Here is a 40,667-nt window from a genome sequence, read left to right as displayed (position 1 = left end):
GGACGGGGTCGGTGGGGCGTTGCTGGCCCTGGCGCTCGCTCTCCTGGTCGTCGGCCTCTACAACCCCGACCCGGCCACGGCGGTGCTCCCTCCGTGGGGCGTGCCGGTGATCGCAGCCGGCATCGTGGCGGCCGCGATCTTCGTCTGGTGGGAGATCCGCTCCCCCGTACGCCTCCTCGACCTGTCCGGCACCCCCAAGGGCCCGCTGCTCGCCACGCTGGCCGTGAGCTTCCTGGCCGGGGCGGCGCTCCTGGTGACGATGGTGTTCGTCCAGTTCACCGCCCAGACCCTGCTCGGCGAGGACGCGCTCGGCGCGTCGCTGGTGCTGGCCAGGTTCCTCGCCGCGCTGACCGTCGGCGCCCTGCTCGGCGGCCTGCTCGCGCGCAGGCTCGGCGACCGCGTCGTGGCGGTGGCGGGCATGGTGCTGGCGGCGGCCGGATACTGGCTGATGAGCCGGTGGCCGCTCGACCTGGCCGGCGCCGGGCTCGTGGTGGACCTCGACCTGGTCGTCGCCGGGCTGGGCCTGGGCCTGGTCATCGCCCCCGTCTCGGCGGCGGTGCTGCGGGTGAGCACGGCGGCGCAGCACGGCGTGGCGTCGGCGGCGGTCGTGGTCGCCAGGATGATGGGCATGCTGATCGGCATCGCGGCCGTGTCGGCGTGGGGCTTCTACCGGTTCCAGTCGCTGACCGCCCATCTGGACACGCCGCTGCCGTTCGGCGTGGACCCGGAGCTCTACCAGCGGCGGCTGGCCGAGTACACCACGAAGGTGCAGGCGGCGCTGCACACCGAGTACACCGAGATGTTCCTGGTCACGGCGTTCATCTGCCTGCTGGGCGGCGCCGTCGCGCTGCTCATGCCGCGCGCCGCGGCGGAAAAGCGTACGCCCTGAGGGCGTGCGGCTCCGGAGGGGGCCGCACGCCCTCGGGCGTCACGGGGACAGCCGGTGCAGGTCGCGCGGGAACGCGGTGGTCTGCCGGATGTTGGCGGCGCCGGTCAGCCGCGCCGTCCACCGCTCCAGCCCCAGCGCGAACCCGCCGTGCGGCGGCATCCCGTACCGGAACGCCTGCAGATATCCCTCGTACGCCCGCACGCCCTCGCCCCGGGCGGCCAGCGCCTCCAGGTAGTCCTCGTACCTGTGCAGCCGCTGCCCGCCCGTCACCAGTTCCAGGCCACGGAACAGCAGGTCGAACCCGTTGGAGTAGCCGGGCCGCGCGGGGTCGGGATGGGTGTAGAAGGGGCGTTTGGACATCGGATAGCCGGTGACGAAGAGGAACTCCGAGCCGCGCTCCCGCAGCGCCCACTCCGACAGCCACCGCTCCTGCGCGGGCGACAGGTCCGGCTCGTCCTCGCCGGTCAGCCGCTGGGCCTCGGTGAAGTGGACGGCCGGGATCTCGGCGGGCACCTCGGGCAGCGCGGCCCCGAGCAGCTCGACGGCGTGGGCGGCACGACGGCGTACGGACTCCAGCATGCCCGCCACCGCCTCCCGCAGCACCGCCATCACGTCCCGGTGGTCGCGGATGAAGCCCAGCTCGGCGTCGAGGCTGGTGTACTGGGCCAGATGGCGCACGGTGTCGTGCGGCTCGGCGCGGAAGACCGGCCCGACCTCGTAGACCCGCTCGAACACCCCGGCCATCGCCTGCTTGTAGAACTGCGGCGACTGCGCCAGGTACGCGGGCCGGCCGAAGTAGTCGATGCCGAAGACGTTCGCGCCCGACTCGGTGGCCGAGGCGACGATCTTCGGGGTGTGCACCTCGGTGAACCCGAGCCGGTCCAGCGCCTGCCTGAATCCGGCCACGCTCGCGGCCGAGATCTCCAGCGGCGCTCTGAGCAGCGGGTGCCGCAGGGCGGCGGGCGCGTGGTCGAGGATCGTCGGCAGCGTCGCGGTCACCACCGGCCGGTACAGGTCGAACGGCGGCGGCGCGCTCGGCTCCGACAGCACCTCGATCTCCGGCGAGACCAGCTCGAAGCCCCCTGGGGCCTGCGCGCTGGCCGTCACCGTGCCGGTGACCTCGACGACGCTCTCCTCAGGGGGCAGGCCGGCTCCGGTCACCGCCTGGGCGAGCCCGGTTCGGTCCCTGACGACGAGGAAGGACAGGGATTTCAGTTGCCGCCGGCGATGGACCCAACCGGCGATCGTCACTCGTTGGCCGGCGTGCTCAGCGAGCTCCGCCGACATGACACGAGAGATCATCACAGCTCCTCGGAAAGGAAATGCATGACCCCTTGGGAGTGCGGGGGAGAAGGGAGCTCCCGGTGCCACCGCACTTTCGCCGCCTCGCGGGGAGGCGGCCTGGGCGACCCGATGACGGGGGTCAGGCCGGCGGGGCATTTCCTCCCCGCACTCGGGAGTGTCTTCGCCAGTGGGGCACAGGACCGCCTTCGCAGCTTCCGGCGGCTCTCTGGACCCGTGCGGGACCGCTGGCTACTCGTCTCCGTCTACGCGTTGCCCGGCATCATACGGGGGCGCCGGAGGGGCGGCAAAATGATTTGCCGCCCCTCCGGCCACGATCACTTGTCCTTCTTGGAGCGCTTCTCCCGGATCTTCATCGTGACGTCGATCGGCGACCCGGCGAAGCCGAACTCCTCGCGGATGCGCCGCTCGATGAAGCGCCGGTAGGTGTCCTCCAGCCAGCCGGAGGTGAACAGCACGAACTTGGGCGGCTCCACCGACGCCTGCGTGGCGAAGAGGATCTTCGGCTGCTTGCCGCCGCGCACCGGCGGCGGCGTCTGGTGCACCAGCTCGGTCAGGAACGCGTTGAGCCTTGCCGTCGGCACCCGCGTGGACCAGGAGTCGAGCGCCTTCTCCAGCGCGGGGACCAGCCGCTCGACGTGCCGCCCGGTCTTGGCGGAGATGTTGACGCGCAGCGCCCACGGCGTGCGGACGAGCTGCCTGTCGATCTCCTTCTCCAGGTAGTAGCGGCGGTCCTCGTCGACCAGGTCCCACTTGTTGAAGGCGACCACCATCGCCCGCCCCGACTCGATGACCAGGCCGATGATGCGCAGGTCCTGCTCGGTGAGCGGCTCGCTGGCGTCGATGAGCACGATCGCCACCTCGGTGCGCTCCAGCGCCGCCCGCGTGCGCATGGCGGCGTAGAAGTCGGCGCCCTGCAGCTCGCGGTCGCGCCGCCGGATGCCGGCCGTGTCGACGAAGCGCCAGGTGCGCCCGCCCAGCTCGACCAGCTCGTCGACCGGGTCGCGGGTGGTGCCGGCCATCGGGTCGACCAGCACCCGCTCCTCGCCCGCCAGCTTGTTGAGCAGCGAGGACTTGCCGACGTTGGGCTTGCCGAGCAGCGCGACGCGGGAGGGCCCGCGCTCGCCGTCGAAGGTGACCTGCGGCGTCTCGGGCAGCGCGTCGAGAATGACGTCGAGCAGGTCGCCGCTGGAGCGCCCGTGCAGGGCGGAGACGGGGAACGGCTCGCCGAGCCCGAGCGACCACAGCGCGGCGGCCTCCAGCTCCAACTGCTGGTTGTCCACCTTGTTGGCGGTCAGGATGACCGGCTTGCCGGACTGCCGCAGCACCGAGCCCACGACCTCGTCGGCGTCGGTGGCGCCCACGGTGGCGTCCACGACGAACACGATCACGTCGGCCAGCTCGACGGCGACCTGGGCCTGCTCGGCGATGCGCAGGTTCATTCCCGTGGCTTCGGGGTCCCAGCCGCCGGTGTCGACGACGGTGAAGCGGCGGCCGCGCCAGTTGGCGTCGTAGGTGACGCGGTCGCGGGTGACGCCCGGCACGTCTTCCACGACGGCCTCGCGGCGGCCGATGATGCGGTTGACCAGCGTGGACTTGCCGACGTTCGGCCGCCCCACGATGGCGACGACCGGCAGCGGCGTGGTGTCGCCGTGCTCGGTGATCTCAAGATCGTCGAGGTCAGCCTCGACCCAATCCCCCGTTGACACGATTTTTCATCCTTTGAGTGAGTCCCGCACCCGTTGCTCAGGTGCGCTCGTGAATGCGATCGCGGCCGCCCGGGGACTCGTGCTCTCCTTCCGGGCTGCGCCGCTCCGCGACCAGCCTCAACACCTCGGCGATGACCTCTTCGAGGCCGAGCGCCGTGGTGTCGAGCTCGACGGCGCCATCCGCCATCGAGAGTGGGTCTGTCTTACGTGTTGAGTCCAGGGTGTCACGCTTGGCCATGGCGGCCTGCTGCGCCTCCACCGTCGAGCCCGCGACCTCCGCGCTGCGCCGCCGGGCGCGGGCCTCCGCGCTCGCCGTCAGGTAGACCTTGACGGCGGCCTCCGGGCAGACGACCGTGCCGATGTCGCGGCCCTCGATGACGATGTCGCCGGCGCCGGCGATCTCCCGCTGGAGCGCCACCAGCCGCACCCGGACCTCGGGGACGGCGGCGACGACCGAGACCGCGCCGGTGACGTCGCTCTGCCTGATCGGCCCCGCCACGTCAACGCCGTCGACGTGGATCGCGGGGGCGTCGGGATCGGTGCCGGAGACGATCTGCGGCTCGCCCGCGCGGGCCGCGATCGCGGCCGGATCGGCCAGATCGACGCCCTGCTCGAGCATCCACCAGGTCATCGCGCGGTACATCGCCCCGGTGTCGAGGTAACGCAGGCCCAGCGCGCGGGCGACCCCGCGCGACACGCTCGACTTACCCGACCCCGAAGGGCCGTCCATGGCGACGACCAGACCGGTCACGGCCTCTCCCTCTTCACGTGTGCGTCCCAACCTGAAGAGGCTACCGCCTCCAGCTCAGTCGGCGATCCAGCTTCCGTGGAAGCCCAGCGGCACCCTGGCGGGCAGGTGCACGGTGGCGACCGGCTCGCCGGTGAAGTCCTGGGCGGACAGGATGACCAGATCGGCCGCGCCCCTGGCCGGGTTGTTGACGTAGGCGAGCACGTAGCCGTCGTCCTCGGCTTCCCCCGAGCCGACGAACACCGGCTCGCCCACGTACGCCTCCCGCCCGAGGCTGCGCGACTCCTGCGTGCCGCTCACCAGGTCGTGCTTGATGAGCGTGTTGTCGAACGCCTCGTCGGGCAGGTCCTCCAGCTCGGTGTCCGCTGGATGGATCGCCTCGTAGAGGTCCAGGGTGGAGGAGGTGTAGCCGTAGCGGTACGGCCTGCCGGTGAGCCGCTCGTCCATGCGCGGGAACTCCTGCGCCCGGTCGTCCAGCCGGGTCTGCGTGACCTTGCCCGACGTCAGGCCGATGCGCCAGCGGTCGAGGGTGGGCGTGCCGCCCACGTCGAGCCGCGCGTCCACGAACCGCTTCGGGTAGCGGACCACGTCCACCACCACCTCGTCGCCGTCGTCGTAGGCGTTGAGCGTGTGGAACACCCAGCAGGGGTCCACCTCGAACCAGCGCACCTCGCCGCTCGCCCTGGACATGAGCCCGATCCTGGACGGGTGGTCCTCGTTCCACGCGTACGGCAGGACGTGGCCCCGCTCGGCGTGCGCCATGCTGAACGTGACCGGCAGGTCGTAGATCACGACATAACGCTCGGTGAGCGCGAAGTCGTGCAGCATGGGGGCGTCGGCGATGGGGATGTCCCTGACCTGCGTCACCGCGCCCTTGGGGTCGATGACGATGTGCTGGTGGTGGTCCCAGCCGAAGAAATAGGCCAGCGCGTGCAGCTCGCCGCTGGCCGGGTCGAGGTGGGTGTGCGCGGCGTACCCGCCGGGCAGGCCGCCGTCGAAGTCGCACGGGCCGATGGTGTCGAGCTCGTAGCCCAGCTCGTACGGCCGCGCCCCCGCCTCGACGGTCGCGAACGTGCGCCCGGCCACCCCGATGACGTGGGTGTTGGCCGCGAAGTCCATGTCCGCGTGGACGGGCCCCGGCCTGGGCCGCTCCCCGAGCCGCTCGGCGAGCCGGGCACTGCGCACCCAGCGGTTGCGGTACCACTCCGCGCGGCCTTCGCGCAGCCGGACACCGTGCACCATGCCCTCGCCCAGGAACAGGTGCCCGGCGCTGGGGTCGTCGAGACTGAGCGGATTGGGGCCGTTACGCAGGTAGCGGCCGTTGAGCTCGGCCGGGATGCGGCCCGTGACCTCGAGGTCGAAGGCGGTGATCTCATCGGTCACCGGGGCGAATCCGCCGCTGAAGGGAGTGGTCTTCATGACACGTGCCTTTCGTCAGGAGCGAGGAACGGTGTGAGCACCGAGGAGCAGAGCAGTCCGTAGCGCTGCTCCGCTTCGGCCTGATCGAAATGTCCTGAAATTTCGAGACTTACGGCGCCGTGCATGGCCATCCACAGCACGTCGGCGATCTCCCCGGCATCTGCCCCGCGCAGCACGCCCGACTCCAGGCACCTGGCCACGCAGCGGATCAGCAGGTCGAAGGTCCTTTTCGCCGCCCGCACCGCCTCCGGCCCCGGCCTGAAGCCCGGCACGGCCCCCTCGAACATGACCCGGTAGTAGTCGCGCTCGGCCAGCGCGTACGCCCGGTAGGCCGCGATCCCGGCGTGCAGCTGCGCGAGCGGATCGTCCTCGATGGGCACCTCCAGCAGCCACCGCTCGAACCTGGCGAACCCCTCCAGCCAGAGCGCCTCGCTGAGCCCGTCCTTGCCGCCGAAGAGCGTGTAGATCACCTTCGTGGAGCAGCCGACCTCGCCGGAGATCCGGCGCACGGTCAGCGCCGCCGGACCTTCGGTGATGAGCAGGCGTTTGGCCGCGTCGAGAACGGCCGCCCTGACGACGTCCTGCCCCTCCCGCTGCGCCTGCCGGTATGCACTGACGGTCATCGTGGTAACGCCGTTTCTTATGGGTAACACTGTTACCTCTCTTTGTACGCCTCCGCCGGCCGCCCGTCAACGTGCCGGGGAGTGCCCGGGGAAGGAACCCGGGGAAGGACTAAGTACGGCGGTCGCGGTAAGTGGCCAGGTGTGACGCCAAGGGACGGAGCGCGGGTCACCGTGGTGGTGGCCGGCCGGGACCGGCTGCGGGCGCTGGCCCGTACGCTGCCCCTGCACCCGCGCCCGGTGATCCTGGTCGACGACGGCTCGGCCGACGGGACCGCCGGATTCGTGCGACGGCACTTCACCGACGTGCACCTGATCGAGACGGGCACGAGCCTGGGGGCGCCCGCGCGCAACCTCGGCGTCCAGGCGGCCGAGACCCCCTACGTGGCCTTCGCCGACGACGACTCCTGGTGGGCGCCCGGCGCGCTGGAGCGGGCCGCCGACCTGCTGGACGCCCATCCGAGGCTGGCGGTGCTGGGCGCGCGCGTGCTGGTGGGGCCGGAGGAGCGGCTGGACGCGGCGTCGGCGGAGATGCGGGACTTTCCTCTCGGCGCCGAGTCCGATCTGCCGGGGCCGAGCGTGCTGGGGTTCCTGACGTGCGGGGCCGTGGTGCGCAGGGACGCGTTCCTGGAGGCGGGCGGGTTCGACGACGTGGTGTCCTGCTTCGGCGAGGACGAGCGGCTGGCCGTCGACCTGGCCGGTCAGGGCTGGGGGCTGGCCTACGTGGACGACGTCGTGGCCCATCACCATCCGTCGCCGTCCGCCGGGCGGCACGACCGCCGGGCGCTGGCGACCCGCAACGGCCTGCTGACCGCCGTGCTGCGCCGCCCCTGGCAGGTGGTGGCGCGGCGGGCGTTCGCGGCCCTGCGGAGCGGTCCTGAGGGCTGGAGAGGGCTGGGTGCGGCGGTGCGGAGGCTGCCGAGGGCGCTGGCCGAGCGCCGGCCGGTGCCGCCGCAGGTCGAGGAGCGGCTGTCCGGCCTGGAGTCCCGCCGCTCCCGGGGCCGCCCCGAGGACCGCCGCTACACGCCGTGAACGTGCGCCGGGCGCGGGTGGGGATGCGCCCGGCCCTGGTAGAACGGCCCCGCCGGGCGGCAAACCCCGTGCCCGCGCGCCGGGCGCTCGGTGATCACGTGAGCCCGGCGGTCAGCGCGAACATCCACACGGGCACCAGGCCCCGCTTGAGCAGCTTGAACGTCGTCATCGGGCTGCTGCTCACCGTCTCCTTGTAGACGATGGCCGCCCGCCCCTTCAGGAACCACCTGCGCGGGCTGTCGTCCGGCCGGGTGAACTGGATGACCGCGTCCGCCCGCCCCAGGCTGACGGGCTGGTGGAAGTATCCGAACCGGAACGGCCTGGCCGCCTTCCCGCGCAGCGTGGCGGCCAGCGAGTCGGCCGCGTGCAGCCCGGTCGGGATGCCGCCCTGGCAGGTGCCGTGCAGCACGCCGTAGGGCTGGCTGACCGCGGCGGCGTCGCCGACGGCGTACACGTCGGGGTGGGACACCGAGCGCAGCGCCGAGTCCACCACGATCCTGCCGCGCTCGTCGACGCTCAGCCCGGACTCGGCGGCCAGGGGCAGGCCCCTGGTGCCGGTCGTCCAGAGCGTCGCGTCGGAGTGGACGAGCCCGCCGCCGTCCAGCTCGACGCCGTCCGGCAGGACCTTGGTGATGTCCGCCCCGGCGCGCACCGCGACGCCCAGCCGCTCCAGCGCCCCGTCCAGGTGGGCGCGGGCCGCGGCGCTCATCATGGAGCCGGGCCGCCCTCTGGTCAGCAGGACGACGTGCAGGTGCGGATAAGCCTCGGCCAGCTCGGTGGCCGACTCGACGCCGGTCAGACCGCCGCCGGCCACGACCACGGTGCCCCGGGTCAGCGCGCCGAGGCGCTCGGAGAGCCGTACGGCGCCCGCGTGGTCGTCGTAGGTGCAGGCGTGGTCGGCGACGCCGGGCACCGAGGTGTCGGTGACGGTGCCGAGCGCGTAGATCAGCTTGTCGTAGCCGAGCACGCGCCCGCCCTCAAGACTCACCTGGTGGTGGTCCAGGTCGATCCCGGCCACCCGGCCCACCACGAGATCGATGCCGGTGCCGGCCACCACCTCGTCCAGGGCGAAGTCGGACAGCCGCTCCCCCGCGGCCGTCTGATGCAGCCTGAGCCGCTCGGTGAACCTCGGCGAGGCGTTCACCAGGGTGACCTTGCCGCCCGTGCGCCGGGTCCTGACGGCGGCCCTGATGGCCGCGGCCGTGCCGGTGTAGCCCGCACCCAGTACCAGAATGTCGGTCATCTTTCTTACCTCCTCGATTCGCCTTGAAGACGTATCGAGGAGGCCGGGGCGTGACATCGGCCCCTAAGGAACCTGCCAGCCGCGCTCGCGCAGGGCCTCGGTGAGCCCGGCTGCCGCGTCGGGCTGCACCGACAGCTCGGCGATGCCCAGGGGCAGCCCCGGGGCGTGCTCGAGGCGTACGTCCTCGACGTTGACGCCGACCTCGTCGCACACCTGGAAGAGCCGGGCGAGCTGGCCGGGGCGGTCACCGATGACGACCTGGACGACGACGTAGGAGGAGGCGGGTCCGCCGTGCTTGCCGGGGATCCGGTCGTGGCCGACGACACCGCGCTTGAGCAGCTGGGTCAGCTCGCCGGTGGCGGTGCCGTCGCCGTCGGCCAGGGCGCGCAGCGCGCTCGCGGCGTCGGCCAGGTCGTGGGCGACCGCTTCGAGCACCTCGGCGACCGGGGAGGCGTTGCCGGACAGGATGCCGAGCCAGAGCCCGGGGTCGCTGCCCGCGATCCTCGTCACGTCACGCACGCCCTGCCCGGCCAGGCCGAGCGCGACGTCGGTGGCGTCGGCCAGCCGGGCCGCCACGGCGGAGGCGGCGACATGGGGCGCGTGGGAGACGACGGCCACCGCGCGGTCGTGGTCGACCGCGCCCACCTCGACCGGGTTGGCCCCGCACAGCTCGATCAGCCGCAGCACGATCGCCGTGGCCTCGGGGTCGGCCTCCTCGGTGGGGCACAGCGCCCACGGGCGGCCCAGGAACAGATCGGCCCTGGCGGCGCCGGGACCGGACTTCTCGCGCCCGGCGAGCGGGTGGGAGGCGACGTAGGAGGCCAGGTCGCAGCCGAGCTGCGCGGCCCGGTGGATGGGCTCGGCCTTCACGCTGGCGACGTCGGTGTAGAACCTGGCGGCGCCGGCGGTCTGCAGCGCCAGCAGCTCGCTCGCCACGTGGGCCGGGGGGACCGCGATGATCGCCAGGTCCACCTCGTCCCCTGGTTGCGTGGCCGGGTCCCAGTCCTCGCCGGCGCCGAGCTCCCGTGCCAGCCGTACGGCGCCCGGATCGCGGTCGGCAAGCAGCACGCGTACGTTGCGCTTGCGCAGCGCCAGCGCCGCTGAAGTGCCGATGAGGCCGGTACCGACGACGAGCACGGTACGAAGTTCCATCTCGATGTCCTGAATTATCGGGCCATTGGGGTGCGAGTCTCTCGTGGCGCGCTTGCCTGCGGCTTACTGCGCGATGTCCTGCCGCAACGCCACGGCGCCGCGCAGGTAGACGTGCTGGATCTCCGACCGCGGGCGGTCGGTCTCCACGTGGGCCATCAGGCGCACGACGCGGGGCAGCGCCCCGGGCACGTCGATCTCGGTGCAGCAGATCAGCGGCACCTCGTGGAAGCCCAGCTTCCGCGCCGCAAGCGCGGGGAACTGGGCCGTAAGGTCAGGCGTGGCCGTGAACAGCACGCTGATCACGTCGTCCGTGGTCAGGCGGTTGCGCTCCATGATCGCGCTGACCAGCTCGGTCGTGCCGGCGACGATCGAGTCATGGTCGTTGGCGTCCACCTGGATCGCCCCACGGATCGCCCGTACCATGCGGCTCCTTTCCTCACATATGCGGGAGAGCCCGTGCGGAGATCGCACGGGCTCCTGCGTCCGGCCAGATTACAGCTTCACGGCCGCGTAGAGTTCGCCGACCTCTTTCAAGCTCAGCGCCCTGACGGTCCCCGGCTTGGTACGGCCCAGCTTCACGGGACCGAACTCGATCCTGGCCAGGTCGATCACCCGGTGACCGGACTCTTCGAGCATGCGCCTGACGACGTGCTTGCGGCCCTCGTGCAGCACGACCTCGACCAGCGCCTGCTGGCCGTGCTCCTGCACGATGGCGAAGCTGTCGGCCCTGGCGAGGCCGTCCTCCAGCTCGATGCCCTGCTTGAGCCTGCGTCCGAGGTCGCGCGGGATCGGACCCGGCACCTTGGCCCAGTATTTCTTCTGCACGCCGTAGCTCGGGTGCGTCAGCCGGTTGGCCAGCTCGCCGTCGTTGGTGAGCAGCAGCAGGCCCTCGGTCTCGGTGTCCAGCCTGCCCACGTGAAACAACCTGGGCGCCAGCTCCTCGACGTAGTCGGCCAGGCACGGGCGGCCCTGCGGGTCGTCCATGGTGGAGACGACGCCGATGGGCTTGTTCAGGGCGTAGTAGACCAGGTCGGGCGCGGTCGGGATGCGCTTGCCGTCCACGTGGATCACCTGGGCGGCGGGGTCGACCTTGGCGCCGAACCTGCGTACGACCTGCCCGTTGACGGTGACCCGGCCGTCGCCGATCATCTCCTCGCACGCCCTGCGGCTGGCCACGCCCGCCTGGGCGAGCACCTTCTGCAGCCGGACGCCGTCGGGGACCTCGGTGGTGTCGCGCTCGTCGGTGTAGCCCTCGGGGTAGAAGGCGTAGTCGCGGAGGGGCTGGCGGGCCGCCTTCACGCGGTCGCGCTGCGGGCTGCCGACGCCCTCGCGCTGAGTGCCGCCGTAGCCGCCGGCGTCGCTCCTGCCGCCGCCCAGCGTCTGGACGTCGTCCCGCCGGGCCCCACGGCCCGTCCGGGCGTCGCCGCCGGGCCTGGACCCGCGGTCGGTACGCGCGCCGCCGCCGCCCTGCTTGGAGCCGCGGTCGGTACGGGGTGCGTCGCCGTCGCGCCTGCCGTAGCGGGAACGCGTCGAGGAGGCCGCGGGAGACCTTGAGTCGCCGCTGTCCTCCCTGCGCCCGCTCCGGTCGGCCCGGAACCCGGCGCGGTCGTCACGCCGGCCGCCATGGCCGCTGCGGGCGGCGTATCCGCCGCGCTCGTCACGCCGGCCACCACCGGACCCGCCACCGTAGCCACTGCCGGATCCGCCACCGTAGCCACTACCGGACCCGCCACCGGATCCGCCGCCGTAGCCGCTGCCGGATCCGCCGCTGTAACCACCGCTGGATCCGCCGCGCTCGCCACGGCGCTCGGGACGGCCGAAGCGGTCGTCGCCTCGCGAGTAGCGCTGCTCACCGCGGTCCCGCTCGCCCTGGCCACCGCGCTCACCGCGGTCGCCGCCGTAGGCACGCTCGCTTCGGAACCCGCCACGGTCGCCACCGGAACCGCTGCGGAATCCACCACGGTCACCACCGGCTCCACCGCGCTCGCCGCGGAATCCACCACGGTCGCCGCCAGGCCCGCTGCGGAATCCACCACGGTCACTACCGGACCCGCCGCGATCGCTGCGGAACCCGCCGCGCTCGCCGCCGGGCCCACCGCGGAATCCACCTCGGTCATCACGCTCGCCACGGAACCCGCCGCGCTCGCTGCCGGATCCACTGCGCTCACCGCGGAATCCGCCGCGCTCGCCGCCGGATCCGCTGCGGTCGCCGCGCTCGGGCCGCTCACCGCGGTCGCTCCGGGCCGGGTAACGGTCGTCGCGAGGGGCGCGCGAGACACGGCCATCGCCGTCGCCGCCGCCTGGCCTGCCGCCGAACCGGGCGCGGGAGCCACCCCGGTCCGCGCGAAGGGAGTCGCGGGCCGGCCGCGAGTCGCTCGCGCCGCGACCGTACCCACGGTCGCGAGAGTCACTGCGGGAGTCACTGCGGGAGTCACTGCGGGAGTCGCGGCTCCCGGTACGGAAGTCGTCGCGGCCGGACCCACCACGGGTCCCACCACGGAAGTCGTCACGGCGGGGGCCGCCGCGAGAGTCCGCGCGGCCGGATCCGGTCCCGCCGCGGAAATCGTCGTCGCGGCGGGGACCCCCGCCGCGGTTGTCGTCGGAGCGGAAGGCGGGACGCCCGCTGCGGCCGGAGCCGCCGGTACGTCCACGACCGCGTCCATCACCGGACGGGGTGCTGCGCCTGTTGTTCACTTTGTCGTCTCCTCGAGATTTTCCACGTCGTCGGGGAGGAAGGGAGCGAGCTCGGGGAGCTCGCTGAGATCCCGTAGTCCCAGACGTTCAAGGAAGTATGAGCTTGTCCGGTAGAGCACTGCCTGGCTCTCCGGGTCGGTCCCGGCCTCTTCGACCAGTCCCCTCGCGACGAGCGTCCGCATGACGCCGTCGCTGTTGACACCGCGCACGGCGGCGACTCGGGCACGGCTCACCGGTTGCCGGTAAGCCACGACCGCGAGTGTTTCCAGCGCGGCCTGGGTCAGCCGCGTCTGCTGGCCGTCGCGTACGAACCGCTCGACCAGTTGGGCGCAGTCGGCGCGCGTGTAAAACCGCCAGCCGCCCGCGACTTCTCTTAAATCAAAACCCCGTCCGGCCTCGGTATATTCCGCTGCCAGGCCGCGCAGCGCCGCAGCGACCTCGTGCGTGGGCCGCTCCAGCACCTGAGCCAGCGTCACCTCGGCGACCGGCTCGTCGACGACAAGCAGGATAGCCTCCAACGCCGCCTCAAGCGACGGCCCCTCGGCATCGGGCCTCTCACCCTCGTCGTCCGGGACCTCCTCGTCGTCCCGGAGCCCGCCATCCGCACGGCCGTCCACCTGGCCATGCGCTCGCCCATCGACTTGGCCGTCGACGTGCCCGGCCGCACCCAACGCGCCGAACTCCGATACGCCCGCCGTGCCGGTCTCCGGCACGCTCCGCTCCGCCGCCCCGGCTTCCGGCTCCCAGAAGTCCTCCGCCCAGCCCGGCGCGCCCGCTCCACCGCGCTCGGCGGATAGGCCCGGCTCGACGGAATGAACGGGCTCCACCTGGTCGACCAGCCCGGCCCTCTCGCTGGCGTCCGCCCGCTCGACCGACTCGACGGGGTCGGCCTCGGCTTCGGGCGCTTCCGGCCGGTCCGGGGCCGCGTCGCCCTCTTCCGAGCCCGCACCGGAGAGCTCGGCCTCGACGTCCCCAAGCCACCGAGCCGCACCCCCTCTGGGCGCGGGCGTGACGGCAGCCGCTACCTCGGCGTCCGAGAGATCCGAGAGATCCGAGGCGTCCGAGACGTCTGAGGTGTCCGGGGTCTCCGAGGTGTCCGGGGCCGGATCCGGTGCCGCCGGGGTGACAGGCTGGGCGAGGGAGCCGGGGAGGGTCATCCAGGAGGGAAGGTCCGAGTCGGGGGACTTTCGAGGGGTGGGCAGTGGGTTGTCAGTCATCAGGTGCTTTCTCCGCGGATTCCTCGTAATCGTCCCCCACCGCGACGTCCCCGTCGTCGGTGCCGGTCCACGTCACGTGCAGATCACCCAGCGGCTCGACCTGCTCGAACGTGACCGCCGACTCCCGGAAGAGCTCCAGCACGGCCAGGAACCGGGCGATGACCTCAAAAGTCCCATCACAGTCGGACACCAGCGCGCGGAACGTGGCCCGCCGGAGCCGGCGCAGGTGCATGACCAGGATCGCCGCCTGCTCCTTGACGCTGGCCAGCGGCTGGTAGATGTGCCCGACATTGACCGTGGGCGGCAGTTTGGGGGTGAACGCCCTGGCGGCGATCTTGGCGAGCTGGTCGGGCCCGATGCCGAGGATGAGCTCCGGCAGCAAGTTCGCGAACTGCTCCTCCATCCCCACCGTACGGGGGAAGCGCAGCGACTCCTCGGCCATCCGCCCGGCGAAGAACTTCGCCACCTCTTTGTACGCCTTGTACTGCAGCAACCGCGCGAACAGCAGGTCCCTGGCCTCCAGCAGCGCCAGGTCCTCCTCGTCCTCCACCTCACCCGAAGGCAGCAGCCTGGCCGCCTTCAGGTCCAGCAGCGTGGCCGCCACCAGCAGGAAATGGCTGGTCTGATCGAGATCCCACTCGGGCCCGCGCGAGCGGATGTAGGCGATGAACTCGTCGGTGACCTTGGAGAGCGAGACCTCGGTGATGTCCAGCTTGTGCTTGGCGATGAGGCCGAGGAGCAGGTCGAAGGGGCCCTCGAAGACGTCCAGGTGAACCTGGAAGCCCTGGGGCTCGGTCTGCTCTGCGGTCACCTGGCCATTGTCGCAGGCGCCGGCCAGCGCGACAGCACCTCGCGGGCCAGCTCACGATAGGCGTTCGCGCCCAGGGATGACGGGTCGAAGGTGGTGATGGGCTCACCGGCGACCGTGGCGTCGGGGAAGCGGACCGTGCGGTTGATGACGGTGTGGAACACCTTGTCACCGAACGCTTCCACCACTCGCGCCAGCACCTCGCGCCCATGCAGCGTACGGGCGTCGTACATGGTGGCGAGGAGCCCCTCGATCTCGAGGTCCTCGTTGAGCCGCTCCTGGACCTTGGAGATGGTGTCCATGAGCAGCGCCACGCCGCGCAGCGCGAAGAACTCGCACTCCAGCGGCACCATGACACCGTGCGCGCAGGTGAGCGCGTTGATGGTGAGCAGGCCGAGCGACGGCTGGCAGTCGATGAGGCACACGTCGTAGTGCGGCAGCAGCGGCTTGATCACGCGGCCGAGCACCTGCTCGCGGGCCACCTCGGTGACGAGCTGGACTTCGGCGGCGGACAGGTCGATGTTGCTCGGCAGCAGGTCGAGGCCCTCGACGCCGGTCTCGAGCAGCACGTCCTCGGCGGTCACGCCGCGGTCCATCAGCAGGTTGTAGACCGTCAGGTCGAGCTGGAGCGGGTTGATGCCCAGGCCGACGGAGAGCGCGCCCTGCGGGTCGAAGTCCACCAGCAGCACCTTGAGCCCGCATTCGACGAGCGCGGCGCCCAGGTTGATGGTGGTCGTGGTCTTACCCACGCCGCCCTTCTGATTGACCATCGCGACCACCCGCGCGGGCCCGTGCACCTCCGGCGGCACCGGCTCCGGGAACACGGGTCTGGGCCGCTGCGTGGGGCCCAGATTGACGCCGTTCGAAGGCGCGTTGGTCTTCGTGTCGCCCCAGGGGTTGTCGGGGGTCCCCGGGGTCGAACCCTTGGTCGTCACAGTCACCAGCTCGAACCTCCCTGACGATCCCGAACCGGACCGTCCGGACGGACACTATGGCGTCACCACTAAACGCGGCAAGGCGGCACGCCGTGGGTGCCGCGCGTCGCAAAAGACTATAGATCACTGCCGGGCACGCGGATGCGCGGCGGCATAGACCTCTCGAAGCTTGTCGACCGTGACCAGGGTGTAGACCTGTGTGGTCGTCACCGAGGCGTGGCCGAGCAATTCCTGGACCACCCTAACGTCGGCGCCGCCGTCCAAGAGGTGAGTTGCAAAGGAATGCCGGAGTACGTGCGGACTTATCCTGGCAAGTCCGGCTCGTTCGGCGGCCGCCTGGAGCACCTCCCACGCGCCCTGCCTGGTCAAAGGCCCGCCGCGGGCGTTCAGGAACACGCAGGGGGTGCCGCGCCCGTGGGCCAGCAATCCAGGACGAGCACGTACGAGATAGGCATCCAGCGCGGAGCGGGCATAGCGCCCCAAAGGCACGACCCGGGTACGCCCGCCCTTGCCGCGCAGGCGCACCTGGTCGGGTTCGAGGTCGTCCACGGTCAGGCCGACGGCTTCGGAGATGCGGGCGCCGGTGCCGTACAGGACCTCCAGCAGGGCGCGGTTGCGCAGCGTCAGAGGCGCGCCGTCGGGGCCCGATGCGGCGATGAGCCGCTCGACCTCGTCCACGGCGATCGCCTTGGGCAGGCGGCGGTTCTGGCGCGGCGGGCGCACCTCGTGGGCGGGGTCGTGCGCCGTGACGCCTTCGCGCAGCGCGAAGCGGTGCAGCCCGCGCACGGCCGAGACGGCGCGGGCGGCGGAGCTGGCGACCAGGGCGGGGTGCTCGCCGTCGCCCTCGCGCAACGCGGCGAGGAAGGCCTGCACGTCGGCCTCCCCCACCTCGTCGAGCCGCAGGCGGCCGCGAGCCTGCAGATGTTCGAAGTATCGGCGCAGGTCACGGCGGTAGGACGCGAGCGTGTTGGCAGCCAGGCCCCGCTCCACCGCCAGATGGGCGAGGTAGCTGGAGAGCACTGCCTCCACGAATTGGTCCTTCCGTCACGCCTCAGGGGCGTCGGCGGGGCGCAACAGGGCGAACCCCTCAACCGAAGCCGCATACGCGGCGAGGATACCGGCCACGGCCGGGGAATTGTGGATCATTCCCATGAGCGCCTTCTCGACCGCGTCGGCCAGCGGAATCCACACCACCGGCATGTCGATCTCCTCGTGCCGGTGCACGAAGCCGTTCTCCTCGTCGGGGATCCTGCTCAGCCCCCGGGCCAGGAACACCCGGATCCGCTCGTCGCTCATGCCCGGCGAGGAGCGCAGGTCGACGAGCGTGTGCCAGGTGTCGGCGCGGTATCCGGCCTCCTCCGCGAGCTCGCGGGCGGCGCCGGTGACGAGCGGTTCGCCTTCGACGTCGCGGATCCCGGCCGGCAGCTCCCACATCAGCTGGCGGGTGGGATGGCGGTACTGCCTGATCATCAGGACCCGCTCGCGCTCGTCGAGCGCGAGCACGGCGACGGCGCCGGGATGCACCACGTAGTCGCGGTCGGCGACCTCGTCACGGGGCATCTTGACGGTGTCGGTGACCACCTGGATCACGTGGCCCTTGAACCGATCTCTGGATTCGACGACTTCCCACGCCTCGGGCGTGTCCCTGATCATGGCCGCGCCGCCCGCGGGCTCTCCGGTGGTGCTCACTGACCCACCTTCGCACTGACCCGGTCGTCCGCGTAAGCCAGCGCGGCCCCGATGAGACCCTTGAACATCGGGTTGGCCCGCGTGGGCCGGGAGCGGAACTCGGGGTGCGCCTGCGTGCCGATGAAGAACGGGTGCACGTCGGAGGGCAGCTCGGTGTACTCGACGAGGCGGCCGTCTGGCGACAGGCCCGAGAAGACCAGGCCGACCTGCTCCAGCTGCTCGCGGTAGGCGTTGTTGACCTCGTAGCGGTGACGGTGGCGCTCGTCGGCCTTGGCCTTGCCGCTGTAGAGCTGCCGGGCGAGGGTGCCCTCGCCGAGCTTGGCGGTGTAGCTGCCGAGCCGCATCGTGCCGCCCATGTCGCGCTCGCCCGCGACGACGTCCTCCTGGTCGGCCATGGTGGAGATGACCGGGTGCTTGGTGTCGGGGTCGAACTCGGCGGAGTTGGCGTCCTCGATGCCGGCCATGTGGCGGGCGGCCTCGATGACCATCCCCTGCATGCCGAGGCAGATGCCGAGCAGCGGGATCTTGCCCTCGCGGGCGTGCCGGATGGCGCCGATCTTGCCCTCGATGCCGCGCACGCCGAACCCGCCGGGGATCAGCACGCCGTCGACGCCGTCGAGCTCGCGCTCGGCGCCCTCCTGGGTCTCGCAGTCGTCGCTCTTGACCCAGCGGATGTTGACGCGGGCGTCGTTGGCGAAGCCGCCGGCCCGCAGGGCCTCAGTGACGGACAGGTACGCGTCCGGCAAATCGATATATTTCCCCACCAGGGCGATCGTGACCTCCTTCGCCGGCCGGTGCACCCGGCGCAGGAGCTGCTCCCACTCCTTCCAGTCCACGTCCCTGAACGGCAGGCCGAGCCGGCGCACCACGTACGCGTCGAGACCTTCGGAGTGGAGCACCTTGGGGATGTCGTAGATCGAGGCGGCGTCGACGGCGGAGACGACGGCGTCCTCGTCCACGTCGCACATGAGGCTGATCTTGCGCTTGATGGCCGTCTGGACCGGCCGGTCGGAGCGCAGCACGATCGCGTCGGGCTGGATGCCGATGCTGCGCAGCGCCGCCACGCTGTGCTGGGTCGGCTTGGTCTTCAGCTCGCCCGACGGCCCGATGTAGGGCAGCAGCGACACGTGCAGGAAGAACACGTTGTCGCGCCCGACCTCGTGCCTGATCTGCCGCACGGCCTCCAGGAACGGCAGCGACTCGATGTCGCCCACCGTGCCGCCGACCTCGGTGATGACCACGTCAACCTCGGAGCCGGCCATGCCCCGGATCCGGTCCTTGATCTCGTTGGTGATGTGCGGGATGACCTGGACGGTGTCGCCCAGGTATTCGCCCCGCCGCTCCTTGGCGATGACGTTGGAGTAGACCTGGCCGGTGGTCACGTTGGCCGAGCCGTGCAGGTCGGTGTCGAGGAACCGCTCGTAGTGGCCGACGTCGAGGTCGGTCTCGGCACCGTCGTCGGTGACGAACACCTCGCCGTGCTGGAACGGGTTCATGGTGCCGGGGTCGACGTTGAGGTAAGGGTCGAGCTTCTGCATGGTGACCCTGAGACCGCGCGCCTTGAGCAGGCGACCGAGGCTGGATGCCGTGAGCCCCTTGCCGAGACTGGAGGCGACACCGCCGGTGACGAACAGATGCTTGGTTTGCGATGCGCTGCGCAAAGGGGCTCCCGTGGCTCGAGGTGTGGTCGAAGTGTCCACGGGCTCTCAGGATATCAAACAACGCCCCTCACATGCCCGAACGGCATGCCCTAGCGGTAACTTTGATCCTTATGTCACTTGTACGCCGGGCGATGGGCACGCTGATTCACCGTGCCTACACGGCGATCCGCCGCGCCGGCGCGATCAGCCCGGTCTCTCCAGGGGGTTATCGATTCCGCCGGCTCGGCGACGGGGTCAGCATCGCGTTCCCCCCCGGCGCGATCTTCGGCGAGCAGTGGATCGAGATCGGCGACCACACGCTGATCGGCGAGCGCGTGTCGCTGTCCTGCGGCATGATGCCGGGCCCGGACCTCGGCCCCGCCTCCATCCTGCGCATCGGCGCGAGCTGCTCGATCGGCAGGGGCTCGCACATCGTGGCCCACCAGTCGATCGACATCGGCGACGACGTCTTCACCGGCCCGTACGTGTACATCACTGACCAGAACCACGTCTACGACGACCCCGACGTCCCCATCGGCCGGCAGTGGCCGCGCAACAGCCCGGTCTCGATCGGCTCCGGCTCGTGGCTGGGCGCGGGCGCGATCATCCTGCCGGGCACCACGCTGGGCCGCCAGTGCGTGGTGGCGGGCGGGGCGGTGGTGCGCGGGGTGTTCCCCGACCACAGCGTCGTGGCGGGCGTGCCGGCCAGGCGGGTCCGCGGCTACACCCCCGAGCTGGGCTGGCACGCCCCCGCCGGCACCCTGGACGTGACCTCGGACACGGGGATGGACCGAACAAGGTTCTGACGGATAGCGTCAGGTCATGCGGACCGCTATCTGTGAGCGTCTTGGCATCGACTTCCCCCTGTTCGCCTTCAGCCACTGCCGCGACGTGGTGGCCGCCGTCACGAACGCGGGCGGGTTCGGCGTGCTGGGCGCCGTCGCGTACTCGCCCGACCAGCTCGACACCGAGCTCACCTGGATCGACGAGCGGGTGGGCGGCCGGCCGTACGGAGTGGACGTGCTCGTGCCCGGAAAGCTCGACGCCTCCGCGCTCGACCGGACCGCGCACCTCATGGACTTCATCCCCGACCGGCACCGCGACTTCGTCACCCACCTGCTGTCCAAGTACGACGTGACCGCGCCCGCGCAGCCGCTGACGGCGGTGGCCGACGAGTTCGGCCGGCGGGTGACGGCGGCGGGCGCGTCGGGGCTGGTCGAAGTGGCGCTCAAGCATCCCATCGGCCTGATCGCCAGCGCCCTGGGACCGCCTCCGCCCGAGATGACGGCCGCGGCCCGGCAGGCGGGCGTCCCCGTGGCCGCGCTGGTCGGCACGGTCGAGCACGCCCGCAGGCAGGTGGCGGCCGGCGCGGACCTCATCGTCGCGCAGGGCACCGAGGCGGGCGGCCACACCGGCGACATCTCCACGATGGTGCTGGTGCCGCAGGTCGTGGACGCGGTCGGCCCGGTCCCCGTGCTGGCGGCGGGCGGGATCGCCTCGGGACGGCAGATGGCCGCGGCCATGGCGCTCGGGGCGGAGGGCGTGTGGTGCGGCTCGGTCTGGCTGACCACGGAGGAGGCGGAGACCTCCCCCGCGGTCAAGCGCAAGCTGCTGGCGGCCTCGTCGCTGGACACGGTCCGCTCGCGGTCGCGTACGGGGAAGCCGGCCAGGCAGCTCAAGTCGGCCTGGACGGAGGAGTGGGACTCCGCCCAGGAGAGCCCCGGGCCGCTGGGGATGCCGTTGCAGCTCCTCGTGGCCGAAGGGGCGATGGCCCGCATCGGCGCGGCGGCGGAGCGGGGCGAGCCGGGGGCGCTGGAGCTGGTCAACTACTACGTCGGGCAGGTGGTGGGGCAGCTCGACCAGGTCAAACCGGCTCGCGAGGTCGTGTACGAGATGGTCAGCGAGTTCGCGGAGGCGGTGGAACGGCTCGGCCGCCTGTCCGGATGAGCGCCGCCCGGCCCGCTCGCGTGACGCCCCCGCCCTGGCTCACTGTGGCATCCCCGCCCCGCGCTGGCTCACCGTGACGTCGCCGCCCACCCCGCTCACCGTGTGGTCGCCGCCCGGCTCCGGTCGGCGGTGAAGACGTACAGGTAGGGGTGGTGCGGCCGGACCGCGCCGTCGGCCGCGCCCTTGGCCAGGGCGAGCGCGCCGTCGGCCGAGGTGCCGCGCGGCGGCGCGAAGCGGGCGCCGGGCAGCAGCTCCCGCACCGTGTCCTGGAACGGCTCCATCAGCAGGTCAGCGGCGTCGAAGAGCCGGCCGCCCCACGAGAAGACCGGTTCGAGCCCCTCGGCGGCGGCGACGGCGGCCTGGCCGAGGTGGCGGCCCGCCTCGGTCCAGATCCGCCGCGCGACCCGATCCCCCTGCCTGGCCGCGGCGGCGACGTCCGGGGCGAACGACGCCAGCTCGTGGGCCGCCGCCCCCGCCCCGTAGACGGCCGCCACCAGGTCCAGCGGGTGGCCGTACCGGGCGGTCATGCGTTCGAGCAGGGCGGGCGAGCCGCCGGCCCGGCCGTCGTGCGCGCGCAGCGCGGCCTGGAGGCCCTGCCCGCCGACCCAGGCCCCGCTGCCGTGGTCGCCGAGCAGGTGTCCCCATCCGTCGGCCTGGTTCCACACGCCGTCCAGGTCGGTGCCGAGCGCGATGACGCCGGTGCCGGCCGCGACGACGGCTCCCTGGCGGAACCCGAGCGCGCCGACGTGCGTGGTGACCATGTCGCCCGCGACCACCAGCGTGCCCAGCCCGAACCGCTCCCCCAGTGCCTGCCACAACGTGCCGGGATCGCGCACGAGCCCCGGCAGACCGGTGACGCCCACCGCCATCGCATCGAACCGCCCGGCCGCCCCTCCGCCCTCTCCGGCGGCGCCGAGGAGCCCGGAAGACGTGCCGTCCCCGCCCGGTGGCCGGGTCGCCGTCACGACGGCGGCGATGATGCGGGCGGCGAGGCGGTCGAGGTCCACCCGGCCCTGGACGCGCGGCACCGGAGCCGGGTCCTCGCCGTTGCCGATCACCCCGCCGCCGGCCTCGATCCGTACCCTGATCCCGCCGCCGCCGACGTCCACGCCCGCGAATGCGCCGCCGCTCATCGAGCGGGCCCGCCCAGCGCGGTGACCGCCGCCCGGACGCCCGGGTGCTCGGCCAGCGCGGCCCGTGCCTGCTCGGCCGGGCAGCCGGTGAGCAGCCGCACGAGCGCCTCGGGGATCCGCCCTTCCGCTTCGGCGAGCGCGGCCCCGCAGGTCGCCGCGTCCTCCCCGGTCGCCTCCACGAGCAGGCTCACCGCGCGCTCGCCGAGCTTGGCGTTGGTCGCCACGAGCCCGACCATGAGGTTCCCGTACGTGCGCCCCGCCTTGATCATGAGCGCCGTCGAGAACGCGTTCAGGATGACCTTGGTGGCCGTGCCCGCCTTGAGCCGGGTGGAGCCGGTCAGCGCCTCGGGACCGGTGCCGGCGGCCACGACGATGCCGGCCCGCAGCGGGGCGTCCGGGTTGCAGGTGACCAGCACCGTGAGCGCGCCGGCGGCCTCGGCCGCGCGCAGGGCGCCGGCCACGTACCGGGTGGACCCTGACGCTGTGATCCCGACCGCCACGTCGGCCTCGCCGAGCGTCCCCGCGTCGGCGGCCCCCAGCTCCTCGGCGTCCTCCTTGTCGATGGCGGAGTCGGTGAGCGCGGCGGGCCCGCCGGCGAAGTGCGCGGTGAACAGGTCGCGCGGCGCCCCGAACGTCGGCGTGATCTCGGTGGCGTCCAGCACCGCCAGCCGCCCCGACGCGCCGGCGCCGAAGTAGTGCACGCGCCCGCCCCTGCTCAGCCGCAGGTGCGCCGCGTCCACCGCCTCGGCGAGCGGCCCGGTCGCGGCGAGCGCCGCCGCGACCGCCCTGGCGTCCTCCTCCAGCAGCAGCCGGAGGACCTCGCCGGACTCCAGGGTGTCGATGGCGGCGGTACGGGGGTTGCGGCCCTCGGTCGGTGGTGCCAGGTGGGTCATCGTGCTCCTCATCGTTCGTCCTCGAGTACGGGGTCCGCGCCGCCCGCCACGCCGCCGGAAGCGCCGCCCGATACGTCGCCCCGCGCGTCGCCGAAAGCGTCGCCCGGCACGTCGCCCGGCACGTCGCCGAAAGCGCCGGCGTACGCGGTGTGCAGCCGGCGCGACTCCGCGGCCAGGTCACCCGGCTCCACCGGAGCCGCGCCCTCGCGCAGGAAGTCCTCGGACCGCTCGCGAAGCCGTCGCGCCAGCTCGGCCTCCGCGCCGGGCTCGCCGGCGAGCGCGGCGGCCAGGCCCCGCGCCCACAGCTCCCAGCGGTCCCGGTAGTAGCCGCCCACGAGCCCCGCCCAGTGCCGGCCGGCGTAGTCGTCGAGCAGCGGGCTGTCCACGGTGCCCCAGACCGTGATGATCCTGCGGGCGTTGTCCCGCAGGACCGCGCGGTCCTCCGGCCCGGCGGCCCAGGACAAGGCCTTGTCCTCCCAGTGGCGGAAGGTGAACTCGGGCCGGCAGGCCAGCATCCGGTCGAGGTCCTCGAAGACCTTCAGGAACCGGGCGACCTGCTCGGGGTCGCCGCCGGACTCCACGACCTCGACGCAGCGGCGGTCGGCGACCCTGGCCAGGTACGCGATGCCGGCCTCGGCTAGGTCGTGCCCGAGCGGCCCGGCGACCAGCCCCGGCTCGCGCTCGGCCGCGTCGATCAGCCGCTCCCAGGCCCGCGCGAGCACCGCCGGCCGGTACCAGAGGGTGCCGGCCACGGCCGCGCGCAGCTCGGCGCCGCCGTCGCGGGTCCAGGCGTAGGTGGGGTTCGCGGTGAGCACGCCCTTGAACCGGTCGGGAGAGATCCGCAGCCCGTCGGCGCCGTAGACGGTGTCCAGCAGCCCACGCCAGGCCGCCCGCAGACCTGCCTCGATCCCTCTGCCCGGCCGGCCGTAGCGTTCGGTCACGAAGGCGTCGAGCCAGGCGGCGACGTCGGGGACCTGGTGCCAGATCTGGTCGGCGACCAGCTCGAAGAAGACGGGGTTGTTGCGGGTCGCCTCCATCGCCAGGCCGAGCCCGGCGGGCGGGCGGCCCGCCGCCAGGGCCGCGTCCACGGCGGCCGGCACCCCGCGCAGGCCGGCGACCGGATCGGTGCGGCCGCCGAAGTTGAGCAGCGCGCACCAGAGCCAGGGCTTGCCGGCGAACTCCTCGAACTCGCCCCACAGCGGATCGTGCTCCGCCCACAGGTCCGCGACCAGCATCCGGCCGTCCGGGATCGCGTCGAGGAAGGCGGTGACGCGGTCCTTCGTCCAGAAGTCCCGCTGGTAGGAGAACGGCCACGCCTGCATGAGCCAGACCGCCTCCGGGTCGGCCTCCAGCAGGCCGGCCAGCGTCGCCGCCGCCACGGCTCCGGGATAGGCCGGGTCGGCGTCGATGGGGATCATCTCGATGAACGGATCGGCGGCGTAGAGGTGGCCGGTGCCGAAGAGCTTGATCTGGGCGCGGGCGATCTCGGCGCCGATCCGCGCGTACAGCGGGTCGGCCGGGTCGAGCACCCAGGTCTCGAACCCCTGCCAGGTGCGGCGGCCGGCGCGGGCCGTGGCCGCGATCTCGCGCGGGACATGCCCGGTGAAGGCGGGAAGCACGGGGGTCATGCCGAAGGCGCGCTCGCGGTCGAGGATGCGCGCCCCGAGCTCGCGATGGCTCTCGATCCACGACGCGGGCAGCGGCCCGGCGAAGTCGTCGAGGCAGCCCATGAACTGGAACGGCAGGTAGCCCGGCCCGCCCAGGAACCGGCGGATCTGCCGGTCGTCGAGGCCGAGCTCGGAGTAGGCGGCGTGCATCGCGGCCTCGTGACCGGTGACGGCCAGCGGCATGGTGATGCCGTGCAGGGCCATCCAGTCGATCTCGCGTTCCCAGTCGGCCCAGTCCCAGTAGGGCATGGTGTAGCTGAAGGTGCAGAAGTTGAAGTAGTAGCCCTCCCGGACCCGGGCCGTGCCCTCGCGGCGCGGCGCGGCGGGCAACGACGGCACCGCCAGGGGCAGCTCCGTGTCCCAGCCCACGGACAGGCCGCAGTGTTCGCGGAGGTAGTGGTGGAGCGCGACGGACGCGCTCACGCCGTCCGTCGCGGCAATGGTGAGCACGCCGGCCGCGGCCTCGTACGCGTATCCGCGCCCGTCGCCGTCGCGCGCGGCGAAGCAGACAGACGCCGCCACAGGCCCTAGAACGCGGTGGGCCAGGCCGCGGACCGTGTCCGCCCAACCCGGTACTTGCTCCCCGTCACCGGACGACATCGCAGGTCACACCCCTCGACGAATTAGTTCCGTACGATCCATAATTAATATGCTAGCGTACCGGCACGACGCCACGAGGCTGGGAGAACAAGGCATGGAGCAGTTGGTCGCCGCGGGCACGCAGTTCATGCGGGAGGTGAACGCGGCCGCGATCCTGCGCAGGCTCAGGGCCGAGCCGAGCATGAGCGTGTCCGCGCTGGCCAAGGCGGTGGGCCTGTCCAGGCAGGCGGTCACCCGCTCGCTCAACGCCTTGGCCGAGGAGGGGCTCGTCGAGTTCGGCTCGCTCGCCCGCGACTCCAGCAGGGCGGGGCGGCCCGCGCAGCTCGTCCGGTTCCGGGCGGAGGCGGGCCACGCGCTGGGCGTCTCGATCAGCCCGCAGGACCTGCGGGTGGCGGTCTCGGACCTGTCCGGGACGGTCATCGCGTCCGAGGCGGTGCAGCTCGGCGCCGGAGCCGGCGGGGAGCAGGTGGTGCGAACCGCCCTGTCCGCGGTGGACCGGACGCTGCGCTCGGCCGGTCTCACGGCCGGCGACCTGTGGTTCGCCTCGGCGGGCACGCCCGGCATCGTCGATCCGGCGGCCGGGGTCATCAAGCTCATCCCGAGCATGCCCGGCCTGGCCGGCGACGTGCTCACGCGAGGGCTGAAAGAGGCCCTCGGCTGCCCGGTCTACCTGGACAACGACGTCAAGCTGGCGACGCAGGGCGAGCGGTGGCGCGGCGCGGAGCGGCGCGAGGACTCGCTGGTCATGGTGCACTGGGGTGAGCGCGTCGGCGCCGGTATCGTGCTGAACGGCGAGCTCTACCGCGGCGCGTCCAACGACGCCGGCGACGTCGGCTTCCTCGATCTGTTCATGGACGGGTCGGGCGCGGGCCACGCCGGCTCCCGGCACCCGCACGGCCTCGGCCCGTTCGAGGACCGGGTCGGCGGCGAGGAGATCGTCCGCCAGGCCGCGGCGGCGGCCGAACGCGCCGGCGACGCCGAGTTCGCCGCCGCGATCGAGGCCGCGGGCGAGCGCGCGCTGGACGCCGTGCTGGACGCCGTCACCGGCGGCCGACCGGCCGCCCTGGAGGCGATCGACCTGGTGGCCCGCCGCTTCGCCAAGGGCATCGCCGTGCTCAGGGCGATTCTCAACCCGCGGCTCGTGGTCATCGGCGGTCCCCTGGCCAGAGGCGGGGAGCCGCTGCTCGCGGCGCTCCGGCGGCATCTGGCCGACGAGCCGCTGGACCAGCCGGCCCTGGAGGTCTCGGCGCTCCAGGAGGACGCCGTCGTCCACGGCGCACTGCTCCATTCGCTGGACGAGATCGAGCGCACCAGGTTCGGCCTGGTGACAACCGGTCGACATGAAGGCCGTCAGACCCCGACGCGCCCGGCCGGCGTCACCCCCCGATGAAGGAGAAAGGTCATGCATATGACGACATCAGCCCGGCGTCAGACAGCGCTTGTGGCGCTCGGCGTCACGGCGTCATTGTTCCTGACGGCCTGCGCCGGCAGCAGCAGCACGGGTGGTGCCGCCGCGCCGAAGATCGAGGTGTCGACGGCCGTGCCCGCGGAACCGGTGACGCTCACCCTGGCCTACAGCAACGACCCGCCCACGAAGACGCTCATTGACGGCTTCACCAAGCAGCACCCGAACGTCACCATCAAGCCCCAGATGACGCCGTTCAACGACTACGTCAAGTCCATCAAGCTGTCGATGTCGTCGGACGCGGCGCCGGACATCGCCCAGTACAACCCGGGCGCGATGAACTCCCTGGTCCCGGCCGGCCTCATCCTGGACCTGACCCCCTGGTCCAAGGCGTACGGCTGGAGCGGCAAGTTCCCGCCGGCCAGCCTGGAGATCCTCAGCTCCGACAAGTCCGCCAAGCAGTTCGGCACCGGCAGCCTGTACGCCGTGCCGGGCGGCCTGTCCGTCGTCGGCGTCTACTACAACAAGAAGATGGTCAAGCAGGTCCCGAAGACGCTGGCCGAGTTCGAGACCGAGCTGCAGCGGGTGAAGGACTCCGGCCAGACCCCGCTGAGCCTCGGCGCGCTCCAGGTCGGCGGCTTCCACCTGTGGAACGCGCTGCTCAACGTCACCGGCGAGGTCGCCGACTACCGGTCCTGGGTCTACGGCAAGCCGGGCTCGACGATCGAGACCCCGGGCGCGCTGAAGGCCACCCAGACGCTGGCCGGCTGGGCGAGCAAGGGCTACCTGCCCGACTCGGCGAACGCCACGGCCGACACCGACGCCCTGGCGAACTTCTCCAAGGGCAAGAGCGCGTTCCTGGTGACGGGCAACTGGGCCGCCTCCACGCTGGAGACCGAGATGGGGGCTGACGTCGGCTTCTTCCTCATGCCCACGGCGACGGACAAGCCGGCGAACGTGGCCTCGGGGGCGAGCGTCGCCTACGCCATCTCCGCGAAGACCAAGCACCCGAACGTCGCCGCGGCGTTCCTCGACTACCTCGGCTCGGCGGAGGCGGCGAAGATCGAGTTCGACGGCGGGTTCATGCCCGTGGACACCAAGTCCGAGCTGGGCGCGCAGGGGCTGCGCGGCGAGATCGCGACCGTGTTCGCGCCGGTGGCGCAGGGCAACGGGATCGTCCCGTTCCCCGACTACGCCTCCCCCGGCATGATCGACAAGCTGACCCCCGGCGTCCAGGGCCTCATCAGCGGCAAGACCACGCCTGACGCCTTCCTGAAGTCTCTGCAGGAGTCGTGGGACGCGCACCATGGCTCGTGATCTGATCTCGTCCGCCTCCCCGCCACGGGCCGCCCAGGCCCGCGGCGGGGAGCGGGCGGGCCGCCCGCCCGGCCGGCGGCTGCGCGGCTGGCTCTACATCCTTCCCGCCCTCGCGGTGTATCTGGGCTTCGCCATCTGGCCGGCGCTCAACACGCTGCGCCTGTCCCTGCTGACCTGGGACGGCATCCTGCCGCCCGTGTGGGCGGGCTTCGCCAACTACGTCAAGATATTTCGGGATTCGGCGCTGTACGAGGCCATCCTGCACAGCCTCGTGCTGATCGTCTTCTTCTCGGTCATCCCCATCGCCGCGGGGCTGGTCATGACCGCCCTGCTGATGGGCAAGGTGCGCCGGGGGATGACGTTCTTCCGCATCGTCTTCTTCCTCCCCCAGGTGCTGCCGCTGGTGGCCGTCGGCATCACCTGGCGGTGGCTATACAGCGAGACCGGCGTCGTCAACCAGCTCCTGGAGCTGGTCGGCCTCGGCGCGCTCAGCCGGGCCTGGCTCGGCGACTACGGCCTGGCGCTGGTCTCGCTCGGGCTCATCGGCACCTGGGTGATGAGCGGCCTGTGCATGATGCTCTTCCTGGCCGGCGCGCAGAAGATCGACCCGTCTCTGTACGAGGCCGCCACGCTCGACGGCGCGGGCACGTTCCGCCGGTTCCTGCACGTCACCCTGCCCGGGGTGCGCAAGGAGATCACGGTCGCCGGCGTCATCACCACGATCGCCGCGCTGGCCAGCTTCGACCTCGTCTTCGTCACGACGAACGGCGGGCCCGCGGGGCAGACCAACGTACCCGGCCTGCTGGTCTACCGGCTGGCCTTCAACGAGGGCGACATCGGCGGCGCGAGCGCGCTGGCCGTCGTGCTGACCGTGATCGTGATCGCCGTCGTCAGCGCCGTCCGATACTTCACCAGGGACAGGGATTGAGCATGCGCGGCGGTGTCACTGTCAGGTACGGCGTACTCGTCCTGCTGGCTGCCATGGTGCTGGTGCCGTTCCTCAGCATCGTCCTGGCCGCCCTGCATCCCTCCGGAGCGCAGCTCGACGGGCTGAGCCTCCCGGACCGGTGGTCGTGGGAGAACTTCGCGCTCGCCTGGGAGCGCGGCAACTTCACCTCGCTCATGCGCTCCAGCATCCTGATCGCGGTCTGCGTGGTGCCGCTCGCGGTGGCGATGGCCACGCTCGCGGGCTACGGGCTGGCGATTCTCAAGGTGTGGGGCCACCGGGCGGTGTCGTTCGGGTTCGTGCTGGGGCTGACGCTGCCGATCGAGGTGATCGTGGTCGCGCTCTACTTCAACCTGCGCGAGGTCGGCCTGACCAACTCCTACGTCGGCATCATCCTCGCCGAGGCGGCCCTGTTCATGCCGTTCGGGGTCTACTGGATGCAGACCCACTTCTCGAACGTCCCGGAGGAGCTCGTCGAGGCGGCGCGCATCGACGGCGCCAGGGATCTCGTCGTGCTGCTGCGGGTGCTGCTGCCCATCTCGTGGCCGGCGATCACCACGCTGTCGGTGCTGTACTTCATGTGGTCGTGGAACCAGTTCATGCTGGTCCTGGTCATGATGCAGGATCCGGACCGGCGCACGGCGCCGGGCGGCCTGGGGCTGTTCGTCGGCCAGTACACGACGGACATCCCGTTGCTGGCGGCGGCCTGCCTGATCGTCGTCGTACCGATCGTCGCGGTGTATCTCGTCTTCCAGCGCAGCTTCGTCAACGGGATCACCCAGGGCGCCATCAAGGGCTGACCCCTTTTGGCGTCGATGCCCGGGAGCGTGGCAAGATGCGCGTGTAGTGGGGACGTGGTGACGACGTGGTAGGGACACCACCTGAGCTGGAGCGCGGCACGGGAGTTCCCGCGCACGTGCAGATCGAGCGGTGGCTGCTCGAGTCGATCTCCAGCGGCGAGATGGCGCCGGGCGACCGGCTGCCCGGCGAGCGGGAGCTGGCCGGGCGGCTCGGCGTGAGCCGGATGACGCTCAGGCAGGCGCTGGCCACGCTGGAGCGCGACGGCGTGCTGATCAGGGTGCCGGGCAGGTCGGGCGGCGCGTTCGTGGCGGAGCCGCGCATCGAGTGCGACCTGACGGGGCTGGCCGGGTTCACCGAGCAGATGCGGCGGGCCCACCTGCGGGCCGAGGCGCGGATCCTGGTCGCCGCGACGGTGCCCGCGCCGGGCGCGGTGGCCCGGGCGCTGGAGGTGGCGGCGGGCTCGCCGGTGCACGAGGTGGCCAGGGTACGCTCGGCCGGCCGCACGCCGGTGGCGCTCGAACGCTCCTACTTCCCCGACCTGCCGGGGCTCCTCGGCCAGGACCTCACCGGCTCCCTGTACGCCCTGCTCGCCGCCCGCTACGACCTGGAGCCGCGTACGGCGGTCGAGCATCTCGACCCGGTGACCGCCAGGCCCGCCGAGGCGGCCGAGCTGGGCATCGAGCCGGGCACGCCGCTCATGCTGATCGAGCGCACCGCCTATGCCGCGGACGGCACGCCGGTGGAGTACGCCCGCGACCTGTTCCGCCCCGACCGGGTCCGCATCTCGGTGCGCAGTGGCGTCACGGCGCCGTTCACCGCGCCGTTCACGACACCAGGGGCGTCCTGACCACGGTGCCGGGCACCCACGTGCCCTCGACCTCGATCTCGACGTCGATCTCGGCCTCCGTGCCCGGTCCGGCCGGCAGGTAGGCGTAGGCGATGGACTCGCGCACGGTGTAGCCGTAGCCGCCCGAGGTGACCCGCCCCACGACCGCGCCGTCCACGCGTACCGGCTCGTTGCCGAGCGCGACGGCGCGCGGGTCGCGCAGCGTGACGCAGCGCAGCCGGCGCTCCGGCGACGGGTCCAGCGCGTCCGCGCCGAGGAAGTCCTTGTCCTTCTTCACGCAGAACCCCAGCCCGGCCTCGTACGGCGTCGTCTCCGGCCCGATGTCGGCCCCCCACACCCGGTACCCCTTCTCCAGCCTGAGGCTGTCGATGGCCCGGTAGCCGCCCGCCACGAGCCCGTACGGCTCCCCCGCCCGCCACAGCTCCTGCCACAGGGCGAGCCCGTACTCGCTGGAGCAGTAGAGCTCCCAGCCCGGCTCCCCCACGAACGTCACCCGCAGCGCCAGCACCGGCACGTCGCCCACGGTCAGCTCCCGCGCGGACATGAACGGGAAGTCCATCGGGCCGGGCGTCAGCCCGGCGATGATGTCAGGGGCGCGGGGGCCCCACAGGGCGAAGCAGGCGTACTGGCCGGTGACGTCGGCGATCCTGGCGGTGGAGCCGGTGAGCGCGGCCTGCTTGCGCAGCCAGCCCAGGTCGTGCGAGCCGAACGCGGTGCCGGTGACGACGAGGAACTCCTCCTCGCCGCGCCGGGTGACGGTGAAGTCGCACTCGATGCCGCCGCGCCGGTTGAGCGCCTGCGTGTAGGTGACCGCCCCGACCTGGCGGGCGACCCGGTTGTCGCACACCCACTCCAGCAGGGCGGCGGCGTCGGGGCCGGTGACCTCGATCTTGGCGAACGAGCTCTCGTCGAACAGCCCGGCGGCCGTCCTGGTGGCCCGGTGCTCCGCCCCGATCGCGGGCGACCACAAGCGGCCCGCCCATCCTCCCGGCCGCTCCCGCTCGTCGCCGCCCGCCGCGTTCGGCTCGTAGTAGTTGACCCGCTCCCAGCCCGACTTCTCGCCGAAGGAGGCCCCGTGGGCGGCGTGCCAGCCGTAGGCGGGCGACAGGCGCAGCGGACGGCCCGCCGACCGCTCGTGGCCCGGGTAGCGGATGTCGTAGTACGTCTCGTAGTTCTCGATCGCCCGCTTGATCGTGTACGACGGCGAGCGGTACTGGCGGCCGAAGCGCCGGATGTCCATGTGCCAGACGTCCATGCTCGGCTCGCCCTCGACGATCCACTCGGCCATCACCTTGCCGATCCCGCCCGCGCCCGCGATGCCATGGGCGCAGAACCCGGCGGCCACGAAGAACCCGCCCACCTCCGTCTCCCCCAGGCAGAACTCGTTGTCGGGGGTGAACGCCTCCGGCCCGTTGATCAGCTTGCGGATCCCGACGTCGGCCATGGCGGGCACGCGGATGCGGGAGTTGTCGGAGATCTCCTCCAGCCTGGGCCAGTCCTCGGCCAGCAGGCGGCCGTTGAAGTCCGCGGGGACCGCGTCGAAGGCGTTGGGGCCGGCCGTCCAGGGCGCGCAGGTGCGTTCGTAGCCGCCCATGACCAGGCCCTGCACCTCCTGCCGGTAGTAGACGAGCAGGTCGGGGTCGCGCAGCGTGGGCAGGCTCGCGTGGTCGTGGCAGGCTTCGGTCACGACGTACTGGTGCGACATGGGCACGATCGGGATCCGCACCCCGGCCATGCGGCCGATCTCGGCGGCGAACATGCCGCCGCAGTTGACCACGATCTCGCAGTCGATGTCCCCCTGGTCGGTGCGGACCCTGGTGACGCGGCCCTTCTCGGTGTCGATGCCGAGCACCCGGACGCGGGTCCTGATCACCGCGCCGCCCTCGCGGGCCCTCGCGGCGAGGGCGTAGCAGAGCTGCGACGGGTCCACCTGGCCGTCCGTGGGCAGGTAGGCCGCGCCGACGACCCCCGCGGGGTCCATGAGCGGGAACAGCTCGACGGCCTCGGCCACGGAGATCTCCTCCAGCGGCAGCCCGAACGTGCGCGCCCAGCCGATCTGGCGGCGGATCTCCGCCATCCGCTCGGGCGTGGCGGCCAGCTTGATGCCGCCGCACTCGGTCCAGCCCGCGTCGAGGGTGCGATAGAGCTCGACGGAGTACTGGTTCATCCTGGTCAGCGTGGGGTCGGCGCGCAGCTGGCCGACGAGGCCCGCGGAGTGGAAGGTGGAGCCGCTGGTGAGCTCGTCCCGCTCCAGCAGGACGACGTCGCGTTCGCCGAGTTGGGTGAGGTGGTAGGCGACGGAGGCGCCGCCCACCCCGCCGCCGATGATCACGATGCGGGCCGAGTCGCTCATGTCGCGAGGCTAACCGCCGGGCCGTAAAAGGTCTAGACCGTTTAGGGCCGCAGAGCTAGCATCGAACATGGCCGTGCCCGAGGTCCTCGATCGCATCCCCCTGCTGTCCGGCATGCCGCGCACCGTGGCGGAGCTGCCGGGCGGGCTCACCAACCACAACTACAAGGTCACCACCCCGCGTGGCACGTACGTCGTGCGCGTGTCGGCCAGCGACGGCGACCTGCTGGCGATCGACAGGGACGCCGAGCACGCCTGCTCGCTGGCCGCTGCGGAGGCCGGGGTGGGCGCTCCCGTGCACGGTTACCACCCCGAGCTCGGGGTGCTGGTGGTGGGATTCCTGCCGGGGCGCACCTTCACGGAGGCCGACCTGCGCGACCCGGCGAACCTGCCGCGCGTCGCCCGGGCCTGCCGCCGCCTGCACGCGGGGCCGCGGTTCGTACGGGACTTCGACATGTTCGACATCCAGCGGCGCTACCTGGCCATCGTCGGGGACCGCGGCTTCCGGCTCCCGCCCAGGTATCTCGACTTCATGCCCACCGTCGCCCGGATCCGGAAATGTCTGGCGGTCCGCGACGAGGGCACCGTGCCCTGCAACAACGACCTCCTGCCGGGCAACATCCTCGACGACGGCGAGCGCCTGTGGCTCATCGACTACGAGTACGCCGGCAACAACGACGCCTGCTTCGAGCTGGGCAACATCTGGAGCGAGTCGGACCTCCCGCCCGGCCACCTGGAGGAGCTGGTCACCGCGTACTACGGCCGCCGGCTCCGCCACAAGATCGCGCGAGCCCGGCTGCTCGGCCTCATGTCCAAGTACGGCTGGACGCTCTGGGCCTCCATCCAGGACGGCGCCAACGAGAGCATCGACTTCGACTTCTGGTCGTGGGGCATGGAGAAGTACGAGCGGGCGGTGACCGAGTTCACCGGGCCTGACCTGGCCGATCTCATGGACGAGGCGGCGCGGCCGGATTAGCCGCGGCACGGCCGCCTCCGGGCGGGCAGACTGGGGTGCATGCTCGCCGCACTGACCGGTCTCGGACTGTCCACGGCCGCCGGCCTGAACGCCTACATCCCACTCCTGGTCGTGGGCGTGCTCGCGAACCTCACCGACTCGGTGCGACTGCCGGACGGCTACGCTTGGCTGTCGAACTGGGGCGTACTCGCGATCATCGCGGTCCTGCTGGCCGCCGAGTTCGTCCTGGACAAGGTGCCGGCCGTCGACAGCGTCAACGACGCCATCCAGACCGTGATCAGGCCGGCCTCCGGCGGCGTGGTCTTCTCCGCCACGACCGCCGCCGCCGAGCTCGACAAGTCCACCTGGATGACCGAGCGCCCATGGGTGGGCTGGCTGCTGGGCATCGTGATGGCGCTGGCCGTGCACGCGGTCAAGTCGGCCGCCCGCCCGGTGATCAACGTGGGCACGGCCGGGGTGGGCGCGCCCGTGGTCAGCACGGCCGAGGACGCCGGGGCGCTGGGCATGAGCCTGATCGCCGTGTTCATGCCCGTGCTGGTGATCGTCGCCTTGCTGCTGCTGGCCGTGCTGGCCTGGTGGCTGATCAGGCGCGTACGCCGCTTCCGCGCGCGCCGGCGGGCGGCCCGGGGTCACCCGCCAGGCTGACGCCCGATCATCCTGCGGGCTGACGCGGGGCCGGCGACGCGTCTCGTACGGTCGTCTCCAGGTTGCGAACGACCGGATGAGACGTGTGAGCGCAACGAGGCCCCCAACCCCTGGCTCGCTCACACCGTTCGGGGCCCGGCGGCGGCACCCGCGCCGCCGGGCCCCATACGCTTTTCAGGTCCGCAGGGTGCGCAGCCATCCGCTCAGCAGGTGCACCAACTCGGCCGGGCGCTCCTCGTGCAGCCGGTGGCTCGAACCGTCCCAGCACACGACCCTGGACCCCGGGTGCTTGAGCAGGCCGGCCTCCCATCCGGCCCGCTCGGGGTCCGCCCAGATCGACAGCACCGGGCACTGCCTGCGTGCCAGGTAGTCGTCGCTCGCCGGTCGCGTCCCGATGGCCTCCGGGCCGGTGAACATGGCCTCGAACGCCTCGGCGAGCACGTGCGGCGCCATCCCGTACAGGCGGCGTTTGTGCCAGCGCCTGATGACGGCGGGGGTGGCGGCGTTCGTGCACCATTCGTCGATCGCCTCGGCGGCGGCGTGGGCGTGCTCGCCGCGCAGGCCCGCGATCATCTCGGGGAAGCGCGCGGCGATGCCGGCCGTCATGCCGTAGCCGGGGTCGAGGGTGACCAGCGCGCGCACCCGATCCGGGTGCTCGACGGCGAGGATGGACACGACCTGGCCCCCCATCGAGTGCCCGACGGCGACCACCTCGGGGACGCCGAGCACGTCGAGCAGGCCGGCCAGGTCGGCGGCCATCAGGCGCGGCGTGTTGCCCGTCAGCGGGACCGAGGAGTAGCCGTGCCCGCGCAGGTCGGCGGCGATCACGCGGTGCCCGGCGGCGGCGAGCGCGTCGATGTGCCAGGACCATTGGTGGGAGTCGGTGCCCCAGCCGTGGACGAGCAGCAGGGGCGGCCCGTCCCCGTCATCGGTGTAGAAGATCCTGATATTTCCGCCGACGTCCGCGTACGGCATCTCTCACCGCCTCCCCGGCGGGGGCAGCAGCGAGCCCTCCCCTGCCGTCCACCCGCCGTCGATGGCCAGCTCGGCCCCCGTGATGTACGAGGCCGCGTCCGACAGCAGGAACGCGATCGCCTCCGCGACCTCCTCGGCCTCTCCCCAGCGCCCGGCGGGAGCCAGCGGGAAGGTGCCCTCCCCCGACAGCGCCCCGAGCGACTGCGTCATCGGCGTGACGATCATCCCGGGATGTACGGAGTTGACGCGGATGCCGTCCCGCCCGAACTCCAGCGCGGCGATCTTGGTCAGCCCGCGCACGCCCCATTTGGAGGCGCCGTACCCGCCGGTGGCGGGCAGTGCGGTGAGCCCGGCGACCGACGACAGGTTCACCACCGCGCCGCCGCCGGCCTCGCGCATGGCCGCGACCACGGCTTTCAGGCCCAGGAAGACGCCGACCAGGTTCACCTGGAGCACGCGCTCGAACTCCTCCAGCGGCTGCTGCTCGATCGTCAGCAGGGTGGCGATGCCCGCGTTGTTGACGAGCCCGTCGAGCCGCCCGTGCTCCTCCAGGGTGGCCTCGACCACCGCCGCCCACTCCTCCTGCTTCGTCACGTCGTGCTCCACGAAGCGGGCGCCGAGCTCCTTGGCGGTGGCGGTGCCCTCCTCGGTGAGCACGTCGGTGAGCACGACCCGCGCCCCCGCCGCCACGCACCTGCGCGCGGTGGCCGCGCCCATGCCCCTCGCGCCGCCCGTGATGATCACAACCTTGCCGTCAAGCACGCGCCACGTCCTCTCCTGCACCGGGTCTGCGGACATGTGAACTGAAACACACCCCTTGGCCCCGATCAAGAGCATCATCAACCAAGGGCTTGCTTGGCACCGCGCGCCGGCGCCGCTCCGGCCGACTATCCTCTAGGCATCAGCACCAACGGGAGGTGGCGGAGATCAGCGAGTTTCTTGTCGTCATACTGGTGATCCTGGCCTTCCTCCTGCTGCTGGGAGGGGTCGGCCTCTATCTGCTGATCAAGCTCGGCAAGAAGGCCGCGGTCAAGGCCAGGCAGGCCACGACGCGGCTCACCACGCACGTCAACGCGATGGGCACGGGTGACGCCGCCGAGGTCGAGCGGCTGCGGCTCGACCTGCGCCGCGAGGTGTCCCTGACCCGCCAGGCCATCGACCACGCCCAGCGCCAGGGCTGGGGGCTGGGCGACCTGCCGCGCCTCATGGCCGACCTGACCGTCCAGGCCGACGTGCACGACGGGCAGCTCGGGATGTACGCCCAGCAGCGCCGCATGTCCTCCTTCGTCGACCACGTCACGCTCGACCGGCTCAGGGAGCACCAGGCCAAGCTGACCGCGATGTGCGCCCGCATCCGCGCCGACCTGCTCGGCGACCAGGTGCACCACACCTCGACGGGCATCGCCGACCTGACTTCGCGCACCGACCTGGAGATCGAGGCACGCCGCCGCCCCCCGGACCCGCTGGACCAGATCGACGAGCTCTACCGGCGCACGATGGAAGAGCGCAAAGACCTGCCCTGACGGCTAAGCGCCGTGACATCGTGGACGCCTCGCGCGAGATTCACCGAGCATGCCTTTCGATGACTACGGCCTTGCCGGACACCGCCGCAGACCGGTTTTCACCTTTACGAGTTCAAGCTGTTCGAGAGCCTCCTCGACTCTGGACATGCGCCAGTGGCTGGAGCCGGACCTCCTCCTGGCCGACCGGACCGGCATCCGTCGCAAGCGCCTGCGGACCTACATCGGCTTCGACGTGGACCTCGACCTGCGGTGGCACCCTGATTAAGCGGTCCCCCACTCCTCGTACATGAACGCCTCCAGCTCCGCCTCCGTGGCGCCCTTGTTCGCCAGGGCCTTCGTGGCCTGAGCCTGTGACGTGGTGGGCAGCCGTCCCTCCAGCAGGATGGGCAGGCCCAGCCGCCGCAGCAACACCTCGGACGCCGAGATCCCGGACGGCCGGCGGGCCACGGCCACGTTGACCCGCAGCGCGTGCTCGTTCCCCGGCGGAACGCCAGGACGATCGATCTCGATGGCCGCGTAGCGAAAGCCGTTCGCCAGGTCGCAGGGGGCGCAGCCGGCCGGGCCCCTGCTCAGCTTGCCACCGCACTCGGCGCAGGTCAGGCGGTCGTAGGCGGCGTCGACCACCCGCCACAGGTGCTTTCCTGGCTCGTCGACGACCATTTCGGCGATGAGGCGCTCGTCCTGCGGCCCGGCGGCGCCGAAGTCGCGCTCCAGGAAGGCGCGCCAGCCCTCTTCGACGATCTCGTCGACCAGCCAGGCGCACCGGGCGCAACCGGGCGCCCCCGCCGGCTCCCAGGAGGCGCAGTCGTCGCAGCGTCGCATGCCCGCACGCTACAAGCCGGCCTCGCGGGGCCGCACCGCATTATCCCGGCCCCGCCCCTCCCGGTTAATCGGTTGCCAGGTCAGTTCCTGGCCCGGCATACTCAGCCGGGTTGATCGCTGCAACGCGAAGGGAGGGTGAGACCGTGACGACGACTGTCCGCGTGCCGTTTTCCGCGTCCACGATCCCTCCCGCCAGGCGTTCGCTGACCTGATCGCGAGCCGGTGGGCCTCATCCTTGGAGCAATCCCACCGTGCCGAAGCACTCGCAACACCGCAGCCGTGGCAAGAACGCCCTCGACGCCGATGACATCGAATGGCTCGAGAGCACTCCCGAGCTGGCTGACGACGGGCCGCCCGAAGGCGACCGCTGGTCCACCTGGGACCAGAGCACGCCGACCGAGAAGGGCCCCAAGCCGTACCCCGGCTGGCTGGTCACCGAGCTGGCCGCCGTCGACACCGAGCACGGCGTGCTCAAGACCGGCAAAGAGGCCGACGTCCATCTGATCTCCCGGGGCGTGCCGGGCACCGACCGCGTGTGCCTGCTGGCCGCCAAGCGGTACCGCTCGTCCGAGCACCGCATGTTCCACCGTGACTCCGGCTACATGGAGGGCCGCAGGACCCGCGAGAGCCGGATGAACCGGGCCATGGCCAACCGGACGGCGTTCGGCAAGCAGGTGATCGCCGGGCAGTGGGCGGTCGCCGAGTTCGGGGCGTTGTGCCGGCTGTGGGAGCTCGGGGTGCCGGTGCCGTACCCGGTGCAGATTGTCGGGACGGAGATCCTCCAGGAGTTCATCGGGAGTCCGGAGGGGTATGCTGCGCCGCGGCTGGCGCAGGTGTCCGACGATCTCGAAAATCTCTGGGAGCAGTTGGTGTCGGCCATGGTCACCCTGGCCCGGGCGGGGCTGGCGCATGGGGACCTGTCCCCGTACAACCTGCTGGTCCATGACGGGAGGCTCGTGATCATCGACCTCCCGCAGATCGTGGACGTGATCGCCCACCCGGCGGGCCCGTCGTTCCTGGACCGCGACGCCCGCAACGTCGCCACCTGGTTCACCGCCAAGGGCCTGCCGTCCGCCGACCCCGAATCCCTCGCCGCCCTCCTCCACAAGGAGGCCGGCATGGCCCCGTGACGCCAGTCTCGTGGGCCGGTCCGGTGAGGGCCGGTCCGGTGAGGGCCGGTCCGGTGAGGCGGGTCCCATTCACCGGTTCGGTGAGCCGATCGGATGAGCCAATGGGCCGGTCGGGTGGGGCAGTGCGGCGAGGTCGTTCAGCGGGGTAGGTGGGTTCAACGGGGTAGGTGGTTGCGGCGAGCTGGGCGGGGGCGGAACCGTGTCCTCCAGAGGAGCCGCCATCAAGGGGGTGGGAACCTCCCCTACGGGAGGAGGGCCATGAGGGTGGGTGCGAGCCCTACGGGAGGAGTGCCATGAGGGTGCGGGCGAACGCTTCTGGGTTGTCCAGCATGATGTTGTGTCCCGACTCGGGAATGCCCAGGACCTCGACGCCGGACGCGCGCAGCTCCTCCGCCGAGGCCGGCGCCTGGCCCTCCGGGTGCAGATAGGCCCGGGGAATCGGAAGCGCCTGCAGGAGCTCGCGCATGGTGGGTGTGGTGCCCTGAGCCAGGCTGACCGCCGTGCGATGGAGCCCGCGCGGATCCGCCAGGCGCATCGTCGACCACCAGTGCGGCCCCACCCGGTCGCGAACCTCCTTCCAGCCCTCCGCCACGAACGCCTCCTCGGTGTAGGAGGCGATACCGCTGCCGCCGGGCTGCACCGGGATGGGCGGGTAAGGGTCGAGGTTGGCGTCCACGAGGATCAGGTTGGCGACCAGCTCGGCGTGACGGGCCGCGAGGACCGCCGCCACCGCGCCACCCATGCTGTGCGCGATCACCGCCGCACCGGCGACCCCGGCCTTGCGCAGCGCCTCGGCCAGGGCGTCCGCGTGGGCCTCAAGGGTGTAGGCGAAGTCCTGCGGGCGGTCGCTGATGCCGAACCCGAGCAGGTCGATCAGGAGAGAGCGGTTTCGCGGCAGCAAGGGGTGCGCGGCGACCTCCGCGTAGTAGGGGGCCGAGGTGGCGCCCAGGCCGTGGACGTAGACACGAGCCGGATCCGGACCCGGCAGTTCTACCCAGCGCATACGGGCGCCGCTGTGGTGAACGATGGCATCGTGCATGACGGTTCTCCTCCTGTATCGGGACCAATATATATCGGCTCCGAGGTATGATGGCCACCATGTTGGAATTGGCGATGCTGGGGTTTCTGAGGGAGCAGCCGTTGCACGGCTACGATCTGCGTAGACGGGTGGCGGCGTTGATGGGGCACGTGCGCCCGGTGGCCGACGGCACGCTTTATCCGGCGATCAAGCGAATGGTCACGGCCGGCTGGCTCATCAGGAAAAACGAGCCGGGCACGGCCGCCGCGCCCAGGCTCATGCTCTACCTGACGGCCGAGGGGCGTGATGAGCTGGAGCAGCGCCTGCGGGAGCCTGACGAGCTGGACATCAGCGATGAAAACCGATGGTTCGTGCTGCTGGCCTTCCTCCGGCATCTGAACGAGCCCAAAGAGCAGGCGGCCGTGCTGCGCCGGCGACTGGCGTTCCTGGAGGAGCCCACCAGCTTCTTCTACGAAGGGGATCGGCCGATGGGGGCCGAGGAGTTCGATGACCCGTTCCGGCAGGGGCTGCTGATCATCGCCCACGCCACCAGCCAGGCCGAGCTGGCCTGGCTC

At 71.8% G+C, this 40,667-nt stretch carries 37 protein-coding genes; 14 read left to right on the top strand and 23 right to left on the bottom strand.

Annotation, left to right across the window (positions count from 1 at the left end; translation table 11 throughout):
* Positions 1-889, top strand: an 889-nt coding sequence (locus ETD85_RS27460; RefSeq protein WP_138692657.1) for an MFS transporter, incomplete at its 5' end; no start/stop codon positions are given.
* 39 nt (positions 890-928) lie between these two features.
* Here ETD85_RS27460 and aspS read toward each other — a convergent pair.
* The 5 genes from aspS to ETD85_RS27435 all read right to left on the bottom strand — a co-directional run bounded on the left by aspS (position 929) and on the right by ETD85_RS27435 (position 6,690).
* Complete coding sequence (gene aspS, locus ETD85_RS27455; protein ID WP_138692656.1) at positions 929-2,191, bottom strand: aspartate--tRNA(Asn) ligase; 1,263 nt, start codon at positions 2,189-2,191, stop codon at positions 929-931.
* A 317-nt stretch (positions 2,192-2,508) separates the two neighbouring features.
* Positions 2,509-3,900 carry a ribosome biogenesis GTPase Der gene (gene der, locus ETD85_RS27450; RefSeq protein WP_138692655.1) on the bottom strand — a complete coding sequence of 464 codons (1,392 nt, stop codon included), beginning with the start codon at positions 3,898-3,900 and terminating at the stop codon, positions 2,509-2,511.
* A 37-nt stretch (positions 3,901-3,937) separates the two neighbouring features.
* Positions 3,938-4,630 (bottom strand): (d)CMP kinase, encoded by a 693-nt coding sequence (gene cmk / locus ETD85_RS27445; RefSeq protein WP_170246861.1) that lies wholly within the window; start codon positions 4,628-4,630, stop codon positions 3,938-3,940.
* A 75-nt stretch (positions 4,631-4,705) separates the two neighbouring features.
* Positions 4,706-6,067 carry a carotenoid oxygenase family protein gene (locus ETD85_RS27440; protein ID WP_138692653.1) on the bottom strand — a complete coding sequence of 454 codons (1,362 nt, stop codon included), beginning with the start codon at positions 6,065-6,067 and terminating at the stop codon, positions 4,706-4,708.
* The gene (locus tag ETD85_RS27435; protein WP_138692652.1) at positions 6,064-6,690 is read right to left on the bottom strand and encodes a TetR/AcrR family transcriptional regulator; all 627 of its coding nucleotides are present in this window, start codon (positions 6,688-6,690) and stop codon (positions 6,064-6,066) included. The genes ETD85_RS27440 and ETD85_RS27435 overlap by 4 nt, the downstream gene beginning before the upstream one ends.
* Before the next feature lie 141 nt (positions 6,691-6,831).
* Here ETD85_RS27435 and ETD85_RS27430 point away from each other — a divergent pair, with 141 nt between their 5' ends.
* Positions 6,832-7,719, top strand: a complete 888-nt coding sequence (locus ETD85_RS27430) for a glycosyltransferase family 2 protein (protein ID WP_206058624.1) — start codon at positions 6,832-6,834, stop codon at positions 7,717-7,719.
* A gap of 94 nt (positions 7,720-7,813) precedes the next feature.
* Here the strand turns inward: ETD85_RS27430 and ETD85_RS27425 are convergent, their stop codons facing one another.
* The 10 genes from ETD85_RS27425 to ETD85_RS27380 all read right to left on the bottom strand — a co-directional run bounded on the left by ETD85_RS27425 (position 7,814) and on the right by ETD85_RS27380 (position 19,118).
* The gene (locus ETD85_RS27425) at positions 7,814-8,962 is read right to left on the bottom strand and encodes an NAD(P)/FAD-dependent oxidoreductase (RefSeq protein ID WP_138692651.1); all 1,149 of its coding nucleotides are present in this window, start codon (positions 8,960-8,962) and stop codon (positions 7,814-7,816) included.
* Between the two features lie 63 nt (positions 8,963-9,025).
* Positions 9,026-10,114 carry a prephenate dehydrogenase gene (locus tag ETD85_RS27420; RefSeq protein ID WP_138692650.1) on the bottom strand — a complete coding sequence of 363 codons (1,089 nt, stop codon included), beginning with the start codon at positions 10,112-10,114 and terminating at the stop codon, positions 9,026-9,028.
* 63 nt (positions 10,115-10,177) lie between these two features.
* Positions 10,178-10,537 carry a chorismate mutase gene (gene aroH / locus ETD85_RS27415; protein WP_138692649.1) on the bottom strand — a complete coding sequence of 120 codons (360 nt, stop codon included), beginning with the start codon at positions 10,535-10,537 and terminating at the stop codon, positions 10,178-10,180.
* A gap of 69 nt (positions 10,538-10,606) precedes the next feature.
* Positions 10,607-12,808, bottom strand: a complete 2,202-nt coding sequence (locus ETD85_RS27410; protein WP_138692648.1) for a pseudouridine synthase — start codon at positions 12,806-12,808, stop codon at positions 10,607-10,609.
* Positions 12,805-13,326, bottom strand: coding sequence for an SMC-Scp complex subunit ScpB (gene scpB, locus ETD85_RS27405; protein ID WP_138692665.1), 522 nt, complete (start codon positions 13,324-13,326; stop codon positions 12,805-12,807). The genes ETD85_RS27410 and scpB overlap by 4 nt, the downstream gene beginning before the upstream one ends.
* Before the next feature lie 691 nt (positions 13,327-14,017).
* Positions 14,018-14,836: a segregation and condensation protein A gene (locus tag ETD85_RS27400; protein ID WP_138692647.1), complete on the bottom strand. Its 819-nt coding sequence runs from the start codon at positions 14,834-14,836 to the stop codon at positions 14,018-14,020.
* Positions 14,833-15,768, bottom strand: a complete 936-nt coding sequence (locus ETD85_RS27395) for a ParA family protein (protein WP_379507817.1) — start codon at positions 15,766-15,768, stop codon at positions 14,833-14,835. The genes ETD85_RS27400 and ETD85_RS27395 overlap by 4 nt, the downstream gene beginning before the upstream one ends.
* A gap of 123 nt (positions 15,769-15,891) precedes the next feature.
* On the bottom strand, positions 15,892-16,797 hold the full coding sequence (xerD, locus tag ETD85_RS27390) for a site-specific tyrosine recombinase XerD (protein WP_138692645.1): 906 nt from the start codon (positions 16,795-16,797) through the stop codon (positions 15,892-15,894).
* A 15-nt stretch (positions 16,798-16,812) separates the two neighbouring features.
* The gene (locus tag ETD85_RS27385; protein WP_138692664.1) at positions 16,813-17,421 is read right to left on the bottom strand and encodes an NUDIX domain-containing protein; all 609 of its coding nucleotides are present in this window, start codon (positions 17,419-17,421) and stop codon (positions 16,813-16,815) included.
* A gap of 32 nt (positions 17,422-17,453) precedes the next feature.
* The gene (locus ETD85_RS27380) at positions 17,454-19,118 is read right to left on the bottom strand and encodes a CTP synthase (protein WP_138692644.1); all 1,665 of its coding nucleotides are present in this window, start codon (positions 19,116-19,118) and stop codon (positions 17,454-17,456) included.
* 110 nt (positions 19,119-19,228) lie between these two features.
* Between ETD85_RS27380 and ETD85_RS27375 the strand changes: the two genes are divergently transcribed.
* Both ETD85_RS27375 and ETD85_RS27370 read left to right on the top strand, forming a co-directional pair.
* The gene (locus ETD85_RS27375; protein ID WP_240779455.1) at positions 19,229-19,903 is read left to right on the top strand and encodes an acyltransferase; all 675 of its coding nucleotides are present in this window, start codon (positions 19,229-19,231) and stop codon (positions 19,901-19,903) included.
* A gap of 16 nt (positions 19,904-19,919) precedes the next feature.
* Entirely contained in the window at positions 19,920-21,044 is a 1,125-nt protein-coding gene (locus tag ETD85_RS27370; protein WP_138692643.1) for an NAD(P)H-dependent flavin oxidoreductase, read from the top strand.
* Between the two features lie 95 nt (positions 21,045-21,139).
* Here the strand turns inward: ETD85_RS27370 and ETD85_RS27365 are convergent, their stop codons facing one another.
* Genes ETD85_RS27365 through ETD85_RS27355 form a run of 3 tightly spaced genes read right to left on the bottom strand, consistent with a single transcriptional unit; the run spans position 21,140 to position 25,337 of the window.
* Positions 21,140-22,177 (bottom strand): N-acetylglucosamine kinase, encoded by a 1,038-nt coding sequence (locus ETD85_RS27365; RefSeq protein WP_138692642.1) that lies wholly within the window; start codon positions 22,175-22,177, stop codon positions 21,140-21,142.
* Positions 22,174-23,082: an N-acetylmuramic acid 6-phosphate etherase gene (locus tag ETD85_RS27360; protein ID WP_240779454.1), complete on the bottom strand. Its 909-nt coding sequence runs from the start codon at positions 23,080-23,082 to the stop codon at positions 22,174-22,176. Before ETD85_RS27360 ends, ETD85_RS27365 begins: the two co-directional genes overlap by 4 nt.
* A complete protein-coding gene (locus ETD85_RS27355) occupies positions 23,079-25,337 on the bottom strand; it encodes an alpha-N-acetylglucosaminidase (RefSeq protein WP_138692641.1) in 2,259 nt (752 codons plus the stop codon). Before ETD85_RS27355 ends, ETD85_RS27360 begins: the two co-directional genes overlap by 4 nt.
* Positions 25,338-25,431: 94 nt before the next feature.
* Between ETD85_RS27355 and ETD85_RS27350 the strand changes: the two genes are divergently transcribed.
* The 5 genes from ETD85_RS27350 (at position 25,432) to ETD85_RS27330 (ending at position 30,653) form a co-directional block, all read left to right on the top strand.
* Positions 25,432-26,727 (top strand): ROK family transcriptional regulator, encoded by a 1,296-nt coding sequence (locus tag ETD85_RS27350; RefSeq protein WP_138692640.1) that lies wholly within the window; start codon positions 25,432-25,434, stop codon positions 26,725-26,727.
* 12 nt (positions 26,728-26,739) lie between these two features.
* Complete coding sequence (locus ETD85_RS27345) at positions 26,740-28,059, top strand: ABC transporter substrate-binding protein (RefSeq protein WP_338087179.1); 1,320 nt, start codon at positions 26,740-26,742, stop codon at positions 28,057-28,059.
* A complete protein-coding gene (locus ETD85_RS27340; protein ID WP_138692639.1) occupies positions 28,049-28,987 on the top strand; it encodes a carbohydrate ABC transporter permease in 939 nt (312 codons plus the stop codon). Before ETD85_RS27345 ends, ETD85_RS27340 begins: the two co-directional genes overlap by 11 nt.
* Positions 28,988-28,989: 2 nt before the next feature.
* The gene (locus ETD85_RS27335) at positions 28,990-29,805 is read left to right on the top strand and encodes a carbohydrate ABC transporter permease (protein WP_138692638.1); all 816 of its coding nucleotides are present in this window, start codon (positions 28,990-28,992) and stop codon (positions 29,803-29,805) included.
* A gap of 65 nt (positions 29,806-29,870) precedes the next feature.
* Positions 29,871-30,653, top strand: a complete 783-nt coding sequence (locus ETD85_RS27330) for a GntR family transcriptional regulator (RefSeq protein WP_138692637.1) — start codon at positions 29,871-29,873, stop codon at positions 30,651-30,653.
* On the opposite strand, the gene ETD85_RS27325 is transcribed toward ETD85_RS27330, so the two are convergent.
* Positions 30,631-33,006 (bottom strand): GcvT family protein, encoded by a 2,376-nt coding sequence (locus ETD85_RS27325; protein ID WP_138692636.1) that lies wholly within the window; start codon positions 33,004-33,006, stop codon positions 30,631-30,633. The two genes, ETD85_RS27330 and ETD85_RS27325, sit on opposite strands and share 23 nt — an antisense overlap.
* A 67-nt stretch (positions 33,007-33,073) precedes the next feature.
* Here ETD85_RS27325 and ETD85_RS27320 point away from each other — a divergent pair, with 67 nt between their 5' ends.
* Positions 33,074-33,979, top strand: coding sequence for a choline kinase family protein (locus tag ETD85_RS27320; protein ID WP_138692635.1), 906 nt, complete (start codon positions 33,074-33,076; stop codon positions 33,977-33,979).
* Positions 33,980-34,018: 39 nt separating this feature from the next.
* A complete protein-coding gene (locus tag ETD85_RS27315; RefSeq protein WP_138692634.1) occupies positions 34,019-34,624 on the top strand; it encodes a DUF4126 domain-containing protein in 606 nt (201 codons plus the stop codon).
* A gap of 174 nt (positions 34,625-34,798) precedes the next feature.
* On the opposite strand, the gene ETD85_RS27310 is transcribed toward ETD85_RS27315, so the two are convergent.
* On the bottom strand, positions 34,799-35,599 hold the full coding sequence (locus tag ETD85_RS27310; protein WP_138692633.1) for an alpha/beta fold hydrolase: 801 nt from the start codon (positions 35,597-35,599) through the stop codon (positions 34,799-34,801).
* Between the two features lie 3 nt (positions 35,600-35,602).
* Positions 35,603-36,361 (bottom strand): glucose 1-dehydrogenase, encoded by a 759-nt coding sequence (locus ETD85_RS27305; RefSeq protein WP_276617285.1) that lies wholly within the window; start codon positions 36,359-36,361, stop codon positions 35,603-35,605.
* A gap of 155 nt (positions 36,362-36,516) precedes the next feature.
* On the opposite strand from ETD85_RS27305, the gene ETD85_RS27300 reads away from it, so the two are divergent.
* Positions 36,517-37,122, top strand: a complete 606-nt coding sequence (locus ETD85_RS27300) for a hypothetical protein (protein ID WP_138692631.1) — start codon at positions 36,517-36,519, stop codon at positions 37,120-37,122.
* A 261-nt stretch (positions 37,123-37,383) separates the two neighbouring features.
* Here the strand turns inward: ETD85_RS27300 and ETD85_RS27290 are convergent, their stop codons facing one another.
* On the bottom strand, positions 37,384-37,944 hold the full coding sequence (locus ETD85_RS27290; RefSeq protein ID WP_240779452.1) for a hypothetical protein: 561 nt from the start codon (positions 37,942-37,944) through the stop codon (positions 37,384-37,386).
* A gap of 251 nt (positions 37,945-38,195) precedes the next feature.
* On the opposite strand from ETD85_RS27290, the gene ETD85_RS27285 reads away from it, so the two are divergent.
* Positions 38,196-39,074, top strand: a complete 879-nt coding sequence (locus tag ETD85_RS27285; RefSeq protein WP_138692630.1) for a serine protein kinase RIO — start codon at positions 38,196-38,198, stop codon at positions 39,072-39,074.
* Positions 39,075-39,351: 277 nt separating this feature from the next.
* On the opposite strand, the gene ETD85_RS27280 is transcribed toward ETD85_RS27285, so the two are convergent.
* Positions 39,352-40,113 (bottom strand): alpha/beta fold hydrolase, encoded by a 762-nt coding sequence (locus ETD85_RS27280; protein WP_170246859.1) that lies wholly within the window; start codon positions 40,111-40,113, stop codon positions 39,352-39,354.
* A gap of 59 nt (positions 40,114-40,172) precedes the next feature.
* Here ETD85_RS27280 and ETD85_RS27275 point away from each other — a divergent pair.
* Positions 40,173-40,667: PadR family transcriptional regulator (locus tag ETD85_RS27275; protein ID WP_240779451.1), on the top strand; the 495-nt coding region annotated here is incomplete at its 3' end.

Origin of the sequence: Nonomuraea zeae, assembly GCF_005889725.1 — a bacterium.
Lineage (GTDB): Bacteria > Actinomycetota > Actinomycetes > Streptosporangiales > Streptosporangiaceae > Nonomuraea > Nonomuraea zeae.
The sequence above is the reverse complement of the archived record's forward strand: the minus strand, read 5'-3'. Positions and strand labels throughout refer to the sequence as shown.

Coding starts and splice junctions, on each gene's coding strand:
- ETD85_RS27355 (WP_138692641.1), bottom strand. CDS start 25,337: ATGTCGTCCGGTGACGGGGAGCAAGTACCGGGTTGGGCGGACACGGTC.
- ETD85_RS27345 (WP_338087179.1), top strand. CDS start 26,740: ATGCATATGACGACATCAGCCCGGCGTCAGACAGCGCTTGTGGCGCTC.
- ETD85_RS27440 (WP_138692653.1), bottom strand. CDS start 6,067: ATGAAGACCACTCCCTTCAGCGGCGGATTCGCCCCGGTGACCGATGAG.
- ETD85_RS27420 (WP_138692650.1), bottom strand. CDS start 10,114: ATGGAACTTCGTACCGTGCTCGTCGTCGGTACCGGCCTCATCGGCACT.
- ETD85_RS27360 (WP_240779454.1), bottom strand. CDS start 23,082: ATGAGGAGCACGATGACCCACCTGGCACCACCGACCGAGGGCCGCAAC.
- ETD85_RS27310 (WP_138692633.1), bottom strand. CDS start 35,599: ATGCCGTACGCGGACGTCGGCGGAAATATCAGGATCTTCTACACCGAT.
- aroH (WP_138692649.1), bottom strand. CDS start 10,537: ATGGTACGGGCGATCCGTGGGGCGATCCAGGTGGACGCCAACGACCAT.
- ETD85_RS27315 (WP_138692634.1), top strand. CDS start 34,019: ATGCTCGCCGCACTGACCGGTCTCGGACTGTCCACGGCCGCCGGCCTG.
- ETD85_RS27335 (WP_138692638.1), top strand. CDS start 28,990: ATGCGCGGCGGTGTCACTGTCAGGTACGGCGTACTCGTCCTGCTGGCT.
- cmk (WP_170246861.1), bottom strand. CDS start 4,630: ATGGACGGCCCTTCGGGGTCGGGTAAGTCGAGCGTGTCGCGCGGGGTC.
- ETD85_RS27325 (WP_138692636.1), bottom strand. CDS start 33,006: ATGAGCGACTCGGCCCGCATCGTGATCATCGGCGGCGGGGTGGGCGGC.
- ETD85_RS27385 (WP_138692664.1), bottom strand. CDS start 17,421: ATGATCAGGGACACGCCCGAGGCGTGGGAAGTCGTCGAATCCAGAGAT.
- ETD85_RS27370 (WP_138692643.1), top strand. CDS start 19,920: ATGCGGACCGCTATCTGTGAGCGTCTTGGCATCGACTTCCCCCTGTTC.
- ETD85_RS27350 (WP_138692640.1), top strand. CDS start 25,432: ATGGAGCAGTTGGTCGCCGCGGGCACGCAGTTCATGCGGGAGGTGAAC.
- ETD85_RS27280 (WP_170246859.1), bottom strand. CDS start 40,113: ATGCACGATGCCATCGTTCACCACAGCGGCGCCCGTATGCGCTGGGTA.
- ETD85_RS27290 (WP_240779452.1), bottom strand. CDS start 37,944: ATGCGACGCTGCGACGACTGCGCCTCCTGGGAGCCGGCGGGGGCGCCC.
- ETD85_RS27340 (WP_138692639.1), top strand. CDS start 28,049: ATGGCTCGTGATCTGATCTCGTCCGCCTCCCCGCCACGGGCCGCCCAG.
- ETD85_RS27425 (WP_138692651.1), bottom strand. CDS start 8,962: ATGACCGACATTCTGGTACTGGGTGCGGGCTACACCGGCACGGCCGCG.
- ETD85_RS27365 (WP_138692642.1), bottom strand. CDS start 22,177: ATGAGCGGCGGCGCATTCGCGGGCGTGGACGTCGGCGGCGGCGGGATC.
- ETD85_RS27375 (WP_240779455.1), top strand. CDS start 19,229: ATGTCACTTGTACGCCGGGCGATGGGCACGCTGATTCACCGTGCCTAC.
- aspS (WP_138692656.1), bottom strand. CDS start 2,191: ATGATCTCTCGTGTCATGTCGGCGGAGCTCGCTGAGCACGCCGGCCAA.
- ETD85_RS27320 (WP_138692635.1), top strand. CDS start 33,074: ATGGCCGTGCCCGAGGTCCTCGATCGCATCCCCCTGCTGTCCGGCATG.
- ETD85_RS27435 (WP_138692652.1), bottom strand. CDS start 6,690: ATGACCGTCAGTGCATACCGGCAGGCGCAGCGGGAGGGGCAGGACGTC.